The sequence below is a fragment of the Halomonas sp. DP4Y7-1 genome (assembly GCF_019800705.1).
Lineage (GTDB): Bacteria > Pseudomonadota > Gammaproteobacteria > Pseudomonadales > Halomonadaceae > Halomonas > Halomonas litopenaei_A.
Genome location: NZ_JAHVKS010000001.1, coordinates 173,015 through 230,685, shown reverse-complemented (window position 1 = coordinate 230,685; position 57,671 = coordinate 173,015). Strand labels below are relative to the sequence as shown.

The window sequence follows — 57,671 nt, the reverse complement described above, 5'->3', positions numbered from 1 at the left end:
GTAGTCGATGACCGCATCGCCGCTATAGCCATCGGTGGGCTGGAAGGTCAAGGAACCATCAGCATTGATCGTAACCCTACCGACGAGCTCCCCTCCATCCACAGACGCATTAAGGACACCACCCGCGCCATCCGCACCAAACCGATCGTTGTCTAGCACGTTAACGGTGATCGCTTCACCCATCTGGGTTTCAGCGGTCTCATTGGCGACCACCGGACGATCATCATCAATCACAACATTGAGCTTGCCAGAGGCAGTGTCTCCATCAGCATCCGCAATGGTGTAGCGAACGTAGAGCTTGATGTCGTCTTCTACCGCGGGGTTCACATGATCAAGCGGCTTGTACAATACAACGCGGTAAAGACCGTCGAGCACGTTGGTCAGCTCGATGGTAATGACCTGCTCCCCGTTACCATCCGCGCCTGTAACGGTCATTCCGTTGCTCGACAGTGACCAGGTCACCGCACTACCGCCTGAGGTCAGGCTGGGCAAACCATCGGTGCTCCAGGTAAAGCTGCCAGCACCATCATCACCGAAGTCATACCTCAAGCTGCCCGAAGCCACCGTCTGGTTGGTCAGGACATCCTTAAGTCCGCCAGCGATGCCCCCAGTCAGACCATCCTCATCGACGATAGCCTGGGAAGGCTCTGAGTCAGGGTCATCGTCAATTTCAGGCGTCGTCGGTCCCTCGCCGCAGCCGCAGTCAATCTCCACGGTCGCGCTGCTCTTCGCAGCGTCTCCGTCCCCATCGGTGGTGACAATGTCAAAACGCAGCGTACCCGCCGCCAACTCGTTCGCGGTGAACTTCCAAGTACCATCGGTGTTCACGATAAGAGTTCCAGCCCCCGTCTCGATGTCACTGCCAAGCGGATATTCGGTGCTATCACCCGGCAGCCTCACCACGCTGCTACGAATACCATCGGCACCACCTAACTCGGCCCAGGTACCGGTCACCACATCTCCTGGCTGCACGCTGTCAGGCGCGTCAATCCGGTTCATTGGAGAATCGTCATCAACGTCGATGGCCAGGCGTGCCGAGCTTTGATTGCCGTCTTTATCGGTAATGGTGTACCCCACCGAGAAGACCAAATTATCTTCTACACCGGATTCCGGGTGGTCCAAGGGTCCCAGCAGGTACACCTTGTAGGCGCCAGTCCCAACGTCTGTCACTGTGATGTGTAAGACCGGTGTGCCATCTGGTGTCTTGGCGGCAATGGCCTGACCATCGGCCGAGCGGCGGAAGGTCAGCGGCTCGCCTTGGGATGTCAGGGTCGGCAGTCCATCAGAGTTCCACTGAAAAGCACCACTATCGGCAGGGCCAGCCGCACCGAAGCTGTAGGGTAACGAGCCCTGGGAGAGCACTGCCTTGCCCGCATCATCAGCGGCTCCCCCCACCAGTCCTCCTGCAAGACCGTCTTCATCGAGGTGAGCAATATCAGCAAAGCCCGAGTCGCTACTCATGACGGCGGTACTGATGAGCTGTGTAGCATCTACATTTTGTGACGAACTCATTGATTAAGCTCCCTAGGCGACAACAGAGATACATTTTTTTACACGCCTACAGACTAGGAGACTCTTTTGCCGCCCAACATTGTACTCATGTGCACGCAACACTTACGGGAAGCAAAAATATATGGAATATGCACAATTTATGAGAAAAAACTCAGCACTCGCTCCAAAAAACCTCACGCATACGTTCAACGACGCAAAAGATAGATAAAAAAAATACTTACATTACAATCTATTAAAAAATTCAGCATCGATTTACTGCAGGACATTACGCATACAGATGTTGCTTATATTTACAATAACGCATGCAACAAATCGAGTTAGTAACGAATACAATCAAGTATGAAGAACCTCAGTTTCTGCTCGTATAGAATGCCGAAATATCTCAAAAAAAATGTCTAATAAATAGCTGAGTGCCCACCCTTTTCTCCTCTCCTTCCCAGCAGATAAGCCTCCCCTCTCTTTTCAAGAAAAGTCATACCCACAAAAAAAACGCCCGGACCAATGTCCGGGCGATGTGCGCGATGCAGCAGAGCAGAGGAGAGACTGCGCCGCTCTGTCAGCTGAAATCGATGCCGATACGCCGACCGACTTCTTCATAGGCCTCGATGACGCCGCCGAGTCCCTGACGAAAACGATCCTTGTCGAGCTTTTCTCGTGTTTCGGCGTCCCAAAGGCGACACCCATCAGGCGAGAATTCGTCTCCGAGCACAATCTTTCCGTGAAAGACACCGAACTCCAGCTTGTAGTCCACCAGCAGCATGCCGCCATCAGCAAACAGCTGCTTCAGCACCTCATTGACCTTGAAGGTCAGTGCCTTCATTTCGGCCAGCTGCTCAGAGGTTGCCCAGCCGAAGCTTTCCGCCAGCGACTCGTTGACCATGGGGTCATGCAGCTCGTCATTCTTCAGAAACAGTTCAAACGTCGGAGGATTGAGTGCCTGACCTTCTTCCACCCCTAGTCGCTTGACCAGGCTACCGGCGGCGATATTGCGCACCACGCACTCCACCGGAATCATGTCAAGCTTCTTGACCACACACTCGGTGTCCGACAGCAGTGTCTCGACGTGGGTGGGAATGCCCGCTTCCTCCAGCTTCGCCATGATAAAGGCATTGAAGCGGTTATTGACCTTGCCCTTGCGCTCCAGCGATTCCATGCGGCGACCATCGAAGGCGCTAGTATCATCTCGGAAGTGCAAAATCAGCCGATCAGGATCATCGGTGGCGTAGACGGACTTGGCCTTACCGGCATAGAGTTCTTCGCGCTTTTCCATGGGTGCCTCCACAGGCAATCAAAAGGGTTCTTAGTCAAAGGACCGAAGTCCTGAATCAATGGATCGCTTGCCAATCCAGGCCGTCGTCCTGGGCAGCCACGGTCAGGCGAGATTCATCGCCGCTCATCAGAGGCATCAGAGCCTCCAGAGCGAGTTCGGGGCGATTATTATGCTCCGACAGATGCGAGCAGACGATACGCTGAAGGCGGTCCAGCCCCAGTGTGGTCAGCAGTGCCGAGGCCTGGGCATTGGCCAGGTGCCCCCAATGCCCGCCCACTCGACGTTTGAGGCTGGGCGGATAGGGGCCATCTGCGAGCATCTGGACATCATGATTACATTCGAGAACGAGCGCATCGCAGCCGCGAAACGCTCTCTGGACGTGCTCGGTGGGGTGTCCCAGATCCGTCAACAATCCCAGCCGAATATCGCTGGCGCTGATGCGAAACTGCACGGGTTCTCTGGCATCGTGAGGCACTGTGACGGCATCGATCTCCAGCCCCTTCACCGCAAACCGAGACTGGGGAGTGATCCAATGGGTACGAGGCAGGCGCCCCAGCTTTCCCGATAACCAGGTGCCGGGCGTCAGGTGCACCGGCAGATCGTAACGGCGCGCCAGCGGGCCCACACCACGCACATGATCACCGTGCTCATGGGTAACCAGCACGGCGTCGATCTGCCGCGGGTGAACGCCTAGCCGAGCCAGGCGTCGCTCGGCTTCCTTCAGCGCAAAACCACAGTCAACCAACAAAAGCGCATCGCCGTCGGTCACCAAGGTCGCATTGCCCTTACTACCGCTCCCGAGAGAGGCAAAGCGAAGGCCTCGGTGCACCGACTCGCTGGTAGATCCTTCCCCCATCAGCGCAGCAAGCCCTCCATGCGCTGCAGCAGCTCACGCTGGTCGTCACCGGACAGAGGCTCGTCATCGACCGCCCGAGCTTCCATCACTGTCTCCTGTCCCTGAGGCGTCAGCCGCATCTCGACGCGATGCATCGACTCGGTCAGGTCCATGGACATGAGCGAGTCAACGAAGCCGCGGGTGCGCTCGCTTTCGGTCACGTAGTCGATGACAAACCGCTTGCTGGCTTCATCTGCAGAGACCAGTTCGCGACGATCTTCCATATCGAAGTTGTTCTCGAGCTGGAACGCCAGTTCGGCATAGGCCCGGTCGATATCGAAGGGCAGCACCATCACCCAATCGTCGCCGCGGGGCTCGAAGCGGATGCTCTGACGATCCGTCGCCTGCTGGGCCGAGGCAGACGCGATACTGGCGGAGGCGCTGCGAGCCTCGAAATGACGCTGCAGCGAGTTCAGGCACAGACGGTTGAGCTGCCCTGCGGTATCACAGCGAATCTCGCTGGTACCCGTGCGCAGCCCCTGACGCAGCAACAGGCTGGCGTCGGAAGTCTCGATAACCCCAGCGGCGCTATCACTGCGCGTGACCTCGAGTCCCCGCTGCTCGGCAAAGCGCTCAAGCTCTGGCCAAACTACCGCGGGCGCAGCACCCACCACCAGCCAGCGATCTGCATCGGTTTCTCGCACCGCCACATCACCGGCAGCCACCGCGGTGCTGGCTGACAAGGTCTGAGGCAAGGGCGCCGCAAAGTCACCCTCGCGAGCATAGAAACTGCCGCTCGCCTGAGGCACCGGCATGATGTCGCGGTAGCGGCTCTGGTCCCGGGTGCCAGGCAGCGTCAGAGGAGCGGCCTGCCGAGCGTCAGCATAGTCCTCGTTGCGGTCGTGATAGTGCCCTTCCTTGGCACAGCCAGCCAAAGCCAGTGCCGCGATCATCGCCAGCGGCAATCCTTTAAGCGCAGAATTCATGCGTCCACCTTGGTTGATAATTGAGTCCACGTCATCACGACCGAGAGGAATGCCGCAGCATCAGTCCTCGATCAGTCCCGCCAGCTGCAGCGCTTCGCTGATGGTGGAGTGGTATTTCTCGCTGAGCCAGGTCAGCGGCAAGCGGATCCCCGGCTCGATAATGCCCATACGGTTGAGCGCCCACTTCACGGGAATCGGGTTGGCCTCGATGCCGAGATTGGTGTGCAGTGGCAGCAACCGCGTGTTGATCTGGTGCGCTTTTTCCGTCTCGCCGGCAATCGCGGCGACACACAGGTCGTGCATGGCCTTGGGTGCCACATTGGCCGTAACCGAGATATCACCGTGGCCGCCCATCAGCATGAAGTCACAGGCCGTGGCATCATCGCCGGAATACAGCATGAAGTCGCTGCCTTCGAGGCGTTCGATCAGGTCCTCTGCCCGCTCCAGGTTACCGGTGGCGTCCTTCAGGCCGATAATATTATCCACCTCGGCCAGACGCAGCACCGTCTCGTTGTAGATATCGGAGCAGGTACGGCCCGGCACGTTGTAGAGGATCACCGGCAAGTCACTGGTCTCGGCGATGACCTTGAAGTGCTGGTACAAGCCTTCCTGGGTCGGCTTGTTGTAGTAAGGCGCCACGGTCAGACAGTAGTCGGCACCGACTTCCTTGGCGTAGCGGGTCAGCTCCACCGCCTCGGTGGTGTTGTTGGAGCCAGTGCCAGCGATAACGGGAATACGGCCATTGACCTCTTCCACTACCGTGCGAATCACATCGAAATGCTCGGCAAAGGTCATGGTCGTGGGCTCACCGGTGGTGCCCGCCGCCACGATGGCATCGGTACCGTTATCCAGGTGAAAGTTAACCAGTTTGCGCAACACTTCCCAGTCGATATCGCCATTGGCCTTCATCGGTGTCGCCAGAGCGACGATACTGCCCGTGATCATCCTCGTTGTTCCTCTGTTGTCGGCTTGCCAAACACCTGATTTCCGCGATTCCGGCAAGCGTGGTTGGCCAAGGGGGTCGCGACCCGGGGAAGCGTGATCGTGACCAGAGCACAAATGGTACTCAGGCGGCCATACCCTGTACAGCCGCGTCTTTACATAGCGTGTTGCATTGCGTGTAATCGGACATCCATCTACGCCAATTTCGGAGCCCCCATGACTGTAACTGTTGGCGAACAGGTCCCCGACTTCAGCGCCACCGCCACCGGTGACACCACCTTCTCTCTGGCCGAGCAACGTGGCCGCCAGGTCGTGGTCTATTTCTATCCCAAGGCCAGCACCCCCGGCTGCACCACCGAAGGGGGCGACTTCCGGGACCACAAGGCCGACTTTGATGCTGCCAACACGCTGGTTGTTGGCGTGTCTCGGGATGGCATCCGCGCCCAGGAGAACTTCAAGGCCAAGCAGTCCTTCAGCTTCGAGCTGATCTCCGACAAGGACGAAGCCGTCTGCCAGCTATTTGACGTCATCAAGCTCAAGAAGCTTTACGGCAAGGAACACCTGGGTATCGAGCGCAGCACCTTTCTAATCGACGCTGAAGGGCGACTGGCCAAGGAGTGGCGCAAGGTCAAGGTGAAAGGCCATGTGGAAGAAGTGCTGGCAGCAGCGCAGGAACTGAACGCCCAGCGCTAGCAGCAGGGCCAGGCCGCGACGGGGACGACCCGTCGCATCCACTGACCGACCGGCATCGACGCGCGAGATCAGCCGTCGGTGCCGGTACTCCCCGGTAGCCTGGCCATGCTGCGCTCCTTGATGCCCCGTGGCCAGGCATAGACCAGCGCCTTGAGCAGGGTCGCCAGCGGGATTGCAAAGAACACCCCCCAGAAGCCCCACACGCCGCCGAAGAACAGCACCGCCAGAATGATCGACACCGGATGCAGGTTGACCGCTTCGGAAAACAGCACCGGCACCAGCACGTTGCCATCCAGCGCCTGGATGACCCCATAGGCGACGATGACATACAGAAACTGATCCCCCAGGCCGAAATGAAATCCAGCCACGGCCGCCACGGGCAGTGTCGCCACCGCTGCGCCGATGTAAGGTACCAGCACGGAGAAACCCACCAGCACCGCCAGCAGCGCTGAGTAAGGCAGACCGAAAAAGGCGAAGGTGAAAAACGTCACCGTCCCGACGATGACAATTTCCGTCGCCTTACCCCGCACATAGTTGGCAATCTGGCAGTCCATCTCCTTCCATACCCGCGTCATCAGATCACGCTTGGCCGGCAGCAGAGACACCGTGAAGCCCACCAGGCGATCACGATCCTTGAGCATGAACAGCACCAGAATCGGCACCAACACCAGATAGATGATCAATCCCAGCACGTTGCCGAGGGAAGCCAGCGACAGCGTCAGCGCGCGCTGGCTCAACTGCGTTGCTTCACGGCTCAGCACCCCGATCCAGTCCTGGACCAGGTCTGGAGTGATCAGCTGGGGGTAGCTCATCTGCAGGTCATCCAGCATCTGCTGGCCGGCAGCGAACATCCTTGGTGCTTCCTGTATCAGGCTCGCCAGCTGATTCCAGATCAGCGGCAGCAACACCAGCGCCATCGCCAGCAGCACACCGACGAAGGCCAGGAAGACGGTCATTACCGCGACGAGATGCGGCACCTTGCGTCGCGTCAGGCTGTTGACCGCGCCCTGCAACAGAAAGGCCACTACCAGGGCGGTGAGGAACGGCGCCAGCATCTGGCCCAGCCAGATCACCACCGCAAAGCCGGCCACCAGCAGCACCAGCAGCAGAACCGCTTCCTCATCCGAGAAATAGTGGTCTACCCAGCTACGGAATACCGTCCGCAGGCTCATGCGTCACCCGCCTTGCGCAGCCAATAGACATAGACATCGTCGCGCTGTTCACGCCCTTCCAGCGCATGAGAACTATGCTCGGCAAAGCTCTCGAAATCTCGCCAGGAGCCGGCGTCGGTCGCCCTGACTTCCAGCAACTGCCCAGGCGCCAGGCGTGAAAGCGCCTGCTTCGCCTTCAGCAGCGGCAGCGGACAGGGAAGTCCGCACGCATCTAGCACATCGTCAGGTTGCACTGCCATGATCTCTCCCGAGAGAATGCGATATTGGTCCGCCCCAAGCGTTGCCACCCCAAGGGCATACAGCCCCGCTGGCAAATTTGAGGCACTTTGATTTAAAGGCACTTTTCCGGCCGAATCAATGTCCCAAGGCAACCCCTTCATCGCTATCGACGAGGATCACGATGTTCAAGCGATCGCTGTTCGCCGCCACCGTTCGCCCCCTGCCCAGCGCGGGGTTGATCCTCGTTATGGCCCTGACCCAGACCGCGCCCCTCGCCCAGGCACAGTACCTGGACCAGGGCATTCGACTGAATGAGCCCAGAGAGCTCGACCTGCCCTCGCTGATGTCCACCGGCAGCAACGCCATCAGCGGTGAGGAAACCCGCCTAGGCCGAGCCTGGCTACGCCAGTTTCGCGCCCACGTACCGGAATGGCGGGACCCGCTGGCCCAACACTACGTGGAAACCCTGGTAGGCCGTCTGGTGCCTTACAGCGATCTGGGCGGGATCAATATCGCGGTTACCCTGGTCGACAACAAGACCCTCAATGCCTTTGCCGTTCCCGGAGGTGTGGTCGGGGTCAATAGCGGCCTGTTCGGCTTCGCCACCCATGAAGCTGAGGTCGCCTCGGTTCTGGCCCACGAGCTGGGACACCTGTCCCAGCGACACTACGCGCGCAGCAAGGCTCGCGCGGAACAAACCCAGGTTCCCGCCATGGCTACCATGCTGGCAGGTTTGATCCTGGCCGCCAGTGGCGCCGGCGACGCCGGCATCGCTGCACTGGCCGGTAGCCAGGCGGCGATGATTCAGGACCAGCTGCGTTACTCCCGTCGCTATGAGGAAGAGGCCGATCGCATCGGGCTGCAGGCGATGGCCAGCGCCGGCTACGACCCCCAGGCGATGGTGGACATGTTCCGCTCCATGCAGCGCATGATGAGCCTGCAAGGCGGCACTCCTCCCGAATTCCTGTTGACCCACCCGATTACCGAGTCGCGCATCAGCGATACCCAGTCACGGGTCAACCAGACGCGCGTCAGCGGCTCCGCACCGGACGACCTGCAGTACCAGCTCATCCGGGCCAGGGCGCTGCTGGCGATCCACGAGCGCGCCCCGGGACAAGCCCTGACGGTACTACGTCAAGACCAGGCACCTGCCGATGCACAACGCTACCTGCAGGCCTTGATCGACGCCCGCTCGGGTCAGACCGACACGGCTCTCTCGGCGCTGGACAGCCTCTCCAGGGCTCACCCGGATACCGCCCTGCTACCGGCCAGCGCCGTCCAGGTCGCACTGGAAGGCGGCCGCGTGGATGATGCCATTGCACGCGCTCAACGCCAGCTGAGACTGATGCCGGGATATCCCCCTACCAGCCAACTGCTGGGCGAAGCGCTGCTTCAGCGTGACCCCGATGCGGCCTATCGCGAGCTGTTCGATCTGGCTCAACGGCGCCCTGAAGACCCCACCGTCTTCGGGCTGTTGGCCGAAGCCGCAGGCCGCAGCGGTCGCGAAGCGTGGGGGCACCTGGCGCGTGCCGAACAGCTGCAGCTGACCGGCGAGATCGATCGCGCCATTCGTCAGCTGGAGGTGGCCGAAGCGGTGGCGGATCGTCAGGGCGACCTTAACGCCAGAGCCAGCATTCAGCGACGCCGCGACGCTTTCCTCGACTACCGCCGCACGATGGAAAAATTCCGCTAGCGACAACGACAACGCCCACGAGATCCCTCTTCATCTAGGGCCTCGTGGGCGTCTCTTGCGGCAAGCGTTCTCCGGCGACGATCTCAGGCCTGGAACTCGAGCATCCGCGTCAGCGGCTTGAGCGCTTGAACCCGCAATGCATCACTGACCTGAATCTCACCCGAGCCATGCCTCAATGCATCTGCCAGATTGTCGAGGGCGTTCATCGCCATCCAGGGACAATGCGCGCAGCTGCGACAGGTGGCGCCATTACCGGCAGTAGGCGCTTCAAACAGTGTCTTCTCGGGCACAGCCTGCTGCATCTTGAAGAAGATGCCGCGGTCGGTGGCCACGATCAGCTTGTCATTGGGCAATTCCTTGGCGGCCTTGATCAGCTGCGACGTGGAGCCGGCCACATCGGCCAGGCTGACCACCGCTTCCGGTGACTCCGGGTGAACCAGTACGGCGGCATCGGGATAGACCGACTTCAGATCCTCTACGCCCTTGGCCTTGAACTCTTCGTGGACGATACAGGCGCCATCCCAGAGCAGCATGTCGGCGCCCGTGTGCTTCTGGATGTAACCGCCCAGGTGCTTGTCCGGCGCCCACAGGATCTTCTCGCCCTTGGCCTTGAGGTGCTCGATCACGTCGACCGCGATGGATGAGGTGACGACCCAGTCGGCACGGGCCTTCACCGCCGCCGACGTGTTGGCGTAGACCACCACAGTGCGATCTGGATGCGCGTCGCAGAAAGCGGCGAACTCGTCCGCGGGGCAGCCCACATCCAGCGAGCAGGTCGCCTCCAGCGTTGGCATCAGCACGCGCTTTTCCGGTGACAGGATCTTGGCCGTTTCGCCCATGAAGCGCACGCCGGCCACTACCAGGGTGTCTGCCTCGTGGCGAGCGCCAAAGCGCGCCATCTCAAGCGAGTCTGCCACGCAGCCGCCGGTCTCCTCGGCAAGCTGCTGGATCGCATCATCGGTATAGTAGTGTGCGACCAGCACGGCATTATTGGCCTTCAGCAGTCGCTTGATCTCATCGACGCGAGCGGCGTCTTCCGAGGGAATACGGGTGGGGCAGTAGGGACGCGCGAGATGCTCTCGAATCTCGGCGCGGGAAGTCATGATTGTCATCGTGTCTACCACTGTGACCGGCAGGGAATCCCCCTGCAGATGGGACAGTGCCACCAGCCATCCGCTGCATGGCACGCCAGGAGGACCTCCGTCAGAGCGGCCAGCCCTTCAGGCCGGCGGCACCCTCCATGTGGGGTCCTCACCCTCGCCCATGCGTCTATCGCTACGGCGAGCTGCTACACAGTTTAACCCAGCAACCACAGGATGCCGAGTTCCGCTGCGTCAAGCTGACCAAGGAATGACGCCAGCACACCGGTGTGTCTCGGTCTGGCGGGCCTGACGGCAACGGGCCGTGGCCCTACGCCAGCGTGCAGCGTCATGAATACCCAACAAAAACGGCCCCCGCTCCGAAGAGCGAGGGCCGCGAAACTGGTGGGTCGTGTAGGATTCGAACCTACGACCAATTGGTTAAAAGCCAACTGCTCTACCAACTGAGCTAACGACCCAATCATGGAGGCAATCAGCCTGACCATGCACAGGTTCGGTTGGTGGGTCGTGTAGGATTCGAACCTACGACCAATTGGTTAAAAGCCAACTGCTCTACCAACTGAGCTAACGACCCTTCCGAACGGGTGCAGATATTACGGATATGCCCCTTTAGACGCAAGCCTTTTTTTCATTACCTGCGTTTTCTTGTCCCTCGGGGCATATCCGTGGGGCACCTCTACGCTGCACCCGGCCCAGGACCGGGCTCGCCTTCGCGCTACCAACATCAGCCCTTGCGGGTAGGCTTACCACCACGCTTCATGGTCTGTACCGGACGGCGCTTGTGCTTGTCACGGCTCCAACGGTTCTTTTCATCAGGGGTCAGCTCAGGCACCTTGCGCGACTCAAGTCCCGCCACGCTGGCAAGATCGTCCACCTCGTCCTGGGACAGCTCCACCCACTCTCCGGCCTTGGCGCGCTTGTCGAGGAAGATGTTGCCGTAGCGCACACGCTTGAGGCGACTCACGGTGAGGCCTTGCGACTCCCACAAGCGTCTGACCTCACGGTTACGCCCTTCCATGATCACTACATGGAACCAGGTATTGATGCCCTCACCGCCGAACTCCTGCACGTCGGTGAAGCGTGCCGGGCCATCTTCCAGCATCACGCCGTCGACCATGGCCACGACATGCTCGCGCTTGACCTCTCCCATGACGCGAACCGCGTATTCGCGTTCGACCTCGGTGGAAGGGTGCATCAAGCGGTTGGCCAGCTCGCCGTCAGTGGTGAACAGCAGCAAGCCGCTGGTGTTGATGTCGAGTCGCCCGATGGCAATCCAGCGCTCGCCCTTGAGACGCGGCAACCGGTCGAACACGGTACGACGCCCCTCCGGATCCTTGCGCGTGCACAGCTCACCCTCCGGCTTGTTGTACATGATCACTCGGCGCGGCACCTCATCGGCCGCGCGCAAGGTAATCGGCCGATCATCAAAGCTGACTCTATCGCGGGCCTCGACCCGATCGCCCAGAGTCGCCACCGTGCCATTGACCTTGACCCGTCCATCGGAGATCGCGGTCTCCATCTCGCGGCGGGATCCCAGGCCGGCACGGGCCAGCACCTTTTGCAGTTTTTCGCTGGTGGTCGTCATTCATCGTTCTCGCTTTCTGTGGGTTCCACCCCCGAGGCAGTGTCATCGTCGACGCGGCCCCGGGCGCGTTCGGACAGCCTGGCTTCAAGATCGGCGAAGCTCAGCCCTGCCCGCTCGGACGCCTTCCCGGCGTGCTGCTCGTCGGCCATCCCGGCCGTCGTGTCGGCGCCCTCAATGGGCGCCTCGGTTTGATCGCCTGCCGCCCCCTCAGCCGTCCCAGCGTTCTGGTGAGGGATGTCTGCCTCATCCCGTCCTTCGCCTTCCTGAAGGTTATCCTGAAGGTCCTCCTGGAGATCATCCTCCACAGGCTCGTCGGCCTGGGAAAGCAGCGCGGGAGGTGGCGGAGGCGGCTCATCCTCGGTATCAAATTCCTCGAACTGCTTTAGTTCATGCATCGGCGGCAGTTCATCCAGCGTCTTGAGGCCGAAGTCATCAAGGAAGCTGCGGGTGGTGGCGTAGACCGCCGGACGGCCCGGTACATCCCGGTGTCCCACCACACGAATCCAGCCCCGGTCCAGCAACGTCCGCATGATCGAACCGCTTACGGTCACGCCGCGCACCTCTTCAATATCGCCGCGGGTGACCGGCTGACGGTAGGCAATCAGCGCCAGCGTTTCCAGCAGGGCGCGGGAATATCGCTGGGGCCGCTCGTCCCACAGCCTCGCCACCCAGTTGGCCAAGCGCGGACGAATCCGCAGCTGGTAACCCGAGGCGGTCTCGATCAACTCCATGGCACCACTGACGTGGCGCTCGGTCAGACGCTCGAGCGCTTCCTTGAGACGTCGTCTGGTCGGACGCTCATGATCGTCAAACAGCTGCTCAAGCCGGTCCAGCGCCAGCGGCTGACCGGCAGCCAACAGCGCTGCCTCGACGATCTCGTCCAGCGCATCGGGCGTTTCCATCACGCTCATGCGGGCTTGTCTCCCTCGCTCAGCCCCTCTCCGGTGGAGGCTGGTGCAGACTCATCGTAGGCATCACCGTGCCCATCGTCCAAGCTATCCTGGCCGGATATGTCGTCGTCCAGCATCTCATCTTCCACCCCCCCTTCCTCGAATGGCTCGACATCGAACGCGCTTTCGCCGTCATCGTCGAGCGCCTCGTAGGGGTCTTCTTCCTCGTCGCCGGCCAGTCTCGCTCGAACGTGGATCGGTGACATCGGTGCATTCTGCACAATTTCGATCATCGCTTCCTTGGCCAGCTCAAGGATCGCCATGAAGGTGACCACCACTCCGGCCCGGCCCTCCTCCAGCGAGAACAAGGCTTCGAAGGGCGTGTAGTGCTCATGGGTCAGGCGCTCCATGATGGCCAGCATGCGCTCGCGGGTGGACAGCACCTCGCTCTCGATCTGGTGCGCCTGGTTGAGTTCGGCGCGACGCAGGATGCCCGCCAGGGCACCCAGCAATTCGTCGAGTTCCACCTCGGGGTGGATGACCCGCGACTCCACCGGAGGCAGTACCGCTCGGGCCGGAAACCAGTCGCGACCTATCCGCGGAAGCTCGGCCAACGCTTCGGCCGCCAGCTTGAGCCGCTCGTATTCCTGCAGGCGCCGAATCAGCTCGGCACGAGGATCTTCGTCTTCATCGCCGTCTTCACTCTTCGGCGGCCGCGGCAGCAGGGTCCGCGACTTGATCTCGGCCAACATCGCCGCCATCAGCAGATACTCGCCCGCCAGCTCGATCTCCATGGCCTTCATCAGCTCGACATACTCGATGTACTGATGGGTAATGGCGGCGACATTGATCGACAAGATGTCGAGATTCTGGCGGCGAATCAGATAAAGCAGCAGATCAAGCGGTCCCTCGAACGCCTCGAGAAACACCCGCAGCGCCTCGGGGGGAATGTAGAGATCTTCGGGTAATTCGGTGATCGGCTCATCAAACAGCCGGCCCAATGCCTGCACCTGGGTCGGCGCAGACGCCGTGTTCGCTGAGGAAGCATCCTCCCCCCCGGCATCGTTCTCGCTGGTTGTCGGCAAATCACTCACACACGTGAACCTGGTCGCGTTGGATCTGGCCCCGATGTGAGACCGACATGAAAGAACTACCGCTGCGTTACCGATCGCCCAGTTTATCAAGCTCTGCGCGTTCTGGCTAAGCCGAGACCGATGCCCGGAAGCGTCTGCTCAATAGCCTTGAGCCACGACGACAGGGACGGTCGTTCCCTGGCTGCAGACGACAGCGCATGCTCCGCGCTGCCTGCGCTTTTGCACTCTTGCACTTTTACACTACGGCACTACTGCGCGCTGTCGGCGGTGCGGTAGCGACCACGGTAGTCGAATAATTTCTCGCGAATCTGCCAGTGCCGCCCCACCTTGCGCCCTACCACAAAGTCCGGCGCTCTCAGCCGGTGCTGATCGTCGCAGACCTGCTGCGGCGTCGACGGCGCCAGTTCTACCCCAGGTGCACGGGCGTGATCACGCAAAAAGATCGCCGTAAAGGCCCTGCGCTGTGCCGGCGTTTCCAGCGCGAACCACTCCGACAGACTGGCGCCATCTTCGTCGTGATAGGTGACCTTGAGCCGAGGCAGGCCACGACCGTTGGTGGTCGCCTCAAGCTGCATGCCCGAGACTCGGAGCACTCTGGCATCCTTCAGCTTGAGCGCGTCGCGCAGCTTGTCATCGGCATCCACCAGCAACGCCTGACACCCATGGCAGCGTCGCGCCGCAATATCGTTCTCTGCGCCGCAGTCGCCGCAGGTCTTGAAGCGGAAGCGGAAATCGCACTGCCTTGCACCTGGCTCCGCCTGCGTCAACGCCTGCCCCTGGGCATCGACCAGCCCCTGACAGCGCCGACCGAAGTGCTCGATCACCAGTTCGCCATCGCGCTTTCCCCAGAAAAGGTTGGCATGTCCGCACTGCGGGCACGCCACCTGAACCGGCTCGCTATCGCTGTCTGGACGCGGGCTCCCCACCTCAGGCGCGTACAGGTCCCAAGGGTTACCGGCATAGTCCAGGATCAGGCAGTCCTGCTTGCCCGGTGAGAGACGCAGCCCACGGCCGACGATCTGCTGGTATAGACCGACCGACTCCGTAGGCCTCAGGATCGCAATCAGGTCTACATGGGGCGCATCAAACCCGGTGGTCAGCACCGACACATTGACCAGATACTTGAGGCGTTTGGCCTTGAACGCATCGATGATCCGGGTGCGCTCGTCCCCAGCGGTGGCTCCGGTGATCAAGGCGGCGTCCGCCGCGGGCAGATAGCCCAGAATTTCCTCAGCGTGGGCTACGCTGGCCGCGAACAGCATCACCCCCTGACGATCGGCAGCGCGCTCCATCACTTCACTGATGATGCCAGGCGTCGCACGGTGACCTGCCACGACACGATTCAGGTCCTCTTCGCGGTAGATACCGGTGCTGCCAGGCACCAGTCGGGAAAAGTCGTAACGTGCCACCGCCGCATCAATCTTGACCGGCTTGGCCAGGTAGCCCTGGCGTACCATCAGCCTCAGCGGCTGTTCGAACACACAGTCGCGAAAGAAGCAGTCTTCATCCCCCCGCACCATGCCATGGTGATGACGATGATAGAGAAACCCCTGCCCCAGCCGATAAGGCGTCGCCGTCAGGCCCAGCACCTTGAGCGACGCGTTGCGCTGACGCAGGTGATCAATGACCCGATGGTAGGAAGACGAGGCCTCCAGCGACACCCGGTGACACTCATCGATCACCAGTAAGGTAAAAGGCCCGTGGGCGTTCTGTTCATCACTGACGGCATCCAGATGGCGCACCACCGACTGCACCGAGCCAAACACGACCTGCCGTGCACTTTCCTTGCGGCCAAGGCCGGCGCTGAAAATATCTGCCTCCAGGCCGTAGGCCAGATACTTTGCGTGGTTCTGTTCCACCAGTTCCCGCACATGGGCAAGGACCAGCACACGGCCCTTGGCCAGACGTGCCAACTCAGCAATCACCAGTGACTTGCCACTGCCCGTGGGCAGCACCACCACGGCGGGGTCATCGCTACGACGAAAGTGACTGACCACTTGCGCCACGGCCTGCTGCTGATAGGGGCGCAGTGTCGGTGTGCTTATTTGGTCAAATTTCGCACCAGCTACCGCCATTCGCGCAACACTCCTCTGCCGAGTTCGGCATGTCTTGATCTAGCGCAGGATACTTAACCCGTTCGATTCGTAGCATGGAGCGCCTGCGCGTGCGTGCCGAAGGGATAAAGGCCGCTATCGAAGGCGATGCTGCCACCGGCATCTCGACAATGAGCGTCGTCAGGGTCCCCATCAGGGCACCCAGCGACGCGAGCCACCGCAGGTCATCCCACCAGGAAGGCGATGCACTCTACGCCATCTTGGTAACCCGTCACAACAGGCTGACAGCCGGGCTCTCCCAGCCCAGCTGCGTCATCCATGTCGGCACCTCCCGCCGACCACCTTGTCCCCTTACCAAGGACCCCTTCATGATCCTTCGCCACTTTCGCCAGCTGGCTACGTGTTTCGTCATCGCCGGGTTACCGCTGCTGCATGGCTGCAGCGAAGAAACGCCTGCCCTGACCAAGCAGGTGACTCGACCGGTCAAGTTACTGACCCTGGACGAGATCGGAAACAGCTCGATGAGCGCCTACCCCGGCGTCGTCGAGGCATCAGAGCGTACCGACCTGTCCTTTCGGGTCGGCGGCGAACTCAAGGAGCTGAATGTTCAAGCAGGCCAGGTCGTCAGCAGCGGCGAGCGGGTGGCCCTGCTTGACGACCGTGATGCTCGCAACGCCCTGTCCAACGCTCAATCCAGCTATGACCTGGCCCAGGCGACCTACCACCGCATGCAGGTCTCGGTGGAAAAGGGCGCCATCAGCCGCGCCGCCTTTGACGAAGCTCGCGCGGCCTTTCTCTCGGCCCAGGCCCAGTTCGACCTGGCCAAGGATCAGCTCGACTACACCGAGCTGAAAGCTCCCTTCGATGGCGTCATCGCCAGTGTTCCCGTCGACAACTTCCAGGTCATCGCCCCCCAGCAGACCATCGCGGTACTACAGCAGCCGGGCAATATCGACGTGACCTTCGAGCTGCCGGAACAACAGGTGCGCCGCCTCAATCGGGAGCGCATTCGCGATATCCAGAGCCGTGACGCTTCCCTGGCCTGGGTGCGTCTGGGTAACGATCCACGCCGTTTCCCGGCGCGCTACAAGGAGCACGACTCCCGCGCGTCAAGCGGCACCCTGAGCTACGAGGTCAAGCTGACCCTGCCCACCCCCGATGACGTCAACGTTCTGGCGGGCATGAGTGCCGTGGTGGAGATCGACATCAACGCCCTGACCGGGGACAGCGAGGGCCTGTGGCGGGTGCCTCTCGGCACCGTCGTCACCCTTGAGGATGCCCCGGACAACACCGTGGTGTGGCGCTACGTGGCCGACGACGAGACCGAAGGCCATGTCGAAGCCGTCGCGGTCGAGGTGCACACCACCAATGACGATGGCGTCTTCATCGCCGGTGATCTCCAGCCGGGAGATCAGCTGGTCACCGCAGGCTCCCACCTTATGCGTGACAAGCTGACGGTCACTCCCTGGGTCCAGGAAGCGGGGCTCTGACCATGATCGGCTATTTTCTACGCAACAGGACCATCAGCTGGATGATCACCCTGCTGCTATCGGTAGGCGGCGTGGTCTCCTTCCTTGGCCTTGGCCAGCTCGAATTCCCTGACTTCACCATCCGCATGGCGCTGGTCAGCACCGCCTACCCTGGCGCCACCCCACAGCAGGTCGAAGAAGAAGTCACCCTGCGGCTGGAAAAGGCCATTCAGGAGATCCCAAACCTCAAGCGGGTCAGCACGGTCAACAGTGCGGGCCTGTCCCAGATCACGGTGGAGCTCGACACCGATGTGCAGGGTACCGCCCTGCCCCAATACTGGGACCTGCTCAGGCGCAAGATCGGCGATACCCAGGCCAGCCTGCCGCCCGGCGCCGGCCAGTCGCTGGTGGTAGATGACTTCAGCGACGTCTACGGCCTGCTGCTCAACCTGTCCGGCGACGACTACAGCCTGTATGACCTGAAGAACCAGGCCGACTTCCTGCAGCGGGAGCTGCGCCTGGTCGATGGCGTCAAGAAGGTGGTCATTGCCGGCGACCGGCCCGAAGAAGTCACCATCTCGCTCAATCGTGAGCGCATGCAGGCACTGAACATCCCGCCAGATGCACTGATCGCCCTGCTTAACGCCCAGAATGCCGTGGCCGATGCCGGCAGCGTGCGTCGTGACGGCAAGATCATCTCACTGCAGCCTAGCGGCGAGTTCAAGAGCGTTCAGGCGCTGGAGGATCTGATCATCGGGCGCCCAGACGCCAACCCGGTCCACCTGGGCGATATCGCCACCGTGACGCGTGGGCTGACGGACCAACCCGGGCAGCTCTATCACGCCGACGGAAAACCGGCGATCTCCATCGGCCTGTCCTTCGTTTCCGGCGTCAACGTGGTCAAGGTAGGCGAGGCCGTGGATGCGCGCCTGGCCGAGCTAGAATCCCGCCTGCCACTGGGCATGGAGCTGACGCCGGTCTACCACCAGCCCGAAGTGGTCCAGGAAGCGGTATCCGGCTTCGTCATCAACCTCATGGAATCGGTCGGCATCGTCATCGTCGTTCTACTGATCTTCATGGGCGTGCGTTCGGGCCTGCTGATGGGGCTGATCCTGACCATCACCATCCTCGGCACGCTGATGCTGATGGCCGCCCACGGCCTGCAATTGCAGAAGGTCTCCCTCGGCGCGCTGATCATCGCGCTGGGCATGCTGGTGGACAACGCCATCGTGGTGACCGAAGGCATGCTGATTGGCCTTGGCAAGGGCAAGAGCAAGCTCGCAGCGGCCAAGGAAGTGGCTGGCCAGAACTGGCTACCGCTGCTGGGTGCCACCGCCATCGCCATCACCGCCTTTGCTCCCATCGGTCTGTCGCCGGACGCCACTGGCGAACTGGTCGGTTCACTGTTCTGGGTGTTGTTCTACTCGCTGCTGCTCAGTTGGGTGACCGCCCTGACGCTGACGCCTTTCTTTTTCGACATGTTCTTCAAGGACGCACCGGCGGACGCGGAGCAGACAGACAGCGATCCCTACAAGGGACTGATCTTCGTCATCTTCGGCTGGCTGGTCGACAAGGGCATCCGCTTCCGCTGGCTCACCATCGCTACTTGCATCGGCTTGCTCGTCGGCGCCTTCGCACTGTCCTCCAATATCAAGAATGCCTTCTTCCCCGACTCCACCACGCCACTGTTCTTTGTCGACGTGTGGATGCCGGAGGGCAGCGATATCCTCGAAAGCGAGCGGATCGCATCCCAGCTGGAGGCCCAGGTGGCCAAGATGGATGAAGTGGTCCACGTCACCGGCGTCATCGGCGGCGGCGCCCAGCGCTTTACCCTGACCTATTCGCCGGAGGACCGCTACGCCAGCTACAGCCAGCTGATCGTCGAGACCGACGACCTTAACAGCAGAGCCCAGCGCATGGCCGACATCATCACCCTGCTGCGCGATGAATACCCTCAGGTACAGTACAAGGTCCAGGCACTGCAGGTGGGGCCATCGGCCAAGGCAAGTCTGGAGGCGCGGATCTACGGACCTGATCCTGACTCCCTGCGTACCCTGGCCACCCAGGTCAGCGACGTGTTCCGTGCCGATCCGCTGGTCGACAGCATCCGATTGTCCTGGGGCAATCGGGTGGAAGAACTGACCCCGGACTTCCTTGAACAGCAGGCCCGCCGCGTGGGCGTCACCCGCCAAGCCCTGCATCAGGCGCTGCTGATTCACAATGACGGTCAGGTCGCCGGGGTCTACCGCGAGGGCTCTGACCTGATACCCATCGTCCTGCGTGACGAAGCCTCCCAGCGCTACGGACTCAATGACCTTTCCAGCCTGAATGTGTGGAGCGCCGAACAACAGAAGTACGTCAGCGCCGGGTCCGTCATGGGGCCGCTGCAGACACGTCTGCACGACCCATTGATCAAGCGCCGAGATCGTCAACGCATGCTGGCCGTGTACGCCGAACCGCTGCCGCTGTCCGGCGAGACGGCGGCCAATATCCTGGCCAGGCTGCAGCCGAAGATCGAGGCGATCCCATTGCCTGAGGGCTACCACCTCGGCTGGGGGGGCGAGGACGAAACCTCACGGGATGCCAAGGAAGCGCTGTTCAAGCTGCTGCCCCTCGGCATTCTCGGCATGTTCATCCTGACCATGCTGCTGTTTGGCAATCTGCGCCAGTCGCTGGCGATCTGGTCCATCGTGCCGTTGACCGTCATCGGCATCGTCGGCGGTCTGCTGGCATTCAACGCCCCCTTTACCTTCATGGCGCTGCTCGGCACCCTCAGCCTGGTGGGCATGGTGCTCAAGAACGCCATCGTGCTGGTAGAGGAAATCAAGATCCAGATGGGTGAGCACGATGCGCCCTTCGACGCGATCATGGCCGCCGCCATCAGCCGGGTACGTCCCGTCTCCATGGCCGCGATCACCACCATGTTGGGCATGATTCCGCTGTTCGGTGACGCCTTCTTCGCGTCCATGGCAGTGGTCATCGTGTTCGGCCTGGGGGCGGCGACACTGCTGACCCTGGTGATTCTGCCCGTGATCTACGCCACCCTATTCGGCATCTACCCGAACACACCGGCCCGAACCGCCACTGCGGGCTGACCACAAGGGTGAGTCCCCAGTGATAACGCGGGGGGTAGCGTCAACGACAGGGCCCCGGCGGTGCTTGTGCACCGCCGGGGCCCTGTGCCGACTGCCGGAGCAACGCTCCCTGGACAGCGCTCAGTCGAACCGCGGCGGTCTGCCATCCAGGCGGGCACGGCGGTTTAGCTCGCGCTCAGTCAAAGCGCGGCGGTCTGCCATCCAGGCGGGCACGGCGGTTTAGCTCGCGCTCAGTCAAAGCGCGGCGGTCTGCCGTCCAGGCGGGCACGGCGGTTTAGCTCGCGCTCAGTCAAAGCGCGGCGGTCTGCCATCCAGGCGGGCACGGCGGTTTAGCTCGCGCTCAGTCAAAGCGCGGCGGTCTGCCATCCAGGCGAGCACGGGTTGCCTCGCGCTGTTCCTGCCCTGCCAGCAGATTGCGCTGGAGCTCGGCCTCCATCGCCAGACGCCCGCGCTGGTCGAGACCGGGGGCTTCACGCCACAACTTGCGCGCGGCGGCCACCGCCTTGGGCGAGCGTCGCGCCAGGTCGCCCGCCAGCTCAGCCGCGGCATCCCGCGGGTCCCCATCCAGGCGCGACGCCAGGCCCAGTACCATGGCTTCATCGCCGGCAAGATGACGCCCGGTCAGCATCATGTCCTGAAGGATATCGTGGCGCAGCCAGGCGGCGGTTACGCTGACCCCCATGTCCGCCATCAGCCCCCACTCGATCTCCGGCAACGCCAGGATCGCCTCGGGATGAACAATCCGAATATCTGCCCCCAGCGCCATCTGCAGGCCTGCCCCATAGACATGGCCATGCAGCGCCGCCACCACCGGTGCGCCCAGCTCGCGCCAGCCCAGCGCCAGACGCTGAGCGGGGTTGATGCCGCGGGCATCCGGGCTCAACAGCCAGGCGATGCGCTCCGGGGACGCCACGACCGAGGCCACGTCGAGACCAGAGCAGAAGCTTTCGCCCTCACCACTGAGCACCACCGCGCGAACCCCGACACGCTCGGCAAGCCACTGCTGGGCATCCAGCAGAGCGTCGATCATCGGGGGGTCCATCGCATTGTGACGATCTGGTCGCTCAAGGTGAACGCTGGCCACGTGGTTGGCCAGGGTCACGCTCAGGCGATCATGGAAACGGCGCTGGGTGGGAGGCGACATGGGGGCTCCATCTGAAAAAGACCGATATCGGCAGCATCAAACTTGGCACCTGTTGCGTAGCAGCACAAGCTCAAGCATCAACCTTTCCAGCGAGTCATCATCGCCAGCAACGACAACGCCGCCCGAAGGCGGCGCTATCACAGGGTCTAGCAGACACGCTGAGTCCTGAGAGGGACCTGGTTCAGCCCAGCCACACCCGCGCATTGCGGAACAACCGCAGCCAGGCGCCATCCTGAGACCACTCTGACGGACGCCAGGAGTTGGTCACGGCGCGTACCACCCGCTCGGGGTGCGGCATCATGATGGTGACGCGGCCATCCGGTGTCGTCAGTCCGGTGATGCCGGATGGCGACCCATTCGGGTTGGCCGGGTAGCGCGTTGTGCACTGGCCGTAGTTATCGGTATAGCGCAATGCCACCTGCCCCGAGCCCTGCATGCTGCGCAGGTGGGCGCTATCGCGGAACTCGGCACGCCCCTCACCATGGGCCACGGCGATAGGCAGTCGCGATCCTTCCATCCCGGCCAGCAGGATCGACGGTGTCTTTTCTACCTGAACCATGGCCACACGGGCCTCGAACTGCTCCGACTCATTGCGCACGAAGCGCGGCCAGCTCTCGGCACCGGGAATCAGTTCCTTGAGCTGCGACAGCATCTGACAGCCATTGCAGACGCCCAGCGAGAAGCTGTCCTCACGGGCAAAGAAGGCGGCAAACTGCTCGCGAGCGCGCTCGTTGAACAACACCGACTTAGCCCAGCCACCGCCCGCGCCGAGTACGTCGCCGTAGGAGAAGCCACCGCAGGCGGCCAGCCCCTTGAACTCGTCCAGACCCACGCGCCCTTCCAGCAGGTCGCTCATGTGCACATCGACGGCCTCGAAACCGGCCTTGTCGAAGGCCCAGGCCATCTCCAGATGCCCGTTCACGCCCTGCTCACGCAGGATGGCCGCACGGGGGCGCGCCAGATTGACGAAGGGCGCCGTAATGTCCTCGTCCACATCAAAGGTAGGCGTGGCGCTCAGCCCGGGATCACGGGTATCCAGCAGGTTGTCGAACTCGTTCTTGGCGCACTCGGGGTTATCACGCAGGGCCTGCAGACGATAGCTGGTCTCGGACCAGGTACGCTGAGTCAGCTGGCGCGTGGTCTCGAGCAGCGGCTCCTCGAACAGCGTCACACGAATCTGGTCGTCGTAGCGAGGACGGGCGATGACGCCGCAGGTTTCGATCCCCGCCGCCGCGAACTGCGCCAGCACCTCTTCGGTGTGCTCACGGCTCACCTGGATGACGGCGCCCAGCTCTTCACTGAACAGCGCATTGACCGCCTCGGAGGCTTCATCGATCAACCAGTCCAGCTTGATCTCGAGACCGGCGCGGCTGGCAAAGGCCATTTCCAGCAGGGTGACGATCAGGCCACCGTCGCTGCGATCATGATAGGCCAACAGGCGGCCATCGGCGTTGAGCCCCTGGATCACGCTGAAGAACGCCTTGAGGTCCTCGGCATCGTCCAGGTCAGGACAATCGTTGCCAACCTGGCCATAGACCTGAGCCAGTGCAGAGCCACCGAGACGGTTGAGGCCGGCGCCCAGGTCGATCAGCAGCAGGTCGCTCTCGTCCTGATCCAGGCGAATCTGCGGCGTCAGCGTCTTCATCGCGTCGGTCACCGGGGCAAACCCGGTGATCGCCAGGGTCAGCGGCGAGGTGACGGCCTTCTGCTCGCCATCCTGCTCCCAGGCCGTGCGCATGGACATCGAATCCTTGCCGACCGGTACCGCAATACCCAGCGCCGGGCACAGCTCCATGCCTACGGCGTGCACGGCGTCGAACAATGCCTGGTTCTCACCGACGTGGTCGGCAGCACTCATCCAGTTGGCGGACATCTTGATATCGCCCAGCTTGGCGATGGGGGCCGCCGCCAGGTTGGTGATGGACTCGGCTACCGCCAGTCGCGCGCTGGCCGCGGGGTTGATCAAGGCCACCGGCGAACGCTCGCCCATGGCCATGGCTTCACCGGCATGGGTATCAAAGCTGGCGGTGGTCACGGCCACATCGGCCACCGGCACCTGCCACGGACCCACCATCTGGTCGCGCGCCACCTGTCCGGTGATGGAGCGATCGCCGATCGTGATCAGGAAGCTTTTGGACGCCACCGTCGGCAGTCGCAGCACTCGGTCCAGGGCTTCGCGAAGGTCCAGGTTATCGAGCATGACGCCCGGTAGCTCGAGGCTATTGCGCTCGAATTCCCGCTGCATTTTCGGCGGTTTGCCGAACAGAACGCTCATGGGCAGATCAACCGGGCGCGTATCGAAGTGGCCATCCACCACGGCCAGATGATGCTCGGCAGTCGCTTCACCGACCACCGCGTAGGGGCAGCGTTCGCGCTTGCACAGGGCGTCGAAGGTCTCGAGATCTTCGGGGGCCACCGCCAGCACGTAGCGCTCCTGGGCCTCGTTGCACCAGATTTCCAGCGGGCTCATGCCCGGCTCGGCGTTGGGCACTTCGCGCAGGCTGAACAGTCCACCACGGTCGCCATCCTTGACCAGCTCCGGCAAGGCATTGGACAGTCCACCGGCGCCCACGTCGTGAATGAAGCAGATGGGGTTGTCTTGACCCAGGGCCCAACAGCGGTCGATGACCTCCTGGGCACGTCGCTCGATCTCTGGGTTGTCGCGCTGGACCGAAGCGAAGTCGAGATCAAAGCTGGATGAGCCCGAGGCCATGGAAGAGGCCGCGCCGCCGCCCAGCCCGATGAGCATGGCCGGGCCGCCCATCACGATCAGCTTGCCGCCCACCGGGATCTCGCCCTTGGCAACGTGTTCATCACGAATGTTGCCGTAACCGCCAGCGATCATGATCGGCTTGTGGTAGCCACGACGCTCGATGCCGCCGGCGCCCAGGGCGTCCTGCTCGTAGGTACGGAAGTAGCCCGTAAGGTTGGGACGCCCAAATTCGTTGTTGAAGGCGGCGCCACCGATGGGGCCCTCAAGCATGATGTCCAGCGCGGTGACGATCCGCTCGGGCTTGCCGTAGTCGAAGGCTTCCCAGGGCTGCACGAACTCGGGAATACGCAGGTTGGACACGGTAAAGCCGGTCAGGCCCGCCTTGGGCTTGCCGCCGATACCGGTGGCGCCTTCATCGCGAATCTCGCCGCCAGCACCGGTAGCGGCGCCCGGATGCGGGGCGATGGCGGTGGGGTGGTTATGAGTCTCGACCTTGGTCAGGATGTGGATTGGCTCCACCTTGCCGCCATAGCTGGCACGCTCTCCGTCCTTGCCGGTCAGCGGCGTGGGATAGAAACGTCGCGCCTCGCTGCCCTGGATGACGGCAGCATTGTCGCTGTAGGCGGACAAGATCCCCTCAGGCGAGGCCTGATAGGTGTTCTTGATCATCTTGAACAGCGAGTGGCTCTGGGCTTCACCGTCGATCAGCCAGTCGGCGTTGAAGATCTTGTGACGGCAGTGCTCTGAGTTGGCCTGGGCGAACATCATCAGCTCGACGTCGCTGGGGTTACGCCCCAACTCGACAAAGGCGTCGACCAGATAGTCGATCTCGTCCTCGGCCAGGGCCAGGCCGAGCTCGCGATTGGCGGTTTCCAGCGCGCTGCGGCCGCCTTCAAGAACGTCGACCTGGCCGAGCGGAGCCGGCTCGTGGTGGGCGAACAGGGTCGCCGCATCGGCGCTATCATGCAGCACGGTTTCGGTCATGCGATCGTGCAGGCCAGCGACGATGGCATCAAAGTGTGCTTGCTTGAGCTCACCGCGGACGCTCAAGCGGTAGCGAACACCGCGCTCCAGACGTTTGATCTGGGTCAAGCCACAGTTACGGGCAATGTCGGTGGCCTTGGACGACCACGGGGACTGGGTGCCAACCCGCGGCACCACCAACAGCGTCAGGCCTTCCACGTCGGATTCCTGTTGCGCCGGACCGTAGTCGAGCAACCGTGACAGCAGGGCCTGCTCGTCAGCGTTGAGCTCCTCCCCCACATCGGCAAAGTGCACGTACTCGGCGTGCAGTGCCTCGATCTCGGGGACGGATGCACGCAGTTGAGCCAGCAGCTTGGCGTGACGGAAGTTGGACAGGGCGGGCGCTCCGCGCAGTTCGAGCATATCCAGGAGCCTCTGAAGGTCAGCGATAAAAGAAGGGGCCGCGGCGGGCGAGACGACATATGATACTGGAAACCGGCGGGTGCGAGAAATCGTCGCGGATGACAGTTTCGCAGGGGCTGGGTAAGGTGGGCGCTCCACGGCCAGCGATGTCTTACGATGAAGGACGGTTTACGTCACGCGCGACACCTGCGCACCCTTGTCACCATCGGCCTGGGCCTGGTTCTCGCATGCTGGCCCAGACCGCCCGTGCCCCCCTCCGACGTCACGCTGCAGCGAGTGCTGGAGCGCGACTTCATCACGGTGCACACCCGCAACACCCCTTTCACTTACTACGAGGGACGCCAGGGGCCCACTGGGTTCGAGTACGAGTTGATGCGGCGTTTCGCCGATCGCCTCGGGGTCAGCCTGAATCTCAGCGATGATCACCACGTGCAAAGCGTCCTCGACGCGGTGCGTGATCAGGGAGACCTGGGCGCCGCCGCGCTGCCGCTGGACCCGCTGGCACCGGGGCTGATGTTCTCGCGTCCGATTCTGTCGATGCAGCCCATGGTCGTCTACCGGCGTGACCTGCCACCGCCAGACGAGCTTGATGATCTGCTCGAACTGAACATCGGCATCGCCAAGGGCACCGGTATCAGTCGCGTCATGCACGAGCTGCAGCAGCGTCGTCCACAGCTGAGCTGGAAGGAGGCGGAGGACCTGGAAATCGCCGCCCTGCTGCGCCGGGTCGAAGATGGCGACCTTGACGCCGCAGTGGTCTATGCCCACCAGTTCCGGCTCAACCGCTTGTTCTTCCCTGAGGTGGAAGATGGCTTCGATGTCGGCCAGCCGGTCACCATGGCCTGGGCCTTTGCCTCCCTGGACGGTCTGGCCCTGGTCGAACAGGCCAACGCCTTTCTGGAGGATCTGCAGGACAGCGGTGAGCTGGACCTTCTTGTCAGCCGCTACTTCGGCCACGATGACTATCTCGAGTATGTCGGTGCCCGGGTCTTCATCCACCACGTCAACCAGCGCCTGCCCCGTTACGATGAACTGTTCAAGCAGGCGGCAAGAGAGCAGCACTTTGACTGGAAGCTGCTGGCCGCAGTGGGGTATCAGGAGTCCCATTGGGACCCGGAAGCGACGTCACCCACCGGCGTCCGCGGCCTGATGATGCTGACCAATGCCACCGCCGAGGAAGTCGGCGTGGCCAATCGCCTGGACGCGGCCCAAAGCATCGAGGGAGGCGCCCGCTACTTGCGCAGCATCGAGGAACGTCTGCCTGACTCGATTCGCGGCGATGACAGACTGTACATGGCCCTGGCGGCCTACAACGTCGGCCTCGGGCACCTCTACGACGCCCGTGATATCGCCCGTATGCGGGGTGGCAACCCGGACCACTGGCGAGATGTACGCGACGCGTTGCCACTGCTGCAGGAAAGCCAATGGCACAGCAAGACCCGCCATGGCTACGCTCGGGGTGGCGAACCGGTGATCTATGTGCAGAATATCCGCCGCTATCTTGAGATCCTCGATTACGTCGACCGCAGCCAACAGCAGTTTCACAAGCTGAATGCGCGCTTGCCGGATCAGGCGGATTCCGAGATCTTTGAACTCGTTCCGCCGATGCCATAGGACACCCCTGCCAATGTCGCGAATCGCCCTGGTCCTCACCCTGCTGGTTGCTGTGCTGGCAGCGACGGGCCTGATCATCAAGCCAGTGATGATCCAAGACCAGAGCTATATCGCCAGTTGGTCGCTGTTGCTCGCGGTGAGCCTGGGGCAAGCCGCCTGGTACTGGCGGGGGGTGCGGCTGTCTGCGGTCTGTCTGCTGCCGGTGCTCGCCGTGCTGCTGTTGGGCCTGGCCAGCTACCTGCTGCCCGAGGGACTGTTTCCTTACGCCACGCTCGAGCACTGGGCCGCGCGCCTGCCCGGCGTCAGTGGTATCGACAGCCTGCGTCCTCCGTTGATCGAGCTGTTCATTCTGCTGGCGCTGGCCGGAGGAGTGCTCGGACGCACACGTGCCAGCCTGGCCACGCCGCTGCTCCAGTCACTGTCACTGCTGCTGCTGATCACCGAGCTGTGGCTCGTGCTCAACGGCCACACCGACTCCCCGCAGAATCTTGCGGGCACCCCCGCCAGCATGGCGCTGCTGACGCTGCTTCTCGGCGCCCAGTTCAGCGGCGTCGTCGCCGGCTGGCGTCATACCCGTCCCAGCATTCTGCGCAGTCTACTACCGTCCCTGGCACTGGTCTTGGTGACCATACTGGTGTGGCACCAGCAACGGCTGTACGAAGATCGCAGGCTGCAGGCCCAGATGCAGGAAGAGACGGAGCGATTGTCGGAGCAACTGAGCAACGAGGTGACGGCCCACCTTGAAGCGGTACGTCGCTTTGCCAGCTTCTGGAGCCTGCTCGACGTGCAACCTACCGCGACACAGTGGCAGCGCCAGGCAGAACGCTACCATCGTGACTTTGCCTACTTCCTCAACATTGCCTATATCGACCCCGACGGCACGATTCGTTACGTCTACCCCCGGGACGACGCCAACCTCGCCATCGTCGGGATCAATGCGCTGGACGTTAACCGCCCCTATATCGACGCCTTGTCACGGGCGCTGCGCGAGGGCGAGGAGGGGCACACCGGCGTCGTGCCCTTGCTGCAGGGAATGCCGGGCATGATCTACTACCTTCCCATCATCAGTGACCGCACCCAGCAGATCACCGGGGCAGCCGCCATGGTGCTCAGCCTACCGGTGCTGGCCGATCAGCTGTACGCCGCAACGCGCCTGAACCGCGAGCATAACCACATGCGCCTGGCCGTTGCCGACGATGTGATCCGGGACTGGCCGATAGCAGAGACACCCGGCCCCTGGACCCACGACAGCGTCATCGCCGTGGGACGTCACGAACTGGTGGTATCGCTCAGCGCCTCCTCGGCGTACCTGCTGGCTCAGCAGTCACGCCAGCCGGCCGCCAGTCTCAGCATTGGCTTGTTGCTGGCCTACCTTTTGTACATGGTGGTCTTCGGCCACCACCGCATGTCCGCGCAGCACACCAGCATGTTCCGCTCCAACGAGGAATTGCGTCGGGAAGTGCGCCACCGAACCCAGCTTCAGCGAGAGGTGGAATGGCTCGCCGGCCACGATGAGTTGACCCTGTTGCCGAACCGACGGCTGTTTCTCACCACCCTGCAGCGTGAACGACAGCAGCGTCCCCTGGCGGTCCTGCTGTGTGATATCGATCACTTCAAGAGCATCAACGACCAGCTGGGCCACCAGGCCGGTGATAAGGCCCTGCGCCGCTTCGCCAGAGTCGGGGCCCTGGCGATACCGGCCGATGCCGTGCTGGCACGCTACGGAGGTGAGGAGTTCGTGGTTCTACTGGTCGGGGAGGATGCCGACAACGCCCTGGAAATCGCCGAGACCCTACGCCAGGCGGTGATGCATAGCGGCATAGAGCATGCCGATGGTCGCCCCATGACGGTCAGCGTTGGCGTCGCGACCCACGACGAACAGACTCTGGTTCCCGAAGATCTGCTGCATCGCGCCGACGTCGCGCTCTATCGTGCCAAGCGTAATGGGCGCAATCGTACTGAGACCGACGCCTAACTTGACAAGGATCAAGCCACCGCCAAGTAAATGAGGGTTATGGAGGCACGAAGACATTAGGTTGCTTACCATTGGCGCATGACCGCTGAAATTTGCCGATACGAGCACACCAGCCGATACGGGAAGGTTCAGCGACCCGCACTGACAAACTGCATCTGACATGTCTTCCCGGAGCCACATCATGCCCCCCCTGCGGATTCCGCTGACGCTCGCCGCTCTGGCGCTATCTGTAGCCGGGCTGTGGGCAACGCTGGTAGTGTCAGATACAGCCTTCGGCGCCTCATCGACCGGCACCGCACTTTGTCTGGCGCTGTTGATCAGCCTGGGCCAACTCGCCTGGTACCGCCAGCGACTGTGGCTCAGCCAGTGCCTGCTGGTGCCATCACTGATGGTGATGCTGATGATCCTGTCGGGCTATCTACTGCCCGTACCGTGGTTATCCGCTCCGCTTTTCGACCAACCGTTGGCGCTGGCTACATCGCCGCCACGCTGGGGCTTTAGCCCACCCAGCCTACTGGATACCCTGCTGTTGACCTGCTTGAGTCTCAGTCTGCTGCTGCGTACTCGGGCAAGTCTCGGTGCGCCGCTCATGCATGCTCTGGCCGCGTTGGTCTGGTCGATGCTGGCCTATCTGCAATGGTGGCCTGGAGCCATGAATCCCCTCGCGCCGTTGGCCGGTCCATGGCTCCTTGCGGTGGCAGCACTGCTACTGGTCACCCAAGTGGTTACCGTCGTCACCGGATGGCGTAACGCCTTGCCCAGCGTTTTGCGCGGCCTGGGGCCAGCTTGTCTGATCGCCGGCATTGCCACGGGGGTGTGGTATCTGCAGGAAAGCGAGGCCAATCATCAATTGATGGACCGGGCCCAGCGCGAGTCGGATCGTCTTGCCCAGCAGATCACCTCAAGAATCAATGAAAAGCTGCTGGCCGCGCGTCGCTTGCGCCTGGACTGGGAACTCGACGGAGCGCTACCGGACCCACTGCGCTGGCAAGCGCAGACCCAAGCCTTTCTCGCTGACTTCCCCAACCTTGCCTTCATCGCCTTGGCAGGCCCAGAAGGCAGGTTGAGACGGTTTCAGTCCACAGGTCACACCGGCCTGGATCGCGACGCTGCTCGCCATGTCGGCCTGCTGATGCCAGACGCGCAAGACTCCGCAACATCCCCCCGTGAGAGCGCCTCTGCCGTGCTGACCTTGCCGGACGGTGCACGTGGCATCATCAGCTTCCTGCCGGTCATGTCGTCCTCCAGCCATCAGCCGCTGGGCACGATCTGGCTGGCCTTCGACCTGGACCGGCTGACCACTCAGGTCATGCCTGCTGAAGCTCGCGACGGCCGTGTCTGGCAGGCCACGCTATGGTCAGACAAGCGTCCGGTGTGGCGTCTTCCCGGCCCAGATATAGAGGGGCCCTGGTCTGTCAGCAGTACAGTGAGACTCTTGACGCACCCCCTGCGACTGGAGATTCGCCCCAGCCACGCCCTCCTCAGCCAGCTCAAGCTGCACTACCCTGCTGCCTCGCTGTGCGCCGGTTTCATTGTGGCCTGGCTGCTGTATCAGCTGCTCTACAGCCGTCACCAGCAGCGTCAACAGCACCACCAGATCGCCGACACCAACACTGAGCTACGTCGCGAGATGCGTCGCCGTTCGCGACTGCAGAAAAACATCGAATGGCTGGCAGACCATGACGACCTGACAGGACTGTTGAATCGCCGCAAGTTTCTGGCGAGCTTGCCGAAAAGCGCCTCACAGCAGCCGCTGAGCTTACTGCTGTGCGACCTGGATCACTTCAAGAGCATCAACGACCAACAAGGCCACCAAGCGGGTGACCGGGCACTCAAGCGATTCGCCGAGACCGTTCGTAGACAGCTGCCCGAGGATGGGCTCGCCGCCCGCTACGGGGGAGAAGAATTCGTCATCTACCTTCCTCAAGGCGACGCAGCGAAGGCCAGAGAGTGGGCTGAGTCACTGCGTGAGGCGGTTCAGTCCAGCGGCATACAGCATGTTGATGGCCGCCCACTGACCGTCTGCATTGGCCTGATCACGCAGGCCCAAGGCAGCGTTGCGCCCAAGGATCTGTTGCATCAAGCGGACCTGGCGCTTTATCGGGCCAAGCGAAGGGGACGCAACCGAGTGGAGGAAGCCCCAGCGGCCCCCGAGGGAGCTGTCCAGAGCACAGACCTTTACGCTGAGCCCGGTGGCTGACGCCAGCCGCTGACGTACTTGAGTTGCCTGCCACCGGCTTCAGCTAGCGTCCTGCCCCTTGTGCGGATCAGCCGCGGCGCGGCGCTCCACGAAAAAGGCCTTCAACAGTCGAGAGGCGCGACTGGCCAGGACACCGCCTTGCACCTCCACCCGGTGGAAGTGCCAGGGCTGGTCGAACAGATTCGCCTTGGACTCGACCATTCCCGAGCGTGGCTCACTGGCGCCATACACCAGGCGGCGAATGCGCGCGTGAATGATCGCGCCGCTGCACATCATGCAGGGTTCCAGCGTGACGTACAGCGTGCACCCTTCCAGACGATAATTGGACAACGTGACGCCTGCGTCTCTTAGCGCCTGGACCTCGGCATGGGCGCTCGGATCATGACGGGAAACGGGGGAGTTGAATCCTCGGCCGACGATGTTTCCCTCGGCATCCACCACGATCGCCCCCACCGGCACTTCTCCCGCGCGCCCCGCCTGCTCAGCAAGCTCTAGCGCTCGGTGCATATAGAATTCATCACTGCGCAAGATGGGTCTCTCCCGTAAACTGGTCAACAAGCACATTACTGATTTCTGATCGCCGCGGCGAAGAACACCTTGTCGCAGCGGTCATCGACAGGCCGGTTTCATGCCGGCTCATGGAGGATACGCGAATGTCCGACGCCTTGAAGGGCCTGGTTGACCTGCTGGGCCTGGAAATGCTGGAGGAGAACCTGTTCAGGGGCCGTAGCCAGGATCTGGGACTGCCTCAGCTGTTTGGTGGACAGGTGCTTGGGCAAGCCCTGTCCGCGGCTACTCAGACGGTCGATCCTGAGCGCCAAGTGCACTCGTTGCACGGTTACTTCCTGCGCCCGGGTGACGCATCCATGCCAGTGGTCTACCAGGTCGATCGCGTGCGCGACGGCGGCAGCTTCACCACTCGTCGCATCACCGCTATTCAGAAAGGGCGTCCCATTTTCTTCTGCAGTGCGTCCTTCCACGGCCGTGAAGACGGCTTCAGCCACCAGGCCAGCATGCCCAGCCTCGATATCAGCGAACCGGACGCCAGCGATGCGATACTAAGGTTCCCCGGTCATCCCATCGAGTTTCGCCACGTCGAGGACAGCGCTGAGCCGGGACAGCCTGCGCGCAAGCGACTGTGGTTCCGCCTGCGTGGCGAGCTTCCCGATGACGCCGCCCTTCACCGCTACCTGTTGGCGTACAGCTCGGACTTCAATCTGCTGACCACGTCGCTGGTTCCACACGGTATTCGCTTTGGCGATCCTTCACTGCAGATCGCCAGTCTCGATCACTCGCTCTGGTTCCATCAGGACGTCGTCGTCAACGATTGGCTATTGTACGACATGGACAGCCCTTGGGCAGGAGGAGCGCGAGGCCTCGCCCGCGGCAGCATCTACAACCGCAAGGGCGAGCTGGTGGCCTCCAGTGCCCAGGAAGGTCTGACACGGCTGCGCCAGGGGTCCTAGCGCCCACTCAGCACGAACAGCAAGGCGCTTGCTGTTCGTGCGAGCCAGCGGCGGCTGAGCATGTCGACGCCTGTACCCGGCCTCTCGCTGCGGGGTCAGCCGTCGGAAGGAACGTCCTTCTGGTCTGACCGCTGGTTCCTTGCGCGGATCTTGAGATTGAGCATCTCGACGGTGACCGAGAAGGCCATGGCGAAGTAAATGTAGCCTTTTGGAATATGGAAGCCGAGTCCCTCGGCCACCAACATGACGCCGATCAGAATGAGAAAGCTCAGTGCCAGCATCTTGATCGTCGGGTGACGATCAACAAACTCCCCTATGCCTTTGGCGGCCACCATCATCACACCCACGGCCGCCACTATCGCAATGACCATGACCGGAACATGGTCGACCATGCCCACTGCGGTGATGACGGAGTCCAGCGAAAACACAATGTCGATCACGGCAATCTGCGCCAGCACTGCCACCATGCTGGACGCCGCGACCTTGGTCGCGGAAGTGTCGCCGGCACCTTCCACCGCCGCATGAATCTCGTGAGTGCTCTTTGCCAGCAGGAACAGCCCACCCAGCAACAGCACCAGATCACGCCCCGATATCTCCACGTCCAGTATCGTGAACAGTGGTGCCGTCAGGCTCATCACCCAAGCCAGCGATAGCAAAAGCGCAATGCGTGCCCCCATCGCCAGTCCCAGCCCCAGCATCCTGGCGCGCTGGCGCTGATGCTCCGGCAGGCGTCCCACCAGTATCGAAATGAAGATGATATTGTCGATGCCGAGCACGATTTCCAGCGCCGTCAACGTGCCCAGCGCAATCCATGCCTCGGGTGATGCCACCCAGTCGAACATGCCTTCCCTCCCGCCAGAACAGAGCCCAATGAGAAGGCAAGACGCCTTCCCGAGCACTATCAGCCACCTTCCGATTCAGCACAAGATGGTGAAGAAAAGAAGCCTAGGGAAGGAGAATGAGGGAACGAGGAAGCGGGAATCAGAGCGAGGGAATGAGGATGAGGAAATGAGAGTGAGTGAAGAAAGATAGTGCGCGCTGGATCCTGGCCAACGAAGCCTCTCTAAAGACATCGCCACCTCGCCGGCACTGGCCGACGAGGGAGACCTAACGCTTGGATGCACGAGCGTGCCGCAACGGCACGTCAGGGCTTCGCCCCAACCTCAAAAGAGCATTACGTGAGGCGATCAAGGATGGTGCACGAGCACTCATGCTCGCCTACGTCGTCGATCAACACGCGATAGCGGGGTAAGGGATCCTGGTGGTCGTCCGGGCTAAGGCCTGATGTATCAATGATGTCTGCCGTATTGCCGGACACGAGCTGGTCATCTGCGACCATCACGAGCTCGCGACGGATCCGCAGGGTGTCGCCGATATGCATGATGCTTTCCTTTCGGTGGAGAGTGGGAGGAAGCTCCCTCGCCCACGGGATGCCCGACACCGCCGTTCAAGGCAGTGTCGAGCGCAGACCGGGTGATGCTGAGGGAATCCCTACGACAGCTCGTCCATCCTGCGCCCACGACTACCGCCCCGACATAACCTGGGTTAACGTAAGCGCAGGATTCATCTGCGTCATGATCACACCTCAAGGAGCCTTGCCGTGCCGTCCAAGGACAGCTGCATCGTCAGACACTTCCGTCATTACCGCAGCTTGAGCGAGCATGACCAACAATTGGTGGAAGCACTGGAAAAGTCCCCGCTGGATGTGACCGCGGGCTCGCAACTCTGGGAAGAGAGAGATCCCGCCAACGACTTCCTGACGCTGAGCGAAGGCTGGGCCTACTCCTATCGGCAGCTGGAAGATGGATCGCGCCAGATTCTCGAGGTTTACCTTCCCGGGGACGTGATCGGGCTAAGGGAGTACGCCTTTCATCAGCGCCTGACCGGCGTGCGCATGATCGAGGATGGAGTGGTCTGCCGCTTTCCCCACGACCGACTCGACGACATCTTTCGCCAGTCACCCAATCTGACCGCCATCCTGTTCGCCATGGCCAGCCGACAGCAGGTGCTGCTGACGGAACGCCTGGTCAACCTGTCGCGCCGCAGCGCTCGTCAGAAGCTCGCCCACTTCATCATGGAAATGTATGAACGCCTGGCCAAGACCGCAGGACGACAACAGGACCATGCACTGCGCCTGCCCCTGTCGCAGGAAATGCTGGCCGATGTGCTGGGCTTGAGCCCGGTTCACGTCAGCCGCACCTTTACTGCTCTGGACGAGGAAGGCCTTATCCATCGCAGCAGACATCGCCTGCTGCTGCCGGATCCGGCCGCCCTGGCTGACGCCGGACAGTTCGACAAGCGCTACCTGGCCGACAGCCTGTTCGCCGCGCATCGTTGACGCAGGTCGCTGACCGCGGTGGGGCCTGATCATCAGCGCCCCCTCGCTGCGGCTATCTTGTGCTGCCCTGCTTGCCCCTATTTGCCCCTACCTGTCCGCCCACGCCTTCGGCTCGTCCTCGCCCGTTCCTGCCCATAGTTGACGCAGGTTGCATGCAATTTCGTTCCAAAGTCTAACTTCAGACGCTGATGTTAGCCGCTACTCTTGGAATTGCATGCAATGTGAGAGAAGCGCCGTGACGTCTACCGACCACAGCACCGCCACGCCCGGCCCCACGGCCACTGCCCAGGTCCATGAGGCCATCAAGCAGCGAATTCTCGACGGGACCTATCGTCCCCTCCAGTTCGTCCGCGAGGCGGCGGTAGCCAGAGAGCTGGCGGTCAGTCGCACCCCAGTCAGAGAGGCGCTGCGCGAACTGGTGTCTGAAGGCTGGCTCGAGGCGATTCCCCATCAGGGCGCCAGGGTCAGCGAATGGACCGCAGACGATGCCCGGGAGGTCTTCGAGCTGCGCCTGGTCCTGGAGCCCATGGCCGTTGGCCTGGCGGCCAGGCGCATGGATCCCGCGACCATGACCCAACTGAAGGACCTGGCAACTCGCATGGAAGCGCTGACGGAGGGACCACTCGGCGGCGCGGAGCACAGTGAGCTTGCCTCGCTCAATCACTGCTTTCATCGGCTGTTGATTCAGGCCAGCGGCAATCAGCGACTGGCCCAGATGCTCGAGAGTGTCGTGCGAACCTCGATCATCCGCCGCAACTTCGCGAGCTACGACCGCGAGGCCCTGCATCGCAGCATGCAGCATCACCGGGAAATGCTGACCGCCATCGCGGCAAACAATGCCGCCTGGGCCGAGAACGTGATGCGAGCCCACCTGCTCGCCGCCCGCGAATTGCATACCACTATCGTCACGTCGCCTGACACGGCCAGGTAACGCGCCCCATTGAACCTCTACCTACGGACTCCGCCATGAAAGACCTCATCGCCAACCTGCCTCTCGATGACCTGAAGGTGCTGGAACTAGGACAGTTGATTGCCGGCCCGACCTGCGGCCAGATCCTGGCCGACTTCGGCGCCCAGGTGGTCAAGATCGAGCCACCGGGCAAGGGTGACGCCATGCGCCAATGGGGCCAGACCGACGCCAACGGCGAGCCGCTGTGGTGGAACGTGATCGCGCGCAACAAGCAGTCGCTCACGCTGGACCTGCGCAAGCCCGAAGGTCAGGCCCTGCTCAAGCGCCTGGCGGCAGAGGCCGACGTGCTGATCGAGAACTTCCGTCCAGGCACCATGGAGCGCTGGGGGCTCGACTACAACAGCCTGTCTGCGGATAACCCTGGGTTGATCATGGTGCGGGTCACCGGCTTCGGTCAGGATGGCCCCTACGCCTCACGGGCAGGGTTTGCCGCTGTCTGCGAGGCCATGGGCGGACTGCGTTACATCAGCGGTTATCCCGATCGTCCGCCGGTCCGGGTAGGCATCTCGCTGGGGGACACCCTGGCCGGCGTCCAGGGCGCCATGGGCGCGCTGCTCGCCCTTCACCAGCGCGAGCGCAGCGGGCAGGGCCAGGTGGTGGACAGCGCCATCTTCGAAGCGGTGATGGCGATGATGGAAAGCTTGATACCCGATTACGCCAGGGCCGGTAAGATTCGCGAACGCGCCGGCAGCTTCCTGCCCAAGATTGCGCCGTCCAACGCCTACCCCGCCAGGGATGGACGTGACGTCATCATCGGCGCCAATCAGGACACCGTCTTCCGCAGGCTGTGCCAGGCCATGGGCCAGCCAGGACTGGCAGACCACCCCGACTACGTCGACCATCGTGCCAGAGGCGACAACCAGCAGGCCATCGATGCGCTGATCGCCGGTTGGACGTCCCGCCACGATGCCCAGCACATCGTCGACCTGCTGGCCGAGGCAGGTGTGCCCGCCGGTCTAGTGTATACCGCCAAGGACATGCTGGAGGACCAGCACATCCGTGAGCGCGGCTCCATCGTCGACGTGCCTGACCGCAACGGCCAACCGCTGCCCATGCAGAATGTCTTTCCTCGTCTGTCGGCGACTCCTGGCCAGGTCCGCCATGTTGGTCCCGCCCTGGGCGAGCACACCGACACCATACTGGGAGATTGGCTGTCGATGGCGTCAGGCGATATCGACCAGCTGCGTAGAGACGGGGTCATCTGAGGGAGCGCTGACGTCATCAGCCGAGCGGCGCAGGCATTTGTGCCGCGTTTCCCTAAGCCGCAGCTGCTCGTCAGTGCCGGCAACAGGCTACAACAACAACGAGGCCTCTGAATGGAACCCATCATCGTGCTGGCGCTGCTGATTGCGCTGATTGCCTTTGGCATCCCGATCTTTCTTTCACTCGGGCTTGCTGGCCTCGCGGGCCTCTATATGGCCCGCGGCTCCATGGCGTTCTTCTTCGCCCCTTCATCACTGTTTGGTCAGCTCAATGCGTTCGAGCTGATTGCCTTGCCCCTGTTCATCCTCATGGGCAACCTGCTGGGGGCAACGCCGGTAGGCAGCCATCTGTTCCGCGCGGCCCTGGCGTGGCTGCATTGGCTCAGGGGCAGCCTGGCCATTTCATCGGTGGGCGCTTCTGCGGTCTTCGGTGCCGTGTCGGGAGTCAGTCTGGCGGGAGTGGCAGCGGTCGGCTCCATCGCCGTGCCCCAGATGCTCGAACGTGGCTACAGCCGTTCGTTAGCGGCTGGAGCGGTCGTCAGCGCTGGCGCCCTGGCCATGCTGATTCCACCGAGCGTTCCCTTCATCATCTATGGCGCCGTGGCCAGCGTGTCGGTCGCCGACCTGTTCATTGGCGGCATCGTGCCTGGCGTCGTACTGGCGCTGGCCCTGTCACTCTTCATCTTTGTGCGGGTAAGCCTCAGGCCTGCAGAGGCGCCCGCCGTCGAGAAGCGCTTCAGCTGGCGAGAGCGCTGGCACAGTCTCGCCCATATCTGGCATGCCGCATTGCTTGTGCTGGTCGTGCTGGGGTCGATCTACTCGGGATTGGCGACCCCCAGCGAAGCCGCGGGGATTGGTGCCTTTGGGGCCCTGCTCATCGCTGCGCTGGTGTTCCGCTGCCTGTCCTGGGCCTCCTTCGCCAGGATTCTCGCCAGTACGGCACGCATCAGTGGCGCCATTCTGCTGATTATCGGCTGCGCCAAGATCTTCGGCGACTATCTCAACATGGTCCGCGTGCCACAGCTTTTGACCGAGTCACTGACGGTGTCTGGTCTGCCTGACTGGGCGATCATGCTGGCCATCATGCTGCTGCTGATCCTGCTCGGCATGATTGTCGATGCGGTGTCCCTGATCGTGGTGACCACCCCTGTGCTGCTGCCGCTGATCCAGGCCATGGGCTATGACCCGCTGTGGTTCGGCATCGTCATGGTGCTGAACCTGGAGATTGCGGTCATCACACCGCCGGTGGGTCTCAATCTTTACGCGCTCAGAGGCGTCTGCCCCGAGCTATCCGTCGAGGAAATCATCAAGAGTGCGCTGCCCTTTGTCGCGGTGCAGTTCATCGTGCTGATGCTGTTCGTCATGTTTCCCAGCATCAGCCTATGGCTACCCGGCCTGATGCACTGACCAGACAAGCCTCAACCAACACTTCTGCCCAAGAGCCAAGCAACCGCTGAAGCAACGACAACGACAACGATAAGAGGACACGTTCCCATGACACTGACTCGCCGCCAACTGCTGAAGACCACCGCACTCGCCGGAGCCGGTACCGCACTGCTGGGGCCCCAGGCGCTCATGACACGACGCGCCCAGGCCGCCACGACCTTCACCGGGGTCACCTATCTGCCACCGTCCTACAAGGCCTTGACCTACGGGTCGGCAGGATTCGTTGACTACCTGCGCAACAACGGGGGCGACGTCCTGGAGGTGGACTTCTATGATTCGGGCCAGCTGCTCAAGGCCGATGAGCAGCTTCCCGCACTGCGCTCGCGCACGATCGATTTCATGTTTCATACCACCTCCTACATCACCCGTTCTCTCCCCATTCTTGGCATCACGGGCTTGCCCGGCGTCGTCGGTGAGCTGTACCGACATCCGGAGCGCCTTCGCCTTGGCAGCCCGCTGTTCGAGCTGATCAACGAACAGCTGGCGAAGGAGAATCTCTACATGCTGTCCTCGGGCGGCGGGATTCTCGAGCCGGAATACATCTGGAGCACCCAGCAGCACGCAGTGCGTCAGCTAGACGATATTCGTGGCAAGAAGGTGCGCGTCGTCAGTTTCGAGGCCACCTCAGCGCTGGAGGCCTACGATATCGGCGCCGTGCGAATTCCCTCTTCAGAGACGTATATGGCCTTGCAGCGCGGCACCGTGGATGCGGGGGTCTTCAACATTTCGACCATCATCGGGCGCAGCCTTCAGGAGCAGGTCGACGTGTGCTACCAGCTCCCCATCACCGGCTTTTCGGTCGCCCCTTTCATGCTGCGAGATCGCTGGGACGCGCTGGATAACGACAGCCGGAACCTGCTGACTGACGCCGCACGGTGGTACGACGACAACTTCATCCACCACTGCAATGACGACATTTACCCCAATGACTACTGGCCCCAGGTGCGCGCCGAGAACGTCGAGGTCATCGCGCCCACCGAGGAGGACCTGGCGGCCTTCAACGAAACCACCCACAAGGTCTGGGATCACTGGAAAGGCGAGGTGGGTGAAGACATCGGAGAACGCGCCATTCAGCTGGCGCTGGGACAGTCGTGAGCACCTGGGGTCATCGGAAGGAGAACGACAACACATGAACACATTTGCTCTGACATTGGTTCGTCTGGGCTGGGACAGGGTACTCACCTTGCTGCGGGCGGCATCCATGCTGGTGCTGGTCTTCATGATGGGGTCCATCTGCTACGACACCCTGATGCGCTACGCCTTCGCCGCCCCCACTCACTGGAGCCTGGAGATCAACTCCTTCCTGCTGGTCTATCTGGCCGTCATGGGCGCCGCCGAAGCCCAGCGCTTCGATGCCCACATACGCATCACCTTCTTCAAGGACAAGCTGCCCCAGGCGGTTCGCCGCTGGCTGGAGGTCCTTACGGGTCTTGCAGGCGTCATCTTCTGCGCCATTCTTGCCTGGCGTGGTGGGTTGATGGCGTATCAAGCCTTCGAATACGGCGAGCGGGTGTCAAGCTCTCTCGGCACGCCCATGGTACTGCCCTACGCCTTGCTCCCCATCGGCTTCACTGCGCTGGGGCTGCAGTTTCTAATCGACACGCTGGCCAGCATGGGTCGCGGCGGACCACTGCCGCCTCCCGATCAACCGGTCGCTGACCAGCCATCCCCTTCTGCCCTTGAACACCCTGGAGAATCGTCATGACTGCTACACCCGCCGCTGTCGAACTGGTCGAAGTCGCGCCCCGCGATGGCTTCCAATCGATTGCCGAACCCTTGCCCACCGAGCGCAAGATTCAGGTGATCCAGGCGCTGCTCGATGCCGGCATCACGCGCATGGAAATCGGCTCCTTCGTGAGTCCTCGCGCCATTCCTCAGATGGCAGATACCAGCGAATTGATTCACGCCTTCGCACATCGCAAGGACGTGCGCTTCTCCGCCCTGGTGCCCAACCTCAAGGGCGCGGAACTGGCCCTGGCCCATGACCTGGATGAACTGGTCTACGTGGTGTCGGTGTCAGAGGCGCACAACCTCAACAACGTGCGCCAAACGGTGGAGCAATCCCTTGAAGGGCTTTCCCGGGTGGTCGAGGCGCTGCGAGCCAAGGGCAATACCACGCTGCGCCTGGGTCTGGGCACCTGCTTCGACTGCCCCTTCGACGGCACGATCCGCTGGCAACAGGTAGATGACGTGCTGGAGCGGGCGTTAGCAATCATTGGCGATGTGCCGCTGGAGGTCGCGCTGTGTGACACCACAGGGCGGGCATCGCCCTACCAGGTAGCGGACCACTTCACCCGGCTGACGGAACGTCACCGCTCCTCGACGCTGGCCTGGGCCTTCCATGGCCACGATACCTTTGGCATGGGCGTTGCCAACGCGCTGGCCGCGGTGGCTCAGGGCGCCACCGCACTGGACGCGGCCAGCGGTGGGCTGGGTGGCTGTCCTTTCGCCCCTGGAGCCACCGGCAACACCGCCAGTGAGGATCTGGTCTATGCCCTTCAGGGCGGCGGTCTGGTCAGCGACATTGATCTGCCGCGCCTGCTGCACGCCGCCGACTTGATCGCCGCCCTGCCAGGGGGCAAGACAGAAAGCCACCTGCGGCGTGTCCCGCGGGATACCCTGAACAGGCCAGCCTCAGCCCCGGCTAGCCCATCGACTAGATAAAGCGCCAGCGCTTGAGCACGACCATCTCGACCGCGACAAGCACAACCATGAAGATGCAGAACAGCGCGAAGGCCAGCGGGCTATCGACACCGGGCATGCCGCCAATATTGACCCCAAGCAGCCCGGTGAGAAAGCTGATGGGCAGGAACACGCCGGAGATGATCGAGAGCAGGTAGGTGTTGCGATTGACCTTCTCCGTGTGCTGGTGAGCCTGGTACTGCTGCACCATCCCCACATGCTCGAGATAGAAATCCACCGACTCGTTGATGCGCTGAATGGTGTCTCGTCCATTGGCCAGGTCAAAGCGATCGTCACTCAACAATGGCGGCAAGTTGTCGATCATGGCCTCCAGGGCATAACGCTGGGGCTTGAGGAATCGTCTCAGCTTGATCAGGCGTTTGTTGAGCGCCATCAGCACACTATTGTCGGTCTCGCGTGCTTCTTCCTGTGACGCGATGATGGCATCGAAGGGTTCGACAAAATCTTCGATCCGCTGGTGCAGCTTCTCGATGATCTCCACCACCACCGCTCCTAGATCATCCGGGCCGGTGTCCTGTTCCAGGTCATGGCGAATGTCGGCGATGGCACGCGAGGGCAATTTGCGGGTCGAGATCAGCACCCCGTTGTAGTGCAGGATGCGAATACTGAGCATGTCATCCGGCTGCTCGCCTGCGTTGAGGTTGACGCCCCGCAAGATCAACAGAAAGTTGCCATCGCCCAGTGACTCAAAGCGTGGTCGTGTGTCCTCGGCCAGGACACCGTCAATTGCGGACTCCGGGATACCGGCCTGTTCCAGCCGGTGATACGTCTCCTCGACATCCCGCTGAAAGTGGTACCAGGCGCCCACTTCGAGGGGGCCTGGTGCGGGCTCAGGCAGCTGGCGCCGCCCATGGGTGAACGACCAGGCATCGATAAAGAATGGCGCTGTCATCATGGCTCCATCATGGTTCAACACAACACCGGCGATAGGGCTGGCGATAGAACGGCTACAACACGGTAAGGCTCAGCTCCGATATGCGCGCTGGCTGGCCGTAGAGGTAGCCCTGGAAACGATGGCAGCCATGCTGAATCAACCAGTCACGTTGCTCAAGGGTTTCCACCCCCTCGGCGATCACATCGAGCCCGAGACTGCGCGCCAGGGCAATGGTACTGGCCACGATGGCCGAGCTGGTGGCATTGTCGAGGACATCGCGAACGAACGACTGATCTACCTTCAGTTCGTCCAAGGGCAGGCGTTTCAGGTAGGCCAGCGATGAGTAACCGGTGCCAAAGTCATCCAGCGCAAAGGTCACCCCCAGTGCCTTGAGCTGTCTCATGGTGCGCTCGACGCCGTCACGGTCCCCGACAAACAGTGTCTCGGTCACTTCGAACTTGAGCCGCTCGGCAGGCGCCTTGGTACGGGCCAGGATGTCGCTGACCCTGGCCACAAAGCCCGGATCCTGAAACTGCCTGGGGCTGACATTGACCGACACGCTGGGACACGGCGTCTTCTTTGCTGCATCGGAGCCCGTTGTTCTCGCACCTTGCGTGACTGCCGCGCTCGTTGTCTCCCCTGGCTCTGTTCCCGCTGGCTGCGCCGCGATATCGCCCTGAGCCTGTTGCCAGGACACCAGAGTCAAGCAGGCCTGTTCGATCACCCAGAGTCCGAGCTCCTGAATCAATGGGCGTTCCTCGGCCAGGGGAATGAACTCGGCAGGGGGCACCATCCCACGCTCAGGGTGCTGCCACCTCAACAGCGCTTCGACTCCAGTCAAGCGGTCGTATTCGTCGACTTGCTTTTGATAGGCCAGATAGAGCTCTCCACGATCGATCGCTCCGACCAGATCTTCGTAGAGCTGGGCGCGTTGCTGCATTCGCTGCTGCATGCCCGGGTCGAAGAAGCACACTGGCGTCACGGCGCGCGACTTGGCGTGGAAAAGTGCCATATCTGCCTGCTGCATCTGACGCTCTTTGGACACCTCATCACGGAACGGACTGATGCCAACACGGGCGGTGAGGGTCATGGGTCGCCCCTCGATCCACATCGGCGTTTCCAGCGTCGATAGCAGCTTGCTGGCGATGACCTCAGACAGGCGGGTAGCGGTTTCCAGCTCGGCCCCCAGGTGGCTCGCCACCACGATAAACTCATCCGCGCTGAAACGAGCCAGCGTATCGCTTTCCCGCAGTACCGCCTTGAAGCGCTTGGCGGCCTCGCGTAGCAGTGCATCACCACCACGATGCCCGAGGATATCGTTGACCTGCTTGAAGTTATCAAGATCGACAATCAGCAGAGCACCGTAGTGATTTTCGCGACGACTTAATGCCAATGCCTCTTCCAGGCGATCGAGCAGCAAGCGTCGATTCGCAAGGCCAGTAAGAGGGTCAAAAAAGGCCAGCTTGTGAATCTCCTCTTCGGCGGCCTTGTGTTCGGTGATGTCGCTAAGGGTCGCCACGTAGTTGCGCACACACCCCTGCTCGTCATGCACACTACTGATGGTCAGCCACTGCGGGTAGATCTCACCGCTCTTGCGGCGGTTCCATATCTCCCCCTGCCACACCCCGTGCTCTCTTATCTGACACCACATTTCACGATAAAAATGCGCGTCATGTCGCCCAGAGCGCAGAATGCCGGGACGCTGACCTCTCATTTCGCTCTCGGTGTATCCGGTGATCTCGGTGAACGTCTGATTGACGTTGAGAATCACGCCAGCTGCATCCGTGATCATCATTCCCAGGTGGGTCTCGAAGGCCACCGCGGCAATGCTCATGCGTGCTTGCAACATGCGATCCTGAGTGACATCACGCACCACCATCAAGGTCCCATCATGGACCCCAGTGTCACTGAACAGCGGACTGATCAACGCGCTGAACTCATGGCGCTCGCCATTAAGGCTCAAGCTATAATCAAGCCGATGGGCCTCGCCGCTGTCGATCTTCGATGCAAGAGTACTCCGCAGTCGTGCCGCAATGTCCTCAGGTAGAACGTCCGTGTAATGGCGTCCGATCAGCTGCTCGACAGGAGCCATCAACAGCCCTTCATCACCGGCATGGACGAAGGTGAAGACCCCTCTTCCATCCAACACCATCACCACATCCTGCATGGACTTGATCAACGCCTGTAGGCGATTTTCTCGCCGATGTGACGCCTGCTCTGCCCGCTGACGCTCGACCACCTCCCCGCGCAGCTCGGCCTGGACACGCCACTGTGCCAACATATGGCGCAACAGCCATCCACCGCTCAGAGCCAAGAGAGCGGCCAACGCCAGCAGCGACCACAGCCGCTGATACCAACCTGCCAACACCTCATCGGTCGTTTGCCCCACCACCAGCCATAGCGGCATCCCGTTGACCCGGCGAGCCAAAAAGAAGCGTGCCTGGCCATCCAGATGAGATACTTCACGGAAGCGCAGTGTGTCAGGGGTGTTCGCCGTCAACAGCGGTGCTTCCACCCGGGGAACCACCTCACCTGTCGCCAGCGCCACATGGGGTACGCGAACCAGCAGACGCGAGGCGCTATCCACCAGTGCAATGCTTTCACCATCCACCAGCCCCAGGCCTGCGATCAGTTCGGCCAACGGCTGCGGATCCACCAGCGCCAGGGCCACGTGTTGCGATGAGGTCGGTGAGACACCGCGCTGCGCTACGGTCACCCGGAAACCATCGGCACGCGCTGTCCGGTGCAAGGGGGAGATCAAGGTGTCTCCAGGGGCCAGCGCTGCCAGGTGTTGATGAAAGCTATCGAGGGGAAGCCACCCATTGGCCAGCGCCGACTCTTGAGGTAAGGACAGCGGAGCCATCATCAGGCTATCGACCAAGGATAATTGCGCAGCCCGCTCGGCCAGCAAGGCATCTCGAGAGTAGCCTGCATCCACACCGTCGAGGGCATCGTCGAGGGTGAGAATTCCAGATAGCGTGCTGGACACCGTGTCGAAGGCGCCACTGACAAGGGCTTCTACCACACTCACGCGCGCCAGCAGACGCTGGTCCGTCCGTTCGAGCTCGCTTTGGTATTGCGCTCGCAAGGAACCGGCCAGCGTCACCACCAACACCATCAGAGCAACAACATAAATCGCGACGGCAAGACGCCGCCGCTGCCCTTGGGGCGACATTGGTCGGGACTCAGGCTTAGCGTGGCCTTCTGCTGTAGCGCGCCTGCCTGTCACCGACGCCACCAGTGGGCTTCACCCCGTCCGCCAGAGCGCTCATGACGTTGTCGGTGCAGGCCATGAGCACTGTCAGAAGCCTTCATGGGATAGGTCATCTCCGCTGGCGGTTGAAATAGCTGTCCAGTATCACACGAATGGTAGCCAAGACGTTGACTTGGCGCACATATAGCGAAGTTATCAGCTAAGAAAATGCAGGAAAACCGCCAAAGCACAACGAGGACTACTCCCCCAAAAACCCTCCGACCTGGCGTTGCCACAGCGAGGCGTATAGCCCGTCCTGGGCCAGCAAGCTGTGATGATCTCCCATCTCGACAATGCGCCCCCTGTCGATCACCACGAGTCGATCCAGCATCGCGATGGTGGACAGGCGATGCGCAATCGCGATGACCGTCTTGCCCTCCATCAAGGTATAGAGCTGTTCCTGAATCGCCGACTCCACCTCTGAATCCAACGCGGATGTGGCCTCGTCCAGCACCAGGATGGGAGCATCCTTCAACAGCACCCGGGCGATCGCAATCCGCTGACGCTGGCCGCCAGACAGCGTCACACCACGCTCTCCCACTTGCGCATCGAGCCCACGCCGTCCCTGCGGATCGACCAGTTCATCAAGGAACTCATGCACATGCGCCTGACGCAAGGCCTGCCACAGGCGCTCCTCACTACATGGCTGGCTGCCATACAGCACGTTTTCTCGCAACGACCGATGCAGTAGCGAGGTGTCCTGGGTCACCATGCCGATCTGCTGTCGCAGTGACGACTGACTGACGCCGGCGATGTCCTGATCATCCACCAGGATCCGTCCGTCCTGGACATCGTGAAACCGCAATAGCAGCGATGCCAGCGTCGACTTGCCCGCACCAGAACGACCGATGATGCCAACTCTCTCACCCGGGGCAATCTGCAGCTCGAAGCCATCGAATACCTTGCGTCCAGGCAACTGCCCCCGCGCATAGCCAAAGGTGATGTGGTCGAACACGATCTTGCCTCGAGACACCACAAGCCGGGGTGCGCCAGGCCGGTCTTGCACCTCAGGGACCTTCGACAGGGTGTTGATGCCGTCCTGCACGGTACCGATGTTCTCGAATAGACCTGCCACCTCCCACAGAATCCAATCCGACATGGAGCGCACTCGCATGACCAGGCCAATGGCGACGGCGGTCACTCCGAGTGATACCCACTCGTGGTACCAGGCCAGCACCACCAGCGAGGCCATGGCCACCAGCAGCATGGTGTTAAGCACCGTCAGCGCTACCGACAGTCCCGTCGCCAACCGCATCTGCCGATGTACGGTGCCCATGAAGCCATCCATGGCCTCCCGGGCGTAGGCCTGTTCGGCGCCGTCATCGGCAAACAGCTTGATGGTCTGGATGTTGCTGTAGCTGTCCACGACCCGCCCCGTCATCACCGCTCGCGCGTCGGCCTGGGCCATCGACACCCGACGCAACCGCGGAATGAACCAGCGCATCAATCCCAGGTAGCCTCCCAACCACACCAGCAGCGGCACCATCAGCCAGGGCTCTGCGCTGCCCAGCACCACCAGTGCGCCGGTAAAATAGACCAGCACATACACCAGCATATCGAGCAGCTTGGTCACCGTCTCACGCATGGCCAGGGCGGTCTGCATGACCTTCTGGGACACCCGTCCCGCGAACTCGTCATGAAAGAACGATAGGCTCTGGTTCAACATCAAGCGGTGAGATAGCCAGCGCCCCAGCATTGGATAGTTGCCGAAAATGCCTTGATGGGTGATCAGAGACAGCACCAGTACCAGCAGCGGCAACCCCACCAACACCGCCACCCCCAACCCCACCAGCGGCATCAGGTGGGTATCGACAAAGCGGGTTCGATCCGCCTCGGCCAGCCAGTCCACCAGCTCGCCCATGGCGGTAAAGAACACCACCTCGGCGGCGGATACGAGGGCGGTGACCAGCGCCATGGACAGCAGCAGCCCGGCGAAGGGACGCGAGTAGTGCAGGATAAAGGGCCAAAGCTGGGGCGTCGGCACCGATTCGGGCTGATCCGGGTAGGGATCGACCAGCCGTTCAAAGAAACTCAGCATGTCGTGCTCTCAAGCGCATTGGCGCGCCAGTCTAGCGCTGAATGTGGTGCATCGGCACCCATGTCCCCAGCTGCAGGCCAGGCCTACCGCTGGACCAATGCCATGTCGTGATTCGTCAGGCGCACCGCCCCTCGCTCGGTAACACGCACGGTGTTGCTCAAACCGATACCGAACTGCCCGGGAACACGCAGGCACAGGGGCAAGTGAAAGACCATGTTGCGCTCGAATCGAGTCGTCTGGCCCGGGGCGAGGTAACCGGTTCCCTCCACCCAACTAGGCGGAAACTGGGCCCCGACCGAGTATCCGTAGACCCCGGAATGAAAGAAGCTGTCGCGCTGCGGCGCCAGCAGCTGATCGGCCACGTTGGCGGCTTCCTCGAACCGGCGTCCTGGCACCATGGCCTTGCACAGCTCGGACTCCATGACGGCACAGAGCTCGGCTGCGCGCTGCATCTCGTCGGTGACGCTACCGATCACCACGGTGCGCATAACAGGGGCGGTATAGCGGCGCCAGACCGCGCCAAACTCCAGAAAGACCACATCCCCCCGGTGAACGGGATGACGCTGATGATTAACATGGATCGTGCCACTGCGCGGGCCGGTGGTCACAATAGGCGCCAGGCTGAAAAACTCGCTGCCAGCCTCCAGCATGGCCTGGGCGCCAGCGGCGGCGATGTGATTGTCGCTGACGCCCGGCTCGACCGCCTCAATGGCTCGTTCCAGTCCCTCGGTTGTCATCGCGGCGCTGCGCACGAGACAATCGATCTCGGCGTCGCTCTTGACCAATCTCAGTGCGGCCATCAAGGGTCCTGCTGCGTGCTGGAAACGATCACCTCCCAAGCGTCCCTGAAGGTGCTGCATCACGCTGTGTCGAAGACCAGGGCTGTTGCCATCCACCCCGATGGCGCGACACTCTGAAAGTACCTGCGCCAGCGGGTCGATGATCTCCTCGGGCGCCTCCCAGCGATAGCCGACAATCTCGTCGACCCGCGCGGTCACCACGGCGGGCCCGGTTTCGATCGAGGCCACCTGCAACAAGGTACGCCGAGCCGTGACCACCAGCGCGGCATGTACCGACACTTCAAAGGTGTGGTACCCGCACAGATAGAAGATGTCCGATGGCTGACACAGCAGCAGCGCATCCAGTCCCTGACGCTGCATCGCATCGCGGGTCCGGGCCAGCCGTCGATCAAACTCTTCAGCAGCAAAGGGAAGCTCGACACCGGCCAGGCGTGACGTCAACGCATGGCGATAGGCAAGATGATCCATAAGCGCTCTCCTTGGTCAGTATCCCCAGTGTAGACAGCTCATGCCTTATGCTTGGGCGACCCGGGCCGTTCACTCACCAGGGCAATAAGCCCTCTCGGCGGGAAATAAGGCTTCTCGCCAGGGGGCAGACTCTCGTAGAATTCTTTGTTCGTGTTGTCACGTCACAGGAATACGCAATGGGTAGGGCCTTTCAGAACCGCAAGGAATCCATGGCCAAGACGGCCGCCGCCAAGACCAAGGTCTACAGCAAGTATGGGCGCGAGATCTACGTCTGCGCCAAGGCTGGGGGGCCTGACCCCACCGCCAACTTGTCGCTGCGCAGCCTGCTGGACCGCGCCAAGAAAGATCAGGTACCCGGCCACGTCATCGAGCGCGCCCTCGAGAAGGCCTCCGGAGTGGGTGGTGAGGACTACTCCAGTGCGCGCTACGAAGGCTTCGGCCCCGGCAATGCCATGGTCATTGTCGAGTGCCTGACCGATAACCCCAACCGCACCTTCGGCGACGTGCGCGCCTGCTTTACCAAGACCAAAAGCAAGATCGGCACTCCCGGCAGCGTCAGCCACATGTTTGACCATCTGGCGATCCTGTCCTACGCCGGCGAAGACGAAGAAGCAGCGCTGGAAGCCCTGATGGAAGCTGACGTGGACGTCACTGACATCGAGAACGAAAACGGCTTGATCACCGTCTTCGCTCCGCCGACCGAATACGCCAAGGCTCGCCAGGCACTGCGCGATACCGTGGGCGCAGCAGAGTTTGAGGTGGACGAGATCCAGTTCCTGCCCCAGGCGACAACCCCGCTGGAAGGGGACGACGTGGCCCTGTTCGAGAAGCTTCTCGACATGCTCAACGATCTCGACGACGTACAGAACGTGTATCACAGCGCTGAATTGGCGTGAGTGCGTAGCACTATTCATCTACCGGAACTGCTACATTGGAGGTAGCAACCTGTAGCCGGGTGTCCGGCGGGAGCCTGCTTCCAGGCACGCTCTTCGCCCCACCCTGATGGTCAAGCACGTCGTCTAACGAGACGTCGAGACTCCCCTTACCGAATGCGAGCTCCCGTGCATGGACCGACACTCGATTCTCGCCCAGACGGTACTCCAGCGCCCTGCCTCCATCCGGCATCGACGCCTGCGCAAGCACTTGCTGACGCGCTGGGCCAGCCTGATGGGGGCTGGCGTTCACTTCCTGTTTATTCCGCTGTTCTGGTGGCTGGGCTATCCCGCGCTGGCACTGACTAACATCGTCAGCGTCGGCATGTGGCTAGGCGCCTATCTGGCCAACGAGCGAGGCGAACAGGATCGCGCTGTCTATCTGATCATCGCGGAGGCCTATTGCCACGCCATCATCGCCACGCTTTTGCTCGGTACCACAGCGGGCTTCCACTTCTACCTGCTGACCCTGGCCTGTTGGGCCGCGGTCACCCACTCGGTGAAGTGGGTATCGCTGCTGCTGGGGCTGATGGGGATGGTCATCTTCATCTTCCTCGAATTTCCGATCGCCCAGCTGTTTCCGGTCGAGCAGGCACCGCCCTTCCCGCTGATTCTGGCGACGCTGAATCTGGCGGTCGCGCTGTTCACCATGATCGGCTTTGCCATGCTGGCAAGACACGTCTACGAAACTCAGGAAGAGAGCCTGACCAGCATGGCCACCCGAGACGCACTGACCGGTCTTCACAACCGCCGCTACGCGGGGGAATACCTGCGTCAGCTGGCCAGTGACCGCAGGGAGGGCAAGGGCATCCCCTACAGTCTTGCCTTGATCGACATCGACCACTTCAAACTGATCAATGACAAGCATGGTCATCGTGTGGGCGATCAGTGCCTGATCCAGCTGTCGGACCTGCTGTTGCGTCATTTTCGACGCTCCGACGTGCTATGCCGCTGGGGAGGAGAAGAATTCCTGCTGATCTTCCCCGGCGCTGACCTTGGCGAAATACTGCCGGTACTGGAGAGCTTTAGAAAGCGGCTACACAGCTTGCCGATCATGCACAATGGAGATGTGATCTCGCTCACGGTCAGCGCTGGGGTGACCAGCCATTCTCCCGGCATCAACTACGATGCGCTGATCAACCATGCGGACAGGCTGCTGTACCGTGCCAAGGCCGAAGGCCGAGATCGCATCGTCAGCGACCGTGCAGACGTCAGCACGACGACTGCCTGATAGCGCCTTGACGGGGCTGAGCTGAGCCGGGCCAGCCTAAGTCAAGCTAGCCCAGCCCAGTTCACATCAGCCCAGGCCAGTTCACGTCCGTTCAGGCCAGCTCAGGTCAGATGCACGACCTCGAAGCGCGCCAGGGTCGCGCCCTGGTCTCCCAGCAGAAACAGCTCGTCACCCAGGATTCGAAAGCCACTAGTCGCTTGCAGCGCTTCCAGCAACTCCTGTTCCTGGATCATCGTCTGTCGAGCGCAGACCATTTTCGTCGTACCGAGCGGCGATAGCGCCAACGAGTCCGCTTCTACCTGGTAGCGGCCCATCAAGCGGTTGCAGCCGGTAAAGCCGGCGACGCGCCCCTCCTTTTCATGCAATACAAGATGCGTTTCACCGGTCAGCGGCGACTTGCCCGCCAGTTCGACCAGCTTCCAGTAGCGCCCTTCCAGCGGCTCCGACAGCACGGTCTCCAGTCGCTCCAGGCGAGCTCCCTGTTCACCCGCTTGATCCCCCTGGCCAAGCCAGACGCCATTGGCGCCCATTCGCCACTCATCAAACGGCTGAGGGACTGCCCCCATCAGTGCCAGACGACTCGCCTGAAGCTCATAGTCGCCGCGGTAGCGGCGGTCAGGCTGTTCCCCCGGCCCCAGGTGACGCTCCTTTAGCAGGAAGTGGCCAGCACCATCCAGTGACAGCTCGAGCCGTATGCCACGACAGTCATCGCAGGGCAGCTCTCCCAGGTAGGTGGCCGGCAGCGCCAGTGGCGCCAGTCCCTCTGACGGCTCTTTCGTATCGTTGTCTCGCTTGTCCATTGCCGCACTCGCTCCACCCGATACCAGCAGCACCATCGACAGGACCGCCGCTACCACCAGCAGAAACACAGCGCCGGCCGCTGTTGGCCGAGGTAACACAGAGACATCTTTCATGCCGGTTCCTTGGATTATTGAACAACGTGACACCCGCTAGCTTCGACCCGCACCACCACCAGGGTTCCCTGAAAAGAATGGCCTAGTGCGACAGGTCATGGGGAAGGCGGTATGTTCAGGGCGTGTCGCCGGCACTGACCGCAGACGCATTGAGTACCACGCGGTCGCGCCCGGCGTACTTGCCACGGTACAGCGCCTGATCCGCACGTCGCAGCAGGTCACTTGCCGACTCGCCCCGCTGGCGTCGCGCCACTCCCAGGGTGCAGGTCAACAGCACCGACTCGCCGCTATGCAGCAGCAGCGGTGTCGAGGCCAACCCATGGCGGATTCGCTCGGCCACTTCCATTGCCTGGTGCTCATCACGCTCCTTGAGCAGGATGACAAATTCTTCACCACCGTAGCGGCAGACAGGGTCAACATCACGCACCACGTCCTCTATTACCGTTCCCAGGTGCTGCAAGGCGCGGTCCCCCTCGGCATGCCCCCAGCCATCATTGAAGCGTTTAAAATTATCGATATCCAACATGATCAGTGACAGCGGGTGCTCACTCGCCTCGGCCTGAGCAATGGCTGCGGGGAGTGCTTCATCGAGATAGCGCCGGTTGTGAACGCCGGTCAGCCCGTCCAGATAGCTCATGCCATGCAGCCGCGCCTTCTCTTCCAGCAAAGTTTCGCGCTCGTGCTGCAGCAAGCTGATGCGATCGGCCAGGGCCAACGACAGCAAGATGGCTTCAAGCCCGGAACCCATTTGAAAACCGTGTAACGTCCAGACGTTATGGGGAATGATCCCATAGGTGACCAGCAGTAATAGCGAGACCCCCACCACCAGCACCGACCACGCCATCAGCAGCCACTGGGCTGGGCGAAACCCTCGCCACAGGCCCCGTAGTGATGACACCAGAAAGGCCGCCAGTACCAGTGTTCCCAGTACCGAGTAGATCACCACCGTCAAGAAGCTGGGCAGAAGCCAGGCCACCGCTATCGCCACACACAACGGCCAGCACAACCAACGCATCAGCCTGTCCACCCAAGGGTCTTGATAGGGCGTGCGCAAGAAGCGACGACAAAACTGGATACCAAAAATACTGATCACCGACAGGGAGGACAGCAGCAGCGCCTCGTTGAGGCGAGCACCCATAGGCGGAAAGAGCATCATCAGCAGGCCATTCTGGCTCAGGAAGTAAAGCCCGGACCCACTGAGAAACCCTAGGTACCACAGATAATTACTGTCGCGCAGACTGAACAGCAAGAGGCTATTGTAGGCAGCGAGTCCGGCAATCAGGCCGAAGTACAGCCCCTGGCCCAACAGCAGCTGACGCCAGTGATGATGCAGCTGAGCGTCATCGAGCACGGTAAGGTCAAAGCGGATCGCCTGATTGGTCACCACCTTGAGCAAGTACTCGCTCACTCCGTCAGGCAGCACAAACTGCGGGAGCGCTGCCGCAATACCCTGACTGTCGGCGAAATGCACCGCCCTACGAACGGGACGGCAATCGTTCGCGATGCATCTAAACAACTCGATGCCCTGGACCAAGGGGTTCGAGAACACCAGGCGCTGGCCCGCCTGCACATTGTGAATGACGACGCGCATCCACACGGGATGCGCCCTGAGGCCGAGGCTCACCTGCTCTTCCAGCCGGCGTTGCACCATGCTCTCTGAGCTGCTCGACGGCGGCGGCAGCTCATCGGTGTGGTCGAGCACCCACATGGTGACATTGGGCGGTGGCCGCGATGCTTCACTCGCCAGCTCCCAGGCCAGTGATACCACTGCCACCAGCAGTACCAGCCATAGTCGCCTATCCCTGCCAATTGCCGCTCCTGCCCCCCAAGACTGCATCGCAGCACTCCCCGTGACCCCGGTTCAGTGTAGCCAGTTTCCGCTGGCGCTCAGCCGCCTAAGGCCGCAATCCGAGGACCTTTTGTTCCATCTCTCAGCATTCTTTTGTTCTGCCCCAGCAAGGACTCGCTTACCCGGTACGACCCAATAGAACTGCTCCTAGAGCCCCCATCCAATAGAAACAGGGGACCGCCCCCGAGGGAGGGAGTGGCAAGGAGGACATATGCGAGTATGCTGAAACCTGAACGTGATGAAGGAACAGGAGAACGCTCACTTCACCAGCAAGGAGGTTACCATGAAGGTCTACAAGCCTCAGTGGCAGTGCACCCTGGACGTGACCGAAGGCGTGGAAACAACCGCAAGCTGGAAACACCGCCTGGCATGGCAGCTCAGGCACCTTGCCGACCGCCTCGAAGGCGGCAAGCGAACCTTCACCCTCGACGTGGATGTGCGGCCCGGCATCCCCCGTGAAGAAGTGGATCGCTGCCTGGGCAAGGGCTTTGCCCTGTCCCAGACGTTGATGACAGAGCTGGCCCAGCACGCCGCCTGTGAAAACATCATGCGCGATGCCAAGGCAGAGCTTTACGAGAGCGACTGACACACAGCCTGGATCGACGACGTCAGGTCGGCCGTACCCACTCGAACACAACACCCGCCCATCGGCGGGTGTTGTGATATTGGCGGCGTCATATCGACCGCTCTAGTGGGCTCGCAACAAGCAGCGAAGCAGGCTCTCCGTCACCATCTCGAGTATCAGGCTCCACCGGAAAGACTCCATAGACAGGGCCATGAAACCGCAAAAAAATGCTTGAAAAAAACATCCATAAACAGTCGTCGAGGGCTAAGGCGACGACCTATCGCCACCGCAACATCCCTACTTTCAAATGCATTAAGTGAGGCGTCGAAGCGAACACCTCTTCCTGGTATTTCGGAGCCTTCACTCATCTTCTTTCAGATACAACTATGCCTTTTCATACCTAGTCGTAAGAAATTTGAGCATAGCATCAAATTAAACTTAGCATTTGTGTCTATTTTGTAAACGCAACTATGCCAAAAAGGGCTTTTGACAATAAAACAATGTCGCAACGCACATGCATCAAGCAATGCAACATACTGATTTAAAATTAAAAAATAAACAAATTGCTGCAAAATTAATACCCTTTATCTGAGTCACGAACAGGCATTTCAGCACAGTACCATCCCCACATGCCTCCTACATCAACTCACATGCATATTCTCCAATGTGTCATTCGATGAACTAAACAAAAACGCAGCAGATTCTAAGCTAATGTTTTATATATTAAAAATTCTAGACGCCATCAAATTTCACCTTTCATGAAGAAGCAAGTCGGGATCGGACGACATATCTCCTCCCCGTATACATAGACAGCTTGCGTGCCTAATTCAGCACAGAAAATCTCGACGAGGGGCTCGCTCTCGTCTCAGGCACTACCTCTCTGTTACCTAAGGTTACATTACGGCATTCTTAACGCCGTAATAGTGAGCATCGTAATACTGATGACCAGATTACTAAGACGCCTTTATTCCAAAGGCCAAGTGATATCGACAGCACAATGCGCGGCATAGACTACCGCCGCTTAGTGCGACAGTAGGCAGAGAGTAGTGAACATGAAGACATCTTACGAAGACGCGAAGCTCAACTCGGAAACCATTTCCTTTACGCGCCGGCCACTCGCCGCCGCGATAGTCAAAACTGGGCGCGCACTTTTCCATTATCCCCTACTGCCAGCGCTAAGCCTTGTAGTAATGGCCGGCATGGCAACAACGGCTCAAGCGAACTCCATCAATACAGACGAATCATGTACTGGAAGTACTCTGACGGATTCGGCCCTCATGGATCACGAGGGGACTCTTCTCAACACGTCGCAGGCCACCAACGGCAACGGGACCTCGCCCCTTTCAAGCGACTGTAACGCCGCTGAAGGCGTCAGTGAGGCTACCGACGAGGACACCGCAGCGATCAGTGGTTACAGCGCAGCCATCTCAACGAGGCAGTTGAGAGCGACCGGGGCTCAAGCCATCGAGATGGGCGACGGAAGTGAAGCCAGTGGCGGCAAGAGCATCGCCATAGGGGTCGATTCAGCGGCATCAGGAGACCGATCAATTGCGCTGGGAGATAGCAGCACGTCAAGCGCGACTCGAGCAGTAAGCCTGGGCAGTTCCGTTACCGCAAGCGCCGAAAATAGTGTGGTCATCGGCACGGATAGCTCGATCGCTACCAACGCGATCAATGCAACGGCGATCGGTTACTCCAATAGCGTAAGCGATCAGTCGAAGTACACCAGCGTACTCGGCATGAAAAACACTATCGATGGAAATGCCGTTCGCGTCCTTGGTAATAACAACGAGATCAATGCGGCCTATGCCGGCATTTCCGGCTCGAATAACACGGTATCCTCGGTTTCCTCACATGCCAATGTCGTAGGTAACAATGCTGCCGTCGACGGCCTCGAGGCTATTGTTGTGGGTAATTTTGGTGTTGCCAGCGCTGATCATACGATCGTGCTCGGTGCCGAGGGTGCTTCAACCGCCGAAGAAGCCATTGCGATTGGGCATGGCGCCAGCGCCAGCGAGGCGTCGAGCGTGGCGCTGGGAAGCAACTCGGTGACCGATGCAGCAGTGGCGACGTCGGGTATCACGCTCGCCGGTACGGACTACACCTTCGCTGGTAGCTCGCCAATCGCCACCGTGGGCATTGGCAGCGCTGGTCAAGAGCGCACCCTGACACATCTGGCCGCGGGCCGGGTCAGCGCCAGCAGCACCGATGCGATCAATGGTAGCCAGCTATACGCCACCAACCAGGCTGTGGAGGGCATCTCAAGTCGAGTGGATGACCTCGAGGGGCAGTACGCCAGCCTGAGCGACGATGCCCTGACCTATGACGCCGGCTCTGATAAAGGCAGCCTTACCCTCGGTGGACAAAATGGCACCAGCATCACCAATCTGGCCGATGGAGACATCAGCAGTGGCAGCACTGATGCGGTAACCGGCGGACAGCTTTGGGACCTTAGTCAGCAGCTGAGCGGTGCTGGAGGCGGAGGCGGCCTTTATAGCAACATCAGTTCATCAGGGCCTGGCGCCCAGATCGATGCCGCAGATGGCATTGCCATGGGGGGCGGCGCGCGCGTTGAAGAGGGAGCTGAGGGCGGCATCGCCCTGGGCTCAGGTTCCATCGCTGATCGAGGCGGAATGAACGGTGCCCGCGAGGCGTTCTCGGATGTCGCTGTTGGCTCTACCGCGGGAGCACTGTCGGTGGGTAGCGCGGGGGGTGAGCGTCAGATCACCAACGTTGCAGGGGGCACCGAAGCCACCGACGCGGTCAATGTTCGCCAGCTTGAGTCCGTTCAGGCGGGCGCCGTCAATTACGACCGGCACGAGGATGGCAGCGTCGACTATGGCTCCGTGACCCTTGGCGATGCCGCTGCAGGCCCTACCACCGTTCACAACGTCGGGCCTGGCGTCGCTGACACCGATGCAGCCAACGTCGGGCAGCTGAATGCCCTCAACCAGAACGTGCAGCGTCAGTTCAGTCGACTG

General features: G+C 61.5%; 42 protein-coding genes and 2 tRNA genes (2 of these 44 running past the window's edge). 19 read left to right on the top strand and 25 right to left on the bottom strand.

All coding sequences use genetic code 11. The features are described 5' to 3' along the window. From KUV72_RS00920 to dapA, 5 genes are all read right to left on the bottom strand, one after another. Window positions 1-1,512: the start of an Ig-like domain-containing protein gene (locus KUV72_RS00920; protein WP_222237130.1), read on the bottom strand. 3,555 nt of this gene lie to the left of the window's left edge; 1,512 of the gene's 5,067 nt are visible here — the first part of the coding sequence; its start codon is at window positions 1,510-1,512; the stop codon falls past the left edge of the window. A 556-nt stretch (window positions 1,513-2,068) separates the two neighbouring features. Further along, on the bottom strand, window positions 2,069-2,782 hold the full coding sequence (gene purC / locus KUV72_RS00915; RefSeq protein ID WP_206940029.1) for a phosphoribosylaminoimidazolesuccinocarboxamide synthase: 714 nt from the start codon (window positions 2,780-2,782) through the stop codon (window positions 2,069-2,071). Between the two features lie 55 nt (window positions 2,783-2,837). Continuing rightward, complete coding sequence (locus KUV72_RS00910) at window positions 2,838-3,638, bottom strand: MBL fold metallo-hydrolase (RefSeq protein WP_222237129.1); 801 nt, start codon at window positions 3,636-3,638, stop codon at window positions 2,838-2,840. Next, window positions 3,638-4,603, bottom strand: coding sequence for a lipoprotein-34 (locus tag KUV72_RS00905; RefSeq protein WP_222237128.1), 966 nt, complete (start codon window positions 4,601-4,603; stop codon window positions 3,638-3,640). Before KUV72_RS00905 ends, KUV72_RS00910 begins: the two co-directional genes overlap by 1 nt. 60 nt (window positions 4,604-4,663) lie before the next feature. Then, entirely contained in the window at window positions 4,664-5,548 is an 885-nt protein-coding gene (gene dapA / locus KUV72_RS00900; protein WP_206940035.1) for a 4-hydroxy-tetrahydrodipicolinate synthase, read from the bottom strand. A 213-nt stretch (window positions 5,549-5,761) separates the two neighbouring features. Between dapA and KUV72_RS00895 the strand changes: the two genes are divergently transcribed. After that, window positions 5,762-6,238 carry a peroxiredoxin gene (locus tag KUV72_RS00895; RefSeq protein WP_222237127.1) on the top strand — a complete coding sequence of 159 codons (477 nt, stop codon included), beginning with the start codon at window positions 5,762-5,764 and terminating at the stop codon, window positions 6,236-6,238. Window positions 6,239-6,306: 68 nt separating this feature from the next. On the opposite strand, the gene KUV72_RS00890 is transcribed toward KUV72_RS00895, so the two are convergent. Then, on the bottom strand, window positions 6,307-7,410 hold the full coding sequence (locus tag KUV72_RS00890) for an AI-2E family transporter (RefSeq protein ID WP_206940039.1): 1,104 nt from the start codon (window positions 7,408-7,410) through the stop codon (window positions 6,307-6,309). Continuing rightward, window positions 7,407-7,649 (bottom strand): sulfurtransferase TusA family protein, encoded by a 243-nt coding sequence (locus KUV72_RS00885; protein WP_222237126.1) that lies wholly within the window; start codon window positions 7,647-7,649, stop codon window positions 7,407-7,409. The genes KUV72_RS00890 and KUV72_RS00885 overlap by 4 nt, the downstream gene beginning before the upstream one ends. 161 nt (window positions 7,650-7,810) lie before the next feature. Between KUV72_RS00885 and KUV72_RS00880 the strand changes: the two genes are divergently transcribed. Then, window positions 7,811-9,322, top strand: a complete 1,512-nt coding sequence (locus tag KUV72_RS00880; protein WP_261317276.1) for a M48 family metalloprotease — start codon at window positions 7,811-7,813, stop codon at window positions 9,320-9,322. 83 nt (window positions 9,323-9,405) lie between these two features. Here the strand turns inward: KUV72_RS00880 and nadA are convergent, their stop codons facing one another. The 7 genes from nadA to KUV72_RS00845 all read right to left on the bottom strand — a co-directional run bounded on the left by nadA (window position 9,406) and on the right by KUV72_RS00845 (window position 16,066). Further along, on the bottom strand, window positions 9,406-10,434 hold the full coding sequence (gene nadA, locus KUV72_RS00875; protein ID WP_222237125.1) for a quinolinate synthase NadA: 1,029 nt from the start codon (window positions 10,432-10,434) through the stop codon (window positions 9,406-9,408). 370 nt (window positions 10,435-10,804) lie between these two features. Then, a tRNA-Lys gene (locus KUV72_RS00870) sits at window positions 10,805-10,880 on the bottom strand. A 40-nt stretch (window positions 10,881-10,920) separates the two neighbouring features. Next, window positions 10,921-10,996 (bottom strand) — tRNA-Lys (locus KUV72_RS00865). 150 nt (window positions 10,997-11,146) lie between these two features. Then, entirely contained in the window at window positions 11,147-12,007 is an 861-nt protein-coding gene (rluB, locus tag KUV72_RS00860; RefSeq protein WP_222237124.1) for a 23S rRNA pseudouridine(2605) synthase RluB, read from the bottom strand. After that, window positions 12,004-12,918 (bottom strand): SMC-Scp complex subunit ScpB, encoded by a 915-nt coding sequence (scpB, locus tag KUV72_RS00855; RefSeq protein WP_222237123.1) that lies wholly within the window; start codon window positions 12,916-12,918, stop codon window positions 12,004-12,006. The genes rluB and scpB overlap by 4 nt, the downstream gene beginning before the upstream one ends. Then, a complete protein-coding gene (locus tag KUV72_RS00850) occupies window positions 12,915-13,907 on the bottom strand; it encodes a segregation and condensation protein A (protein ID WP_222237451.1) in 993 nt (330 codons plus the stop codon). The genes scpB and KUV72_RS00850 overlap by 4 nt, the downstream gene beginning before the upstream one ends. 332 nt (window positions 13,908-14,239) lie before the next feature. After that, entirely contained in the window at window positions 14,240-16,066 is a 1,827-nt protein-coding gene (locus KUV72_RS00845) for a DEAD/DEAH box helicase (RefSeq protein ID WP_222237122.1), read from the bottom strand. A gap of 347 nt (window positions 16,067-16,413) precedes the next feature. Between KUV72_RS00845 and KUV72_RS00840 the strand changes: the two genes are divergently transcribed. Both KUV72_RS00840 and KUV72_RS00835 read left to right on the top strand, forming a co-directional pair. Continuing rightward, a complete protein-coding gene (locus KUV72_RS00840; RefSeq protein ID WP_222237121.1) occupies window positions 16,414-17,535 on the top strand; it encodes an efflux RND transporter periplasmic adaptor subunit in 1,122 nt (373 codons plus the stop codon). 2 nt (window positions 17,536-17,537) lie between these two features. Continuing rightward, the gene (locus KUV72_RS00835; protein WP_222237120.1) at window positions 17,538-20,609 is read left to right on the top strand and encodes an efflux RND transporter permease subunit; all 3,072 of its coding nucleotides are present in this window, start codon (window positions 17,538-17,540) and stop codon (window positions 20,607-20,609) included. A 340-nt stretch (window positions 20,610-20,949) separates the two neighbouring features. Here the strand turns inward: KUV72_RS00835 and KUV72_RS00830 are convergent, their stop codons facing one another. Together KUV72_RS00830 and purL are read right to left on the bottom strand one after the other, a co-directional pair. After that, window positions 20,950-21,753, bottom strand: coding sequence for a crotonase/enoyl-CoA hydratase family protein (locus KUV72_RS00830; RefSeq protein ID WP_222237119.1), 804 nt, complete (start codon window positions 21,751-21,753; stop codon window positions 20,950-20,952). Window positions 21,754-21,934: 181 nt separating this feature from the next. Further along, window positions 21,935-25,852, bottom strand: coding sequence for a phosphoribosylformylglycinamidine synthase (gene purL, locus KUV72_RS00825; RefSeq protein ID WP_222237118.1), 3,918 nt, complete (start codon window positions 25,850-25,852; stop codon window positions 21,935-21,937). Window positions 25,853-26,008: 156 nt separating this feature from the next. On the opposite strand from purL, the gene mltF reads away from it, so the two are divergent. The 3 genes from mltF to KUV72_RS00810 all read left to right on the top strand — a co-directional run bounded on the left by mltF (window position 26,009) and on the right by KUV72_RS00810 (window position 31,641). Next, the gene (gene mltF, locus KUV72_RS00820; RefSeq protein ID WP_206940059.1) at window positions 26,009-27,466 is read left to right on the top strand and encodes a membrane-bound lytic murein transglycosylase MltF; all 1,458 of its coding nucleotides are present in this window, start codon (window positions 26,009-26,011) and stop codon (window positions 27,464-27,466) included. Window positions 27,467-27,479: 13 nt separating this feature from the next. Then, complete coding sequence (locus KUV72_RS00815) at window positions 27,480-29,441, top strand: sensor domain-containing diguanylate cyclase (protein WP_222237117.1); 1,962 nt, start codon at window positions 27,480-27,482, stop codon at window positions 29,439-29,441. A gap of 181 nt (window positions 29,442-29,622) precedes the next feature. Then, window positions 29,623-31,641 (top strand): sensor domain-containing diguanylate cyclase, encoded by a 2,019-nt coding sequence (locus KUV72_RS00810; RefSeq protein WP_222237116.1) that lies wholly within the window; start codon window positions 29,623-29,625, stop codon window positions 31,639-31,641. Window positions 31,642-31,680: 39 nt separating this feature from the next. Here KUV72_RS00810 and tadA read toward each other — a convergent pair whose 3' ends face one another. Then, window positions 31,681-32,169: a tRNA adenosine(34) deaminase TadA gene (gene tadA, locus KUV72_RS00805; RefSeq protein WP_222237115.1), complete on the bottom strand. Its 489-nt coding sequence runs from the start codon at window positions 32,167-32,169 to the stop codon at window positions 31,681-31,683. Between the two features lie 125 nt (window positions 32,170-32,294). Here tadA and KUV72_RS00800 point away from each other — a divergent pair, with 125 nt between their 5' ends. After that, on the top strand, window positions 32,295-33,107 hold the full coding sequence (locus tag KUV72_RS00800) for an acyl-CoA thioesterase (RefSeq protein WP_206940067.1): 813 nt from the start codon (window positions 32,295-32,297) through the stop codon (window positions 33,105-33,107). A gap of 95 nt (window positions 33,108-33,202) precedes the next feature. Here the strand turns inward: KUV72_RS00800 and KUV72_RS00795 are convergent, their stop codons facing one another. Continuing rightward, window positions 33,203-33,949, bottom strand: a complete 747-nt coding sequence (locus tag KUV72_RS00795) for a TerC family protein (protein WP_222237114.1) — start codon at window positions 33,947-33,949, stop codon at window positions 33,203-33,205. A gap of 332 nt (window positions 33,950-34,281) precedes the next feature. Then, window positions 34,282-34,488, bottom strand: a complete 207-nt coding sequence (locus tag KUV72_RS00790) for a hypothetical protein (RefSeq protein ID WP_206940071.1) — start codon at window positions 34,486-34,488, stop codon at window positions 34,282-34,284. Between the two features lie 219 nt (window positions 34,489-34,707). Here KUV72_RS00790 and KUV72_RS00785 point away from each other — a divergent pair, with 219 nt between their 5' ends. The 7 genes from KUV72_RS00785 (at window position 34,708) to KUV72_RS00755 (ending at window position 41,727) form a co-directional block, all read left to right on the top strand. Further along, window positions 34,708-35,445, top strand: coding sequence for a Crp/Fnr family transcriptional regulator (locus KUV72_RS00785; protein WP_206940074.1), 738 nt, complete (start codon window positions 34,708-34,710; stop codon window positions 35,443-35,445). Between the two features lie 235 nt (window positions 35,446-35,680). Then, window positions 35,681-36,376, top strand: coding sequence for a GntR family transcriptional regulator (locus KUV72_RS00780; protein WP_315857831.1), 696 nt, complete (start codon window positions 35,681-35,683; stop codon window positions 36,374-36,376). A 35-nt stretch (window positions 36,377-36,411) separates the two neighbouring features. Further along, window positions 36,412-37,620 (top strand): CaiB/BaiF CoA transferase family protein, encoded by a 1,209-nt coding sequence (locus tag KUV72_RS00775; protein WP_222237112.1) that lies wholly within the window; start codon window positions 36,412-36,414, stop codon window positions 37,618-37,620. 111 nt (window positions 37,621-37,731) lie between these two features. After that, window positions 37,732-39,024: a TRAP transporter large permease gene (locus KUV72_RS00770; RefSeq protein ID WP_222237111.1), complete on the top strand. Its 1,293-nt coding sequence runs from the start codon at window positions 37,732-37,734 to the stop codon at window positions 39,022-39,024. Window positions 39,025-39,111: 87 nt separating this feature from the next. Continuing rightward, window positions 39,112-40,158, top strand: coding sequence for a TRAP transporter substrate-binding protein (locus tag KUV72_RS00765; RefSeq protein ID WP_222237110.1), 1,047 nt, complete (start codon window positions 39,112-39,114; stop codon window positions 40,156-40,158). A gap of 34 nt (window positions 40,159-40,192) precedes the next feature. Beyond that, on the top strand, window positions 40,193-40,768 hold the full coding sequence (locus tag KUV72_RS00760; protein ID WP_222237109.1) for a TRAP transporter small permease: 576 nt from the start codon (window positions 40,193-40,195) through the stop codon (window positions 40,766-40,768). Beyond that, window positions 40,765-41,727 (top strand): hydroxymethylglutaryl-CoA lyase, encoded by a 963-nt coding sequence (locus KUV72_RS00755; RefSeq protein WP_261317275.1) that lies wholly within the window; start codon window positions 40,765-40,767, stop codon window positions 41,725-41,727. Before KUV72_RS00760 ends, KUV72_RS00755 begins: the two co-directional genes overlap by 4 nt. Here the strand turns inward: KUV72_RS00755 and KUV72_RS00750 are convergent. The 4 genes from KUV72_RS00750 to KUV72_RS00735 all read right to left on the bottom strand — a co-directional run bounded on the left by KUV72_RS00750 (window position 41,720) and on the right by KUV72_RS00735 (window position 49,199). Continuing rightward, window positions 41,720-42,661, bottom strand: coding sequence for a CorA family divalent cation transporter (locus KUV72_RS00750; RefSeq protein WP_222237108.1), 942 nt, complete (start codon window positions 42,659-42,661; stop codon window positions 41,720-41,722). The genes KUV72_RS00755 and KUV72_RS00750 overlap by 8 nt on opposite strands. Window positions 42,662-42,713: 52 nt before the next feature. Next, window positions 42,714-45,815 (bottom strand): EAL domain-containing protein, encoded by a 3,102-nt coding sequence (locus tag KUV72_RS00745; RefSeq protein ID WP_222237107.1) that lies wholly within the window; start codon window positions 45,813-45,815, stop codon window positions 42,714-42,716. A 277-nt stretch (window positions 45,816-46,092) separates the two neighbouring features. Next, window positions 46,093-47,931, bottom strand: coding sequence for an ABC transporter ATP-binding protein (locus tag KUV72_RS00740; RefSeq protein ID WP_222237106.1), 1,839 nt, complete (start codon window positions 47,929-47,931; stop codon window positions 46,093-46,095). A gap of 83 nt (window positions 47,932-48,014) precedes the next feature. Then, a complete protein-coding gene (locus tag KUV72_RS00735) occupies window positions 48,015-49,199 on the bottom strand; it encodes a M24 family metallopeptidase (RefSeq protein ID WP_222237105.1) in 1,185 nt (394 codons plus the stop codon). Between the two features lie 176 nt (window positions 49,200-49,375). Between KUV72_RS00735 and KUV72_RS00730 the strand changes: the two genes are divergently transcribed. Both KUV72_RS00730 and KUV72_RS00725 read left to right on the top strand, forming a co-directional pair. Continuing rightward, complete coding sequence (locus KUV72_RS00730) at window positions 49,376-50,095, top strand: YebC/PmpR family DNA-binding transcriptional regulator (protein WP_222237104.1); 720 nt, start codon at window positions 49,376-49,378, stop codon at window positions 50,093-50,095. 169 nt (window positions 50,096-50,264) lie between these two features. Further along, on the top strand, window positions 50,265-51,362 hold the full coding sequence (locus tag KUV72_RS00725; protein ID WP_222237103.1) for a GGDEF domain-containing protein: 1,098 nt from the start codon (window positions 50,265-50,267) through the stop codon (window positions 51,360-51,362). Window positions 51,363-51,463: 101 nt separating this feature from the next. On the opposite strand, the gene KUV72_RS00720 is transcribed toward KUV72_RS00725, so the two are convergent. Further along, window positions 51,464-52,276 carry an META domain-containing protein gene (locus KUV72_RS00720; protein ID WP_222237102.1) on the bottom strand — a complete coding sequence of 271 codons (813 nt, stop codon included), beginning with the start codon at window positions 52,274-52,276 and terminating at the stop codon, window positions 51,464-51,466. 115 nt (window positions 52,277-52,391) lie between these two features. Continuing rightward, on the bottom strand, window positions 52,392-54,113 hold the full coding sequence (locus tag KUV72_RS00715) for a GGDEF domain-containing protein (RefSeq protein WP_222237101.1): 1,722 nt from the start codon (window positions 54,111-54,113) through the stop codon (window positions 52,392-52,394). A 295-nt stretch (window positions 54,114-54,408) separates the two neighbouring features. On the opposite strand from KUV72_RS00715, the gene KUV72_RS00710 reads away from it, so the two are divergent. Further along, entirely contained in the window at window positions 54,409-54,711 is a 303-nt protein-coding gene (locus KUV72_RS00710) for a hypothetical protein (RefSeq protein ID WP_222237100.1), read from the top strand. A gap of 1,256 nt (window positions 54,712-55,967) precedes the next feature. Beyond that, window positions 55,968-57,671, top strand: partial view of a YadA family autotransporter adhesin gene (locus KUV72_RS00705; protein WP_222237099.1) — the 5' portion only. It continues 258 nt past the right edge of the window; 1,704 of the gene's 1,962 nt are visible here — the first part of the coding sequence; the start codon lies at window positions 55,968-55,970; the stop codon falls past the right edge of the window.

What these genes read in the sequence shown, in the direction of transcription:
- KUV72_RS00810 (WP_222237116.1), top strand. Translation starts at nt 29,623, where the DNA reads ATGCCCCCCCTGCGGATTCCGCTGACGCTCGCCGCTCTGGCGCTATCT.
- KUV72_RS00890 (WP_206940039.1), bottom strand. Translation starts at nt 7,410, where the DNA reads ATGAGCCTGCGGACGGTATTCCGTAGCTGGGTAGACCACTATTTCTCG.
- KUV72_RS00895 (WP_222237127.1), top strand. Translation starts at nt 5,762, where the DNA reads ATGACTGTAACTGTTGGCGAACAGGTCCCCGACTTCAGCGCCACCGCC.
- KUV72_RS00840 (WP_222237121.1), top strand. Translation starts at nt 16,414, where the DNA reads ATGATCCTTCGCCACTTTCGCCAGCTGGCTACGTGTTTCGTCATCGCC.
- KUV72_RS00830 (WP_222237119.1), bottom strand. Translation starts at nt 21,753, where the DNA reads ATGTCGCCTCCCACCCAGCGCCGTTTCCATGATCGCCTGAGCGTGACC.
- KUV72_RS00745 (WP_222237107.1), bottom strand. Translation starts at nt 45,815, where the DNA reads ATGTCGCCCCAAGGGCAGCGGCGGCGTCTTGCCGTCGCGATTTATGTT.
- KUV72_RS00790 (WP_206940071.1), bottom strand. Translation starts at nt 34,488, where the DNA reads ATGCATATCGGCGACACCCTGCGGATCCGTCGCGAGCTCGTGATGGTC.
- KUV72_RS00725 (WP_222237103.1), top strand. Translation starts at nt 50,265, where the DNA reads ATGGACCGACACTCGATTCTCGCCCAGACGGTACTCCAGCGCCCTGCC.
- nadA (WP_222237125.1), bottom strand. Translation starts at nt 10,434, where the DNA reads ATGACAATCATGACTTCCCGCGCCGAGATTCGAGAGCATCTCGCGCGT.
- KUV72_RS00845 (WP_222237122.1), bottom strand. Translation starts at nt 16,066, where the DNA reads ATGGCGGTAGCTGGTGCGAAATTTGACCAAATAAGCACACCGACACTG.
- KUV72_RS00720 (WP_222237102.1), bottom strand. Translation starts at nt 52,276, where the DNA reads ATGAAAGATGTCTCTGTGTTACCTCGGCCAACAGCGGCCGGCGCTGTG.
- mltF (WP_206940059.1), top strand. Translation starts at nt 26,009, where the DNA reads ATGAAGGACGGTTTACGTCACGCGCGACACCTGCGCACCCTTGTCACC.
- KUV72_RS00770 (WP_222237111.1), top strand. Translation starts at nt 37,732, where the DNA reads ATGGAACCCATCATCGTGCTGGCGCTGCTGATTGCGCTGATTGCCTTT.
- KUV72_RS00835 (WP_222237120.1), top strand. Translation starts at nt 17,538, where the DNA reads ATGATCGGCTATTTTCTACGCAACAGGACCATCAGCTGGATGATCACC.
- KUV72_RS00765 (WP_222237110.1), top strand. Translation starts at nt 39,112, where the DNA reads ATGACACTGACTCGCCGCCAACTGCTGAAGACCACCGCACTCGCCGGA.
- purC (WP_206940029.1), bottom strand. Translation starts at nt 2,782, where the DNA reads ATGGAAAAGCGCGAAGAACTCTATGCCGGTAAGGCCAAGTCCGTCTAC.
- KUV72_RS00750 (WP_222237108.1), bottom strand. Translation starts at nt 42,661, where the DNA reads ATGATGACAGCGCCATTCTTTATCGATGCCTGGTCGTTCACCCATGGG.
- KUV72_RS00730 (WP_222237104.1), top strand. Translation starts at nt 49,376, where the DNA reads ATGGGTAGGGCCTTTCAGAACCGCAAGGAATCCATGGCCAAGACGGCC.
- KUV72_RS00755 (WP_261317275.1), top strand. Translation starts at nt 40,765, where the DNA reads ATGACTGCTACACCCGCCGCTGTCGAACTGGTCGAAGTCGCGCCCCGC.
- KUV72_RS00880 (WP_261317276.1), top strand. Translation starts at nt 7,811, where the DNA reads ATGTTCAAGCGATCGCTGTTCGCCGCCACCGTTCGCCCCCTGCCCAGC.
- KUV72_RS00715 (WP_222237101.1), bottom strand. Translation starts at nt 54,113, where the DNA reads ATGCAGTCTTGGGGGGCAGGAGCGGCAATTGGCAGGGATAGGCGACTA.
- KUV72_RS00910 (WP_222237129.1), bottom strand. Translation starts at nt 3,638, where the DNA reads ATGGGGGAAGGATCTACCAGCGAGTCGGTGCACCGAGGCCTTCGCTTT.
- KUV72_RS00905 (WP_222237128.1), bottom strand. Translation starts at nt 4,603, where the DNA reads ATGAATTCTGCGCTTAAAGGATTGCCGCTGGCGATGATCGCGGCACTG.
- dapA (WP_206940035.1), bottom strand. Translation starts at nt 5,548, where the DNA reads ATGATCACGGGCAGTATCGTCGCTCTGGCGACACCGATGAAGGCCAAT.
- KUV72_RS00795 (WP_222237114.1), bottom strand. Translation starts at nt 33,949, where the DNA reads ATGTTCGACTGGGTGGCATCACCCGAGGCATGGATTGCGCTGGGCACG.
- KUV72_RS00885 (WP_222237126.1), bottom strand. Translation starts at nt 7,649, where the DNA reads ATGGCAGTGCAACCTGACGATGTGCTAGATGCGTGCGGACTTCCCTGT.
- rluB (WP_222237124.1), bottom strand. Translation starts at nt 12,007, where the DNA reads ATGACGACCACCAGCGAAAAACTGCAAAAGGTGCTGGCCCGTGCCGGC.
- KUV72_RS00815 (WP_222237117.1), top strand. Translation starts at nt 27,480, where the DNA reads ATGTCGCGAATCGCCCTGGTCCTCACCCTGCTGGTTGCTGTGCTGGCA.
- KUV72_RS00740 (WP_222237106.1), bottom strand. Translation starts at nt 47,931, where the DNA reads ATGCTGAGTTTCTTTGAACGGCTGGTCGATCCCTACCCGGATCAGCCC.
- scpB (WP_222237123.1), bottom strand. Translation starts at nt 12,918, where the DNA reads ATGAGCGTGATGGAAACGCCCGATGCGCTGGACGAGATCGTCGAGGCA.
- KUV72_RS00775 (WP_222237112.1), top strand. Translation starts at nt 36,412, where the DNA reads ATGAAAGACCTCATCGCCAACCTGCCTCTCGATGACCTGAAGGTGCTG.
- KUV72_RS00800 (WP_206940067.1), top strand. Translation starts at nt 32,295, where the DNA reads ATGTCCGACGCCTTGAAGGGCCTGGTTGACCTGCTGGGCCTGGAAATG.
- KUV72_RS00735 (WP_222237105.1), bottom strand. Translation starts at nt 49,199, where the DNA reads ATGGATCATCTTGCCTATCGCCATGCGTTGACGTCACGCCTGGCCGGT.
- purL (WP_222237118.1), bottom strand. Translation starts at nt 25,852, where the DNA reads ATGCTCGAACTGCGCGGAGCGCCCGCCCTGTCCAACTTCCGTCACGCC.
- KUV72_RS00710 (WP_222237100.1), top strand. Translation starts at nt 54,409, where the DNA reads ATGAAGGTCTACAAGCCTCAGTGGCAGTGCACCCTGGACGTGACCGAA.
- KUV72_RS00760 (WP_222237109.1), top strand. Translation starts at nt 40,193, where the DNA reads ATGAACACATTTGCTCTGACATTGGTTCGTCTGGGCTGGGACAGGGTA.